Annotated in this window: 50 protein-coding genes and 1 pseudogene (1 of these 51 running past the window's edge); 19 read left to right on the forward strand and 32 right to left on the reverse strand. The window is 57.8% G+C overall.

The features are described 5' to 3' along the window. The 3 genes in view from OEU85_RS16555 to OEU85_RS16565 are tightly spaced (each overlapping or abutting the next) and all read left to right on the forward strand, a layout consistent with a single transcriptional unit that may run on beyond the window. Window positions 1-175 carry the 3' portion of a thiamine pyrophosphate-dependent dehydrogenase E1 component subunit alpha gene (locus OEU85_RS16555; RefSeq protein ID WP_262692634.1) on the forward strand. Its footprint begins 770 nt before the window's first position, so 175 of the gene's 945 nt are visible here — the last part of the coding sequence; its start codon lies off the left edge, out of view; the stop codon is at window positions 173-175. Next, on the forward strand, window positions 175-1,188 hold the full coding sequence (locus tag OEU85_RS16560; protein WP_262692635.1) for an alpha-ketoacid dehydrogenase subunit beta: 1,014 nt from the start codon (window positions 175-177) through the stop codon (window positions 1,186-1,188). The genes OEU85_RS16555 and OEU85_RS16560 overlap by 1 nt, the downstream gene beginning before the upstream one ends. Then, complete coding sequence (locus tag OEU85_RS16565; protein ID WP_262692636.1) at window positions 1,185-1,838, forward strand: cytochrome b/b6 domain-containing protein; 654 nt, start codon at window positions 1,185-1,187, stop codon at window positions 1,836-1,838. Before OEU85_RS16560 ends, OEU85_RS16565 begins: the two co-directional genes overlap by 4 nt. Before the next feature lie 60 nt (window positions 1,839-1,898). Here OEU85_RS16565 and OEU85_RS16570 read toward each other — a convergent pair whose 3' ends face one another. Beyond that, window positions 1,899-2,375: a c-type cytochrome gene (locus tag OEU85_RS16570; RefSeq protein ID WP_262692637.1), complete on the reverse strand. Its 477-nt coding sequence runs from the start codon at window positions 2,373-2,375 to the stop codon at window positions 1,899-1,901. A gap of 121 nt (window positions 2,376-2,496) precedes the next feature. Continuing rightward, complete coding sequence (locus tag OEU85_RS16575) at window positions 2,497-2,913, reverse strand: GcrA family cell cycle regulator (protein WP_262692638.1); 417 nt, start codon at window positions 2,911-2,913, stop codon at window positions 2,497-2,499. Between the two features lie 188 nt (window positions 2,914-3,101). On the opposite strand from OEU85_RS16575, the gene OEU85_RS16580 reads away from it, so the two are divergent. Continuing rightward, window positions 3,102-3,935 carry an ABC transporter permease gene (locus OEU85_RS16580; RefSeq protein ID WP_394805443.1) on the forward strand — a complete coding sequence of 278 codons (834 nt, stop codon included), beginning with the start codon at window positions 3,102-3,104 and terminating at the stop codon, window positions 3,933-3,935. A gap of 7 nt (window positions 3,936-3,942) precedes the next feature. Here the strand turns inward: OEU85_RS16580 and OEU85_RS16585 are convergent, their stop codons facing one another. Further along, entirely contained in the window at window positions 3,943-5,289 is a 1,347-nt protein-coding gene (locus OEU85_RS16585; RefSeq protein WP_262692640.1) for a mechanosensitive ion channel family protein, read from the reverse strand. A gap of 327 nt (window positions 5,290-5,616) precedes the next feature. Between OEU85_RS16585 and OEU85_RS16590 the strand changes: the two genes are divergently transcribed. The 4 genes from OEU85_RS16590 (at window position 5,617) to bla (ending at window position 9,674) form a co-directional block, all read left to right on the forward strand. Further along, on the forward strand, window positions 5,617-6,807 hold the full coding sequence (locus OEU85_RS16590; protein WP_262692641.1) for an aspartate aminotransferase family protein: 1,191 nt from the start codon (window positions 5,617-5,619) through the stop codon (window positions 6,805-6,807). 62 nt (window positions 6,808-6,869) lie between these two features. After that, window positions 6,870-7,805 (forward strand): ornithine carbamoyltransferase, encoded by a 936-nt coding sequence (gene argF, locus OEU85_RS16595; RefSeq protein ID WP_262692642.1) that lies wholly within the window; start codon window positions 6,870-6,872, stop codon window positions 7,803-7,805. Window positions 7,806-7,881: 76 nt separating this feature from the next. Beyond that, entirely contained in the window at window positions 7,882-8,853 is a 972-nt protein-coding gene (locus OEU85_RS16600) for an Hsp33 family molecular chaperone HslO (RefSeq protein ID WP_262692643.1), read from the forward strand. Between the two features lie 80 nt (window positions 8,854-8,933). Beyond that, window positions 8,934-9,674, forward strand: a complete 741-nt coding sequence (gene bla / locus OEU85_RS16605; protein ID WP_262692644.1) for a subclass B1 metallo-beta-lactamase — start codon at window positions 8,934-8,936, stop codon at window positions 9,672-9,674. On the opposite strand, the gene OEU85_RS16610 is transcribed toward bla, so the two are convergent. Together OEU85_RS16610 and OEU85_RS16615 are read right to left on the reverse strand one after the other, a co-directional pair. Continuing rightward, on the reverse strand, window positions 9,643-9,978 hold the full coding sequence (locus tag OEU85_RS16610; protein WP_262692645.1) for a hypothetical protein: 336 nt from the start codon (window positions 9,976-9,978) through the stop codon (window positions 9,643-9,645). The two genes, bla and OEU85_RS16610, sit on opposite strands and share 32 nt — an antisense overlap. Window positions 9,979-10,094: 116 nt before the next feature. Beyond that, window positions 10,095-13,082, reverse strand: a complete 2,988-nt coding sequence (locus OEU85_RS16615; protein WP_262692646.1) for a TonB-dependent receptor — start codon at window positions 13,080-13,082, stop codon at window positions 10,095-10,097. Between the two features lie 312 nt (window positions 13,083-13,394). On the opposite strand from OEU85_RS16615, the gene OEU85_RS16620 reads away from it, so the two are divergent. From OEU85_RS16620 to OEU85_RS16630, 3 genes are read left to right on the forward strand one after another with little or no spacing between them, the layout of a single operon-like run. After that, window positions 13,395-14,555, forward strand: a complete 1,161-nt coding sequence (locus tag OEU85_RS16620) for a DUF819 family protein (RefSeq protein ID WP_262692647.1) — start codon at window positions 13,395-13,397, stop codon at window positions 14,553-14,555. Window positions 14,556-14,565: 10 nt separating this feature from the next. Then, window positions 14,566-15,999, forward strand: a complete 1,434-nt coding sequence (locus tag OEU85_RS16625) for a C40 family peptidase (RefSeq protein WP_262692648.1) — start codon at window positions 14,566-14,568, stop codon at window positions 15,997-15,999. A gap of 21 nt (window positions 16,000-16,020) precedes the next feature. Continuing rightward, on the forward strand, window positions 16,021-17,118 hold the full coding sequence (locus OEU85_RS16630) for a dipeptide epimerase (protein WP_262692649.1): 1,098 nt from the start codon (window positions 16,021-16,023) through the stop codon (window positions 17,116-17,118). A 168-nt stretch (window positions 17,119-17,286) separates the two neighbouring features. Here the strand turns inward: OEU85_RS16630 and OEU85_RS16635 are convergent, their stop codons facing one another. Together OEU85_RS16635 and OEU85_RS16640 are read right to left on the reverse strand one after the other, a co-directional pair. Beyond that, on the reverse strand, window positions 17,287-18,846 hold the full coding sequence (locus OEU85_RS16635; protein ID WP_262692650.1) for a serine hydrolase: 1,560 nt from the start codon (window positions 18,844-18,846) through the stop codon (window positions 17,287-17,289). Between the two features lie 18 nt (window positions 18,847-18,864). Next, window positions 18,865-20,247: a Na+/H+ antiporter NhaC family protein gene (locus OEU85_RS16640; protein ID WP_262692651.1), complete on the reverse strand. Its 1,383-nt coding sequence runs from the start codon at window positions 20,245-20,247 to the stop codon at window positions 18,865-18,867. 163 nt (window positions 20,248-20,410) lie between these two features. On the opposite strand from OEU85_RS16640, the gene lysA reads away from it, so the two are divergent. Beyond that, window positions 20,411-21,697, forward strand: coding sequence for a diaminopimelate decarboxylase (gene lysA / locus OEU85_RS16645; protein ID WP_262692652.1), 1,287 nt, complete (start codon window positions 20,411-20,413; stop codon window positions 21,695-21,697). Here lysA and OEU85_RS16650 read toward each other — a convergent pair. From OEU85_RS16650 to OEU85_RS16675, 6 genes are all read right to left on the reverse strand, one after another. Next, a complete protein-coding gene (locus tag OEU85_RS16650; RefSeq protein WP_262692653.1) occupies window positions 21,694-22,509 on the reverse strand; it encodes a MurR/RpiR family transcriptional regulator in 816 nt (271 codons plus the stop codon). The two genes, lysA and OEU85_RS16650, sit on opposite strands and share 4 nt — an antisense overlap. A gap of 199 nt (window positions 22,510-22,708) precedes the next feature. Next, window positions 22,709-24,124 (reverse strand): serine hydrolase domain-containing protein, encoded by a 1,416-nt coding sequence (locus OEU85_RS16655; RefSeq protein ID WP_262692655.1) that lies wholly within the window; start codon window positions 24,122-24,124, stop codon window positions 22,709-22,711. Between the two features lie 138 nt (window positions 24,125-24,262). Then, window positions 24,263-25,780 (reverse strand): N-acyl-D-amino-acid deacylase family protein, encoded by a 1,518-nt coding sequence (locus tag OEU85_RS16660; RefSeq protein WP_262692656.1) that lies wholly within the window; start codon window positions 25,778-25,780, stop codon window positions 24,263-24,265. A gap of 5 nt (window positions 25,781-25,785) precedes the next feature. Beyond that, window positions 25,786-26,964, reverse strand: a complete 1,179-nt coding sequence (locus OEU85_RS16665) for a serine hydrolase domain-containing protein (protein WP_262692657.1) — start codon at window positions 26,962-26,964, stop codon at window positions 25,786-25,788. 21 nt (window positions 26,965-26,985) lie between these two features. Then, window positions 26,986-28,140 carry an NAD(P)/FAD-dependent oxidoreductase gene (locus tag OEU85_RS16670; RefSeq protein WP_262692658.1) on the reverse strand — a complete coding sequence of 385 codons (1,155 nt, stop codon included), beginning with the start codon at window positions 28,138-28,140 and terminating at the stop codon, window positions 26,986-26,988. A gap of 120 nt (window positions 28,141-28,260) precedes the next feature. Beyond that, entirely contained in the window at window positions 28,261-29,136 is an 876-nt protein-coding gene (locus tag OEU85_RS16675; RefSeq protein WP_262692659.1) for a LysR family transcriptional regulator, read from the reverse strand. A gap of 114 nt (window positions 29,137-29,250) precedes the next feature. On the opposite strand from OEU85_RS16675, the gene OEU85_RS16680 reads away from it, so the two are divergent. Together OEU85_RS16680 and OEU85_RS16685 are read left to right on the forward strand one after the other, a co-directional pair. Continuing rightward, on the forward strand, window positions 29,251-29,463 hold the full coding sequence (locus OEU85_RS16680) for a hypothetical protein (protein ID WP_262692660.1): 213 nt from the start codon (window positions 29,251-29,253) through the stop codon (window positions 29,461-29,463). A gap of 5 nt (window positions 29,464-29,468) precedes the next feature. Beyond that, complete coding sequence (locus tag OEU85_RS16685) at window positions 29,469-30,089, forward strand: 2OG-Fe(II) oxygenase (protein WP_262692661.1); 621 nt, start codon at window positions 29,469-29,471, stop codon at window positions 30,087-30,089. 14 nt (window positions 30,090-30,103) lie between these two features. Here the strand turns inward: OEU85_RS16685 and OEU85_RS16690 are convergent, their stop codons facing one another. The 14 genes and pseudogenes from OEU85_RS16690 to OEU85_RS16750 all read right to left on the reverse strand — a co-directional run bounded on the left by OEU85_RS16690 (window position 30,104) and on the right by OEU85_RS16750 (window position 44,370). Further along, window positions 30,104-30,226: a hypothetical protein gene (locus tag OEU85_RS16690; RefSeq protein WP_262692662.1), complete on the reverse strand. Its 123-nt coding sequence runs from the start codon at window positions 30,224-30,226 to the stop codon at window positions 30,104-30,106. Between the two features lie 103 nt (window positions 30,227-30,329). Next, window positions 30,330-30,470, reverse strand: a pseudogene (locus OEU85_RS18665) (calcium-binding protein); the annotation flags it as partial. 173 nt (window positions 30,471-30,643) lie between these two features. Continuing rightward, window positions 30,644-33,031 (reverse strand): bifunctional diguanylate cyclase/phosphodiesterase, encoded by a 2,388-nt coding sequence (locus OEU85_RS16695; protein ID WP_262692664.1) that lies wholly within the window; start codon window positions 33,029-33,031, stop codon window positions 30,644-30,646. 224 nt (window positions 33,032-33,255) lie between these two features. After that, window positions 33,256-33,513, reverse strand: a complete 258-nt coding sequence (locus tag OEU85_RS16700) for a DUF2934 domain-containing protein (RefSeq protein ID WP_262692665.1) — start codon at window positions 33,511-33,513, stop codon at window positions 33,256-33,258. A 126-nt stretch (window positions 33,514-33,639) separates the two neighbouring features. Then, entirely contained in the window at window positions 33,640-34,824 is a 1,185-nt protein-coding gene (locus OEU85_RS16705; RefSeq protein WP_262692666.1) for a tryptophan 7-halogenase, read from the reverse strand. A gap of 11 nt (window positions 34,825-34,835) precedes the next feature. Then, window positions 34,836-36,908 (reverse strand): LodA/GoxA family CTQ-dependent oxidase, encoded by a 2,073-nt coding sequence (locus OEU85_RS16710; protein ID WP_262692667.1) that lies wholly within the window; start codon window positions 36,906-36,908, stop codon window positions 34,836-34,838. A gap of 101 nt (window positions 36,909-37,009) precedes the next feature. Then, window positions 37,010-38,392 (reverse strand): hypothetical protein, encoded by a 1,383-nt coding sequence (locus tag OEU85_RS16715; RefSeq protein WP_262692668.1) that lies wholly within the window; start codon window positions 38,390-38,392, stop codon window positions 37,010-37,012. Window positions 38,393-38,781: 389 nt separating this feature from the next. After that, a complete protein-coding gene (locus OEU85_RS16720) occupies window positions 38,782-39,726 on the reverse strand; it encodes an NAD(P)/FAD-dependent oxidoreductase (protein ID WP_262692669.1) in 945 nt (314 codons plus the stop codon). 252 nt (window positions 39,727-39,978) lie between these two features. After that, the gene (locus tag OEU85_RS16725) at window positions 39,979-40,143 is read right to left on the reverse strand and encodes a hypothetical protein (protein ID WP_262692670.1); all 165 of its coding nucleotides are present in this window, start codon (window positions 40,141-40,143) and stop codon (window positions 39,979-39,981) included. 47 nt (window positions 40,144-40,190) lie between these two features. Beyond that, window positions 40,191-40,358 (reverse strand): class IIb bacteriocin, lactobin A/cerein 7B family, encoded by a 168-nt coding sequence (locus OEU85_RS16730; RefSeq protein WP_262692671.1) that lies wholly within the window; start codon window positions 40,356-40,358, stop codon window positions 40,191-40,193. A gap of 24 nt (window positions 40,359-40,382) precedes the next feature. Next, the gene (locus tag OEU85_RS16735) at window positions 40,383-40,565 is read right to left on the reverse strand and encodes a hypothetical protein (RefSeq protein WP_262692672.1); all 183 of its coding nucleotides are present in this window, start codon (window positions 40,563-40,565) and stop codon (window positions 40,383-40,385) included. A 56-nt stretch (window positions 40,566-40,621) separates the two neighbouring features. Next, window positions 40,622-42,859 (reverse strand): peptidase domain-containing ABC transporter, encoded by a 2,238-nt coding sequence (locus tag OEU85_RS16740; protein WP_262692673.1) that lies wholly within the window; start codon window positions 42,857-42,859, stop codon window positions 40,622-40,624. A gap of 6 nt (window positions 42,860-42,865) precedes the next feature. Then, window positions 42,866-43,033, reverse strand: a complete 168-nt coding sequence (locus OEU85_RS16745) for a hypothetical protein (protein WP_262692674.1) — start codon at window positions 43,031-43,033, stop codon at window positions 42,866-42,868. Between the two features lie 98 nt (window positions 43,034-43,131). After that, the gene (locus OEU85_RS16750) at window positions 43,132-44,370 is read right to left on the reverse strand and encodes an HlyD family efflux transporter periplasmic adaptor subunit (protein ID WP_262692675.1); all 1,239 of its coding nucleotides are present in this window, start codon (window positions 44,368-44,370) and stop codon (window positions 43,132-43,134) included. A gap of 663 nt (window positions 44,371-45,033) precedes the next feature. Between OEU85_RS16750 and OEU85_RS16755 the strand changes: the two genes are divergently transcribed. From OEU85_RS16755 to OEU85_RS16765, 3 genes are all read left to right on the forward strand, one after another. Then, on the forward strand, window positions 45,034-45,270 hold the full coding sequence (locus OEU85_RS16755; protein WP_262692676.1) for a hypothetical protein: 237 nt from the start codon (window positions 45,034-45,036) through the stop codon (window positions 45,268-45,270). Between the two features lie 219 nt (window positions 45,271-45,489). Beyond that, complete coding sequence (locus tag OEU85_RS16760; RefSeq protein ID WP_262692677.1) at window positions 45,490-48,270, forward strand: TonB-dependent receptor; 2,781 nt, start codon at window positions 45,490-45,492, stop codon at window positions 48,268-48,270. A 107-nt stretch (window positions 48,271-48,377) separates the two neighbouring features. Further along, entirely contained in the window at window positions 48,378-50,042 is a 1,665-nt protein-coding gene (locus tag OEU85_RS16765) for a family 43 glycosylhydrolase (RefSeq protein WP_262692678.1), read from the forward strand. A 233-nt stretch (window positions 50,043-50,275) separates the two neighbouring features. Here the strand turns inward: OEU85_RS16765 and OEU85_RS16770 are convergent, their stop codons facing one another. Genes OEU85_RS16770 through OEU85_RS16790 form a run of 5 tightly spaced genes read right to left on the reverse strand, consistent with a single transcriptional unit; the run spans window position 50,276 to window position 54,832 of the window. Further along, window positions 50,276-51,145 (reverse strand): PmoA family protein, encoded by an 870-nt coding sequence (locus OEU85_RS16770; RefSeq protein WP_262692679.1) that lies wholly within the window; start codon window positions 51,143-51,145, stop codon window positions 50,276-50,278. Window position 51,146: 1 nt separating this feature from the next. Further along, window positions 51,147-52,427 (reverse strand): TRAP transporter large permease, encoded by a 1,281-nt coding sequence (locus tag OEU85_RS16775; RefSeq protein WP_262692680.1) that lies wholly within the window; start codon window positions 52,425-52,427, stop codon window positions 51,147-51,149. Further along, window positions 52,417-52,926, reverse strand: a complete 510-nt coding sequence (locus OEU85_RS16780) for a TRAP transporter small permease (RefSeq protein WP_262692681.1) — start codon at window positions 52,924-52,926, stop codon at window positions 52,417-52,419. The genes OEU85_RS16775 and OEU85_RS16780 overlap by 11 nt, the downstream gene beginning before the upstream one ends. A 56-nt stretch (window positions 52,927-52,982) precedes the next feature. Next, window positions 52,983-53,975 carry a TRAP transporter substrate-binding protein gene (locus tag OEU85_RS16785; RefSeq protein ID WP_262692682.1) on the reverse strand — a complete coding sequence of 331 codons (993 nt, stop codon included), beginning with the start codon at window positions 53,973-53,975 and terminating at the stop codon, window positions 52,983-52,985. A gap of 17 nt (window positions 53,976-53,992) precedes the next feature. Next, window positions 53,993-54,832 carry a 2-keto-4-pentenoate hydratase gene (locus tag OEU85_RS16790; RefSeq protein ID WP_262692683.1) on the reverse strand — a complete coding sequence of 280 codons (840 nt, stop codon included), beginning with the start codon at window positions 54,830-54,832 and terminating at the stop codon, window positions 53,993-53,995. 217 nt (window positions 54,833-55,049) lie between these two features. On the opposite strand from OEU85_RS16790, the gene OEU85_RS16795 reads away from it, so the two are divergent. Next, complete coding sequence (locus OEU85_RS16795) at window positions 55,050-56,420, forward strand: pectate lyase family protein (protein WP_262692684.1); 1,371 nt, start codon at window positions 55,050-55,052, stop codon at window positions 56,418-56,420. 121 nt (window positions 56,421-56,541) lie between these two features. After that, the gene (locus OEU85_RS16800) at window positions 56,542-57,558 is read left to right on the forward strand and encodes a LacI family DNA-binding transcriptional regulator (protein WP_262692685.1); all 1,017 of its coding nucleotides are present in this window, start codon (window positions 56,542-56,544) and stop codon (window positions 57,556-57,558) included. Window positions 57,559-57,671: the final 113 nt, after the last annotated feature.

Below are 57,671 nucleotides of genomic sequence, written 5' to 3' on the forward strand. Positions count from 1 at the left end.
CCCGCTCCCGCGCGTGCATGACATGCTTATCAAGATGGGGGCCAAGGCCGATGAGTTGGAGAGCTTTGCCATCACGGCCAGGCTGAAGGCCGAGGGTGTTATCGCCAAGGCAGAGAAAAGCAAGGACATCAGTGGTCAGGCGCTCGCGGCATGGCAGGCGGCGGGAGGCGTTTGATGGCAAGGGTGACGATTGCAGAGGCGCTGAACAAGGCCCATCACGCGGTGATGGCTGCCGATAGCCGCGTGGTTGTCATTGGTGAAGATATTGTTGGCAGCACCGAGGGCGAGGGCACGACCGAACTTGGCGGCGCCTTCGGCGTAACCCGGGGCCTTGCGGGCGTGTTTGGCCGCGAGCGGGTGATTGATACCCCCATCTCGGAGGCTGCTTTCCTTGGCATGGCCGCGGGTGCGGCGATGACAGGCCTCAGGCCCATCGTCGAAGTGATGTTTTGTGATTTCCTTGGCGTGTGTTTTGACCAGTTGATGAACCAGACAGCCAAACTGCGGTTTCTCTCAAACGGGAGGGTCAAACTGCCGTTGGTTATCCGCACCACCATGGGGGCGGGCGACGGTTCGGGCGCCACGCACAGCCAGTCCCTGCACGGCCTTGTGGCATCGCTCCCCGGCCTTGTGGTGGCATGCCCGGCGACGGCGTCGGATGCTGCCGGGCTGCTCAAATCAGCGGTGGCGAGCGATAGCCCGGTGGTGCTGTTGGAGCACAAGGGCCTATATGGCTTTGAGAGCGAGTTGGTCGACGAACTGCCACCGGTAAGGCTTGGTGAAGGTCGTGTGGTGTGCGAGGGCGACGACGTGACGATTGTGGCGCTCTCGGCGATGTTGCATCAGGCTCAAAAGGCTGCGGGTCAATTGGCGGCAGGGGGTGTGCAGGCTGAAGTGATAGACCCGCGCACGGTCCAGCCACTCGATTCCCAACTGATACTTGCCAGTCTTAAAAAAACCGGGCGCTTGCTGGTGGTGGATGAGGGCGCGGCTTTCGCGGGCTTTGCCGACGCTGTACTGGCATTGGCGGCGCAGGAAGGCTTCGACAGCCTGCGCGCGGCACCCAAGGCGCTGACACCCCTGCATACCCCGGTGCCTTATGGCCGCGCGGCCGAGGCGGCATGGTTGCCGCATGCGGGGGACATTGTCACGGCAGTCAAAACCATGCTGACAAGGGGGCCGGTATGAAGGTCAAGGTATGGGACGGCGGTGTTCGCCTGTTTCACTGGGTGCTTGTTATCCTGTTTACGCTGTCAGCATACTCTGCGTTTCAGGATAAATTCGGCATCTATGCCGACATTCACATCTATTCCGGCGTGGCTATCCTGACGCTGGTCATCTGGCGCATCCTCTGGGGCATCGTGGGTAGTGACACCGCGCGCTTCAGCCATTTTGTCAGGGGGCCCGGCGCGACCTTGCGGTATCTGGGCAAGGCATTCCGCCGCGCGCCATACACCCGCGTGGGCCATAACCCGCTTGGCGCGGTTTCGGTCGCGCTGCTGCTCATGCTGTTGCTGGCGCAGCCTATTCTGGGGCTTTACGGCACCGATGCGATGTTTTTTGAAGGCCCGCTGGCGCACACTATTGATAGCGACCTGGCAGAGGGTCTGACTGAAATCCATGAATGGATCGGCTATACGCTTCTGGGGCTTGTGGGATTGCATTTGCTGGCGATTGCGGCGTATGCCCTCATTCGTCGTGCCAATCTCATCAGCCCGATGATCACCGGCAAAAAGCAGGTGGCCCAAGGCACAGCAGCGCCTAAAATGCGCAGTCCGTTTCTGGCGCTGGGGCTTTTTGTTATTGTCGCTGCCGGGGTGTGGTTCAGCGTTTTCTAGTAAAAAAAAGCGCGCAAGCCGCAGCCGCGCGCTTTACCCGGTCCGGGCTGGTCTTAAAGACTATTTTCGATATTCGTCATGACAGGATTTGCAGTTGCTTGTCGCCTTCTTGAAGGCTGGCGCAATCTGGCCCATATCGCCTGACTTGGCGGCCTCTGCAAGCGCGGCAGTGTCAGCTTCATATTTGTCGAGGCGGTCAGAGAAATCTGCCCAATTTTCCCAGATGTCGCCTTTGGCGTCGGTCTTGCCCTCCATGCCGCGGGTGTCTTTTTCAAACGCGGTCTTCGCCATGGCGGCCGACATGGCCATCATTTCCGCAAATTTGGCAACATCGCCTTCCTGATCCGCCGTGCCCCGCAAATGCTGCAAAATATTACCAAGGGCATATTTTGTGATCATCATGATATCGTGACGATACTGCGATTCTGCGAAGCGCTTTTCTTCCTCTTCACCATGGGCAAAGCTTACGCCGCTGGCCAGAAGCACGGACAGGGCGGCCGCGCCTGTAATCAATTTACGCTTAACTGTCTTTTGCATGTACCCCTCCAAGGATGCCGGATTTTGCGCATAAGCTTAGCGCCTGCCCATTTCTGGGCAAGCGCTCAATGCTGACAAAATTGTGATGGCCGGATCGGTGCGGCGGAAAAGCCGACTCGAATCAGAGAATCACTTTTTGCTGTTGCTGGCGGCGATCGCGGCGTGGCGGCTGTGCCTGATAGGCTTCCGCGCAGTGACCGGCACAGTAGGGCATGCCCGGCTCGCTGGCCTTGCCACAGAAGTGGAAATCCGCGTCGCCAGGGTGGCCAAGCGGCCACTTGCACATGCGGTCCGTCAGGTCGAGCAGCGAGACAAGCTGTTTGTCTGCCTTCTTCGCCACGCGCTTTGGTGCCGCTTTTTTCTTTTCCTTATCGGTCTTTACCGGTGACGGGCGGGACTTCAGCCCCAGCCGGTGCGCCTTGCCGATAACCGCGTTGCGGGTGACGCCTTCACCAAGCTCCTTGGCGATCTGGCTTGCGCTCAAGCCGTCGTCCCACAGTTTCTTGAGCTGATCAATGCGGTCGTCCGTCCATGCCATGATGGTATCCTTGTCTTTTTATGAAGGGCGGCCTTGAGGGCGCCTCCGAGTCTTTCCCCGCTTATATCGCCCAACAGGCCCTCTTGCCAAGGGAACATTCATCCCCATATGGTGTTGCCGGCCATTCGGCCAGAATTCCGGGCGGGATTTTACAAGAGATAAGCATGACAGCGGAAGGAACAAGTCCCATGAGCGCGACCCTGCATTACAAAACGGACAGCTACCCCGATCTGGGCGCCCGCACCATCGGGGCTGTCAACTGGCGGGGCCTCTGGACCCTTTACATGCGCGAAACCCGCCGTTTCATGAAGGTTTGGGCGCAGACGCTGGCGGCGCCGGCGGTGACCACCATTCTGTTCATGGTAATTTTCACCCTCGCGCTTGGCGGTGCCGGGCGACAAATCGCCGGTCTTGAATATGCGCAGTTCCTCGCCCCCGGGCTGATCGTCATGGCGATACTGCAAAACGCTTTTGCCAACACCTCAAGCTCAATCCTTATTGCCAAGGTGCAGGGCAATATCGTCGACACGCTGATGCCGCCGCTTTCTGCGCTTGAGCTGACGCTTGGCTTTGTCGGTGGCGGCGTGACCCGTGGTCTGGCCGTTGGTTTGTCGGTCGGCCTTGCCTTTACCCTGATGCCAGGTGTGACCATGCAGGTCGCCCATATCTGGCCGATCATCTATTTTGCCGTGGCTGCCAGCACCATGCTGGCGCTTGTGGGGGTGCTGACCGGCATCTGGGCGGAGAAGTTCGACCATGCCGCCGCTATCACCAATTTTGTCATCGCACCGCTGAGCCTGCTCTCGGGCACTTTCTATTCCATTGAGCGGTTGTCCACCAGCTGGCAGGTCTTCAGCCATATGAACCCGTTTTTCTATATGATCGACGGTTTCCGCTATGGTTTTATCGACCAGGCGGACAGCAGCCTGCTGACCGGCTTTGCCTACACGCTTGGCATCAATCTCGTGCTGATCTTCGCGGTCTACCGTGTGTTCAAGACCGGTTACCGCCTGAAGGCGTAGGCTGGCTTCACTCCTGCGCAGCGTGTTCGCTCAGGAGATCGTCGGGGTCGTGGGTGTCGCGCTCGGCTTCCACCTTTTCCATCACCGGGTCTTCCTGCCCAGCTTGCGGTAGCGACGCTTTAGGCGCGGCATCTTTGCGGGTTGGTGCTGTCGGCGCTGGCGGTGCTGCTAGCTCCGTGACGGGCGCGATATCGGCCGCTGTCCCCTCAAACTTGAGGCGATAGATCGGCTCCGGCAGTTCAAGCCCGCCGGCTTCCATTGCATCTTTCGTCACACGGATCGCCTCACCGCGTGCGGCGAAAAAATTGGTCGTGCGCTGGTCGATCCAGCCGCCAAACCAGATGATGATGCTCGAATCGCCCACTTCCTCGACGCGCACCATGGGGGCGGGATCCTTCAGCACAAAGGCGAGCGAGCCAAGTGCTTCAAGCCCCAGATAGATGGCGCGCTCGATATCGCCGTCCGCATTGATGCCAAGGGTGAAGTGGAAGCGCCGTTCGGGCGCGCGGGTATAATTGGTGATCACCCCCTTGAACACCTTGGCATTCGGGATGCGCACATGGTTGCCCTCCTGCGTCATCAATATGGTCGCGCGCGAGGTCAGCCGCATGACCCGGCCCTCGAACTCATCCACGCGCACAAGGTCGTTGGGGCGGAACGGCTGGCGGATGGAGAGCATAATGCTGGCGATATAATTCTCGATGGTGTCCTGCACCGCAAAACCGATGGCAAGCCCCACGATGCCTGCCGCGCCAAGGATGGTGCCCAGAAGCGCCGTCGCACCGATGATATCAAGCGCGATGACAAAAGCTGCGATGAAAAAGACAATGCGCACAAGCTGGCGCAGGAGGTTTTCGACAAAGGCATTGGGCGCGATGCGGCTATAGGGCCAGTCAAAGCGTGTGACGACATAGCCGACGAGAATAACAAGGAAAAAAACCGCCACCCCAACGGCAAGCAGGGGGATCAGGCTGACGGCCTGCAGCGCACGGTCGCCCACCCGCTCAAGCGCCGGGCGCACGCGCTCGCGCACCGAGGTGTCGAGCACAAGGTGGTTTCTGACCGCGATCACACCCTCAACCTTTTGCGCCAGCTCCTCGGCTTCGGTGATCAGGTCGGTCTCCAGCACCGTGCCCGAGAGGGTAACCACGCCCGCGTCCGCCTCCACGGTGACCCCGCGAAAATGCTCATAGTTGGCGTAAATCGCCTCAATCTGCGCCTCGATCGCCGCATCGCTGCGGTCAAGCGAGACCTCCTGCGCGTGCGCGCTACCGATGGCACAGGCCAGCCCAAGGAAGATCGTCAGAAAAAAAGCCCGCACGTGCATAATGCCCCCATATCCGTGAGTGATCATGGTTTCCTCTTAACTGACGATACCATAGCCTGAACGTGGGGCGGGAATGCGGCGAAACTTTTAAAGCGCCATGAAAGCGCGACGTTTGGTGGGTAATCCTGAGTTTCTTCCGGCAATAGAAAATAAAGCGAAAAAGCCCCGTTTCCGCCGCGTCACCCCATTGACTTACCGGCCTCTCCCCGGCATCCTCTGGCCCTCAAGCCGGGGTGCGACACGCGTCCCGGCTGTCGCCTTTCTGTCGCCAAGGTCAAAATAAGCGGGAGGGAGGGGAAGGGCCCCGATAAAGCATAAGACCGAGAACCAGAAAAGGTTCCCAAGGAGAGAGACGTGATCACGCCCCTGATGCCAGTATATTCCCGTATTCCCGTTGCGTTTGAGCGCGGTGAAGGCATGTATCTGTTTGACGAAAACGGCAAGAAATATCTCGATTTCTATGCCGGTATCGGCGTTATGTGCCTTGGTCACTCACACCCCACGCTGGTGAAAGCGGTGCAGGATCAGGCAGCAAAGCTCTGGCACACGGCCAACACCTATGAAATTCCGCTTGGGGCCAAGCTGGCGCAGCGCCTGACAGACGCAAGTTTTGCCGATACGGTGTTTTTCACCAACTCGGGCGCGGAAGCCATTGAATGTGCGATCAAGATGGTGCGCAAATACCATTATGACAAAGGCAACAAGGGCAAATACCGGCTGGTTACCATGGCAAACGCCTTCCATGGCCGTACGCTGGCGGGTATCGCTGCGGCAGGCCAGGAAAAGCTGACCAAGGGTTTTGAACCGCTGCCGGACGGTTTTGATGTGGTGCCTTTTGGCGATATCGAGGCGGTGAAGGCCGCCATCGGCCCCGAGACCGGCGGCATCATGGTGGAGCCCGTGCAGGGCGAGGGTGGTATCCGCCCGCTGAGCGCTGAGCAGATGAAGGCCCTGCGCGACCTTTGTGATGAACATGGCCTGTTGCTGGTGCTGGATGAGATCCAATGCGGCATGGGCCGCACCGGCAAACTGTTCGCCCACGAATGGGCGGGCATCACGCCTGACATTGTCACCGCGGCCAAAGGCATTGGCGGTGGTTTCCCGCTTGGCGCCTGCCTCGCGACCGAAGAAGCGGCTTCCGGCATGACCGTCGGCACCCACGGCAGCACCTATGGAGGCAACCCGCTGGCGATGGCGGTCGGCAATGCGGTGCTGGATGAAATGCTGGCACCCGGCTTCCTTGAGCGCGTGCGCGACATGGGCGACAAGCTTCAGGCCCGCCTGGGCGCCCTGCAGCAAAAACATGGCGATTTTATCTCGGAAGTGCGCGGCATCGGCCTGATGGCAGGCCTGCGCATGCCAGATGTGCCAACCCGCGCCGCTGTGATCGACATGATCGATCGTGGTATGTGTCCGGCCGTTGCTGGTGACATGGTACTGCGCATGCTGCCGCCGCTGATTATTGAAGACGAGCATCTTGATGAAGCCATCGAGAAGCTTGACAGCGCCATGAATGACTGGCGCGAAAAAGGTTTGCCTGCCTAAGCAAAGGCAATCACCAGCCCGGTGGATGGTTCCCGGGCTCCGTTTCAAGAGGAAATGACATCATGACTACCAAGCCCAACCACTTTCTTGATCTCAAGGATATACCGGCCGCAGACCTGCGGCTGATCATTGATACAGCAAGGGAGTGGAAAGAAGCGCGACGCGGCTGGCCCAAGGGCAAGGTAGACGAAGGGGCGGTCCTCGCGGGCTATAACCTCGCGATGATTTTTGAAAAATCATCGACACGCACCCGCATCAGCTTTGAAGTGGCAACACGCCAGCTCGGGGCAATGCCCCTTATCCTGCAAGGTAATTCCATGCAACTGGGGCGCGGGGAAACCACGTCCGACACCGCCAAGGTCATGAGCCGCTATGTGGATGCTATCATGATCCGCGCCAACACGCATGAAGCGGTGCTCGAGCTGGCGGAAGAAGGGACGGTGCCGGTGATCAACGCGCTCACCAACCGATCACATCCCTGCCAGCTGATGGCCGATATCATGACAATCGAGGAACACCGCGGCCCCATCAGCGGCAAAAAAGTGGCCTGGGTCGGCGATGGCAACAATGTGGCCACCTCGCTTATCGAAGCGGCGGTGAAATTTGATTTTTCGCTTGTGCTTGGCTGCCCGGACGCTTTCGCGCCTTATGATGACGTGCTCTCCTGGGCAGAAGCCGAAGGTGGTGACGTGCGCGTTGTCACCAACGCCGAAGAGGCTGTGTGGGACGCCGACGCCGTGATTACCGACACATGGGTTTCCATGGGCGATGACCGCACCGGTTCCCGCGTGCGGGCGCTTGAGCCGTTTCAGGTCAACCGCGAGCTGATGAGCAAGGCGGCGGATGACGCGCTCTTTTTGCATTGTCTGCCCGCGCACCGGGGCGAAGAGGTCACCAACAATGTGCTGGATGGCCCGCAGTCTGTGGTGTGGGATGAGGCGGAAAACCGCCTGCACGCCCAAAAAGCCATCCTTGCATGGTGCCTCGGGAAGTTATAAAAGCCCCGGCAACAGTGTGAATGACCGGCGCGGCGGGATGCAATATTCCCCGCCGCGCTGAAAGAGAGTTTGTGCCATGGTTGATATGCCTCCTGAAGACAGCGTGCAGCGCCCCATCGTCGTGCCGGACCCGGAAGGTAGCCGCGACAATGAAGTGCGCCCCTTTGCCATTGAAGGCATGGACGTGCGGGGCCGTGCCGTGCGCCTTGGCACCGTGACGGACCAGATTCTCTCGGACCATAATTACCCGGACCCGGTTGCCCGTATCCTTGGCGAGCTGCTGACGCTCGCAAGCCTGCTTGGCTCCATCCTCAAGTTTGACGGTATCGTTACCCTGCAGACCAAATCCAAAGGCCCGGTGCCAATGATGGTGGCGGATTTTGAAACCGGGGGTGATGGTACTGGCCGGTTGCGCGGCTATGCCCAGCTTGATGCGAAACGACTGGCAACCTACGGCAAGAATCCCAGCTTCGAAGGGCTTGTCGGCAACAAGGACGGCTATCTGGCGCTGACCATTGATCAGGGCGCGGATATGGACCGCTATCAGGGTATTGTTGACCTTGCGGGCGCGAGCCTGTCGGACGTGGCGCGCAACTATTTCATGAGCAGCGAACAGACGCCAACCGAACTTCGACTCAGTTGCGAACGGGACGCGGTGACCGGCAACTGGCGTTCGGGCGGGATCATGGTGCAGCATCTGGCGCGCGGTGAAGTGGGGCAGCAGCGTATCCTTGACCGCGAAACCAAGGAACAGTGGGAGCGTGCGTCGATCCTGATGCACAGCGTCAAGGAAGCAGAGCTTCTTGACCCGGCGCTGGACCTGGACCAGCTTTTATACCGGCTTTATCACGAAGACGGTGTACGGGTGTTTGAAAGCGCCCATCTTGTCAAGGGGTGCCGGTGTGAGCGCGAACGTCTGCTCGCGGTTCTCGGTCAGTTTGGTGAGGACGAGATCAACGAGATGGTCAAGGACGGTAAAATCGGCATGAACTGCCAGTTCTGTAACAAGACTTTTGAGTTCACGGCCGACGAGGCGCGCGGCCAGTAATCCGCTTTCCTGTTGCAGTTTCCCTCTTTTCGCCCATATTTGCTGTGAAACCGGTGGCATTGGTATATGGGGGGCACGAGATGCGCACATTTTTCACCGCACTGTTTCTGGTTTTTTTGTTCACAAGCACGCAGGGGCGGGCAGATGACGGCGATGTGGTTATCAACCGGCTGGCCGACGGTGTCTGGCGCCATGTTTCTTTCCATGATTATAACGGGAACCGGGTTGCGTCCAACGGGCTGATCGTGCGTGACGGTGACCAGCTCTATCTGGTCGATAGCGCCTGGGGGGACGAGAATACCGAAACCCTGCTGGACCTGATTGACGAGCGCTTTGGCTTGCCTGTCGCCGCCGCCGTTGCCACCCATTCTCACGCCGACCGTGCGGCTGGTGCGGACGTTTTCGCCCGCAGGGGCATACCGTTTTATGCGTCTGAGGCGACACGTGCGCTGGTGCCACAGTGGGGCCTTGCCGTTCCCGCCGAGACATTGGATATAGCACATAAGGCAGGCGCGAAAACACGGCTCGGCCCCTTGGAGATCATGTACCCCGGTGTGGGTCATACGGCAGACAACCTGGTTGTGTGGCTGCCAGCACTGGACCTGCTTTTTGGCGGGTGCGTCGTGCGGGGTGGCACCAGCAAGGACCTTGGCTATTTCAAGGAAGGCGACCCGCTGGCCTGGGCCGACGCGATGGAGCTGATCATCAGGCAATATGGTACCGCTGAAATCGTGGTACCGGGGCACGGCGAAACGGGGGATGCCGTGCTCCTGAGCCATACAGCCGACCTTATTGAAGCCCACCTGACAGCGCAGCCCTGAGCGGCGAGGATCCTGACCGGCCGACGGCCACCAAGCCTGCGTGCCGCCCCGATACCGGCTCAGCACATAACCTTCGGTGGCGAACAACAGCGCGATCAGCGACCAGATGAGCGCCATCCAGCGGAAAAAAAACCGCAAGCCGGTGCGGGCTCGTGTCGGTCAGCAGGCCGGGCAGCATGGCCACCTTTTTGATGGTACGTTCAAACATGAGCCGAGCCTGGCCGCGCGCGCCTGCTTCATAAAGAAAATACCATTTCACCACATGCGGGCCACGGCTCGCCGCGGCACCCCCTTGCGCAGCCATGATATGGCAGTGGCCGCCCATCCAAAAAAAGAAGGGCGCCCGGTAAGGCGCCCTTTTGATGACTCGGAACATATGGTTTTGTTGGTGGTACTCAAAACACGGGAAACGCTGCCGGCCTAGAACTTGAAGCCGACATTGAGACGGACCGCCCGCGGCTGAGCCGCCGTGCGAACCGCGAGGAAGTCTTCGTTAGGACCATCGAAGCTGTCGGTGATGATCTCATAAAGCCGGTAGGCTTTCTGCGTGTTCAACACGTTGAAGACATCAAGGCCGGCATACACTTCAAAGCCGTTGAACTCGGTCGTGTAATCAAGGCTGAGGTCAAGACGAACCTGCCATGGCGTGCGGCCATACTGGCCCCGTTCAATATATTCAAACACACGGTCCTGGCTCGTCCAGATGCCATCACCCGGGTCAAGGCAGTTATCGACACAAAGATAGTTGCCTTCTTTCCGCGTCTGGGTGTTGAACGGGTTGCCGTAAGCGCGGGCGTTGATCGGCGCGCCCGAGATCATGGAGAAGTTCGCACCCATCGTCAGGTCAGGCGTGATGGCATAGGCGCCGTACGCCTTGAACTGGTGACGGTGGTCATTCGCCAGCATGCCGTAGTTCGAGTTGATGAACATCACGTCATCGCCTGATTCGGTCCAGCCCGGGATATCGTTGCCGGTGTCGGAGTTGACGCCGCCCTCATAGTTACCCGTGCTTTTCGACAGGGTGTAGGACAGACGCGCCATCCAGGTGTCATCCCAGTGACGGTTGGCAACAAATTCAAGCGCGCGATACTTGCGGATCGGGCGGTCGGAGCCGATCGGGTCCGGGTTGCCGTCGCCGTCAAGATCGTAGCCGAAGCTTTGTGCTTCGCCAAGGTCCACCGTGACCGTCTGCACACCGCCGGTGTCACAGTCGTGATCGATGGTCAGCTCGCGGCCCACGTTGCCGAACACCCATTTGCTGATGTTGCCGCAGCCGGCCACATCCACATCAATGCGCATGTCCTCAATGGCGTCGTGGAATTCACGGTAGATACCGCGTACACCGAAGTCCCAGCTGTCGTTGACCTGCATCTCGAAGCCGAGGATGAATTCATCCTGATAGGAGGCTTCAAGGTCGTGGTCGACCACAAAGGCTTTGTCGTCGCGGCCCTCGCCACTGCCGAACTGCACCACCTGGCCGATCTGCTGGCCAAGGATAGGTGTGATGTTCGTCAGGCCCGAAGACGTTTCGTTTTCCTGCAGGCCCTGCAGTGCATAATAGGTGCGGGTGTCGATGGTGCCGCCGCCTTCACGCGCGGCCAGGCCGTTCGCGATCGGGAAATAGTAGCGGCCCGCATTGGCATAAAGCTTCATGCTGCCTTCACCCTTGACATCCCATGCCAGCCCGAAGCGCGGCGAGAACATGTTGGAGACCTTGATGAAGGAATTGCCTTCAGCGTCCTTGCTGTCGAAGCGGTCCCAGCGCACGCCAAGCGTGGCCGTCAGCTCGTCGGTGACCGACCAGATGTCCTCAAGGTAGGCTGCTGACGTATTGGCATCGAAGGTACCGCCGCGGATTTCCTGCCGCGCCAGCACATAGGCAAATACCCCGTCCGGCACCGTGGTGTCGTTCACGCTGTCACCTGGCTGGGTGTCGTCGATGGTGAAGTTGGCCTGCTCCGGCCCGACGGACGCCCGCTCCATGAAGGTGGTGCGTTTTTCATGGTCGAAGCCAAAACGCAACAGGTGGCGGTCAAGCTGCCATTCCATATCAAGCCGCATGGCCTCGCGCGAGTTGATGCGGTTGTCGTTCCGCAGCTGCGTGGTACAGCCGATATGTTCGTCCACGCCGTCGCGGTCGTCATACACCCGGTTACACTCGGTCGAGATATTGGTGTAATCGTCCGAATTGCGCTTGTTATTACCATAGAGCGCCTTCACCGTGAAATTATCGGTGAACTGGCCGGTGTAGGTCAGCGCCCAGTTGGTGCCGCCACGCTCTGATGTCGCGGTTTCGGCATAGGTGCCGTCCTGGAAGCGGTCGGTTACTTCCTTGGATTTATCGGAGAAGACAAAACCTTCGATCGAATGATTGTCGGTGATGAACCAGTCAACCTTGCCGCCCCAGAAGCCGGTGTTGTCTTTATAGTCAGAGAAAGACGAGCCGGTGGTGTTGTAAAATTCGCCATTGTTCAGGCGCGGCTGGAACAGGGCGTAGAAGAAGACCTTGTCCTTGATGATCGGGCCACTCAGATGCACGTTGGCTTTGAAATTGTTTTCAACGTCATCGCTTCTGTAGATGGTTTTGTCATTGTCGCGATTATAAAAGTCCTGGGCATTACCGCGCAGGGCCTGTGGTTCCCAGAACACTTCACCGCCGCCGTGGAATTCGTTGGTGCCCGACTTCAGCACCGCGTTCACAACGCCGCCTGTCGTGCGGCCAAATTCAACGGAATATCCACCGGTCTTGACCTGGAATTCCTTGAACATGGCAAACGGCACGTCGGAGAAACCAACACCGGTTTCCACGTCCGAGACATTGAGGCCATTGACGAAGATGGAGTTCTCCCCCACCGATGCACCGCCAAAGGAAATGCCGCCGAAGGCCGGGCCCTGTACAACGCCGGGCGCCAGCAGCGCCACCGCATCGGCGGAGCGCACGATCGGCAGATCTTCAAGCGCGTTCGCCGAAATATTGAAGGCCGATTCGGTGGTCGTCATGTTGATGCCCGAGACCGCCCCGGCGGAGACGATAATCTCCTCCATGGCCATGTCACCCAGGCTCATGGCAACATTCAGGTCGGTGGTGCCGCCGATGGAGACACGCACGTCCTCAAGTACCGCGCGTTCGTAACCGTCCTTGGAAACCGTCACCCTGTAGGTGCCGACCGGCAGGCGGGCAAAACGGAACTTGCCCGCGTTGTCTGCCGTGACAGAGCGGCGATAGCCGTTTTCCTCGTTCAGGACCGTGATGGTTGCGCCCGAAAGCGCTGTGTTGGCCTCGCTTGCTACAAGACCGCTGATGGAACCATCGCTGTTGGCAGCCATGGCGCCGCCGGTGGAGAGAGCGGCACAACTGACCCCCATCCCCAGTATCAATGCATATTTTCGCAAATTCCGTGCGTTCATTTCCTCACCCATTCGCTTTATGTTGCTGCGGCAGCGCCCCTCCGCCCCGCCACAAGAATATGGAAGAATAATTTATGCGACGAATTATTCCTTCTGTAAAGAATTTTTCTTTCAGGCATCACAAAAATGCCCGAAAAAGAGACTTTTCTGCAACGTTTCTATCTGGTAGAACCAATCTGGGAAATTGGAATAAATAATTCCGGGCACATTTCTGGCCGAACGTGGCACTAATAGATAATACTGACAGGAACAAAGAATATCAGGCACCCACGCGGGGTGTTTATTGCCGGGGATGACAGGGAGGGTTTTGCATTGATCACAGACGGATTTTCATATCTGGCGATTCTGCTGCTTGTGGGCGGGGCCATCCGCATGCTGGAAACCAGCACAAAACATCGCCTGTTTGATTATCTGCCCGGTGTGGTCGCGCTTTATTTCATTGTCATGCTGATGGCGACCTTTGGTGTGTGGGAACAGACCGACAGCGTGAACGCCACCTACAGTTCCGTGAAGGGCAACCTGTTGCCCGCGATGATTTTCCTGATGCTGCTGAAGGGGGACTTGCGCAAGATTATCGGCCTTGGCCCGCGCATGCTGCTGGCCTTTGCTGTGTCGGCCACCAGTATCGGGATTGGTTTTGTTGTCACCTACGCCGCCTTCAAGGCGTGGTTGCCTGCCGACGCGTGGAAGGCTTTTGCCGCCCTCTCCGGCAGCTGGATGGGTGGCACCGGCAATATGGCGGCCATTCAGGGCGCGCTGAGTGTGCCGGATACCGCCATGGGCTACACGCTTCTGATGGATTCGGTTGATTATGCCTTGTGGGTTATCCTGCTGCTGGCGCTGGTGCCCTATGCCGCCGCCTTCAACCGCTGGACCAGAAGCGACACCGCGGCCATCGACCGCATCGGTGCCAGGCTCGAGGCGGCAGAGGGCGCGGACGAGACGCCGATTGATTTTACGGCGCTGGTCTTCCTGATCGGTGTTGCGCTGGCCGCAAGCGCCCTGTCGCAGACGTTTGCGGGCCTGATGCCGGCCACAAGCTTTTTCACCGGCACCACCTGGGCGGTGCTGATTGCCACCATCCTCGGGGTGGTGGCTGCCATGACACCCATGGGCCGGATTGCGGGTTCAAACGAGGTAGCGAATGTCATGCTCTATGCCATCATCGGGCTTATCGCCTCGCGCGCGGATTTCGCCGGCCTTGCCGAGGCACCACTTTATGTGGCCGCCGGGCTGATGGTGCTGGCTGTGCACGGCCTTGCCATGGTGGGTGCGGCCAAACTGTTCCGGCTGGACCTGTTTTCCTGCGGTATTGCCTCGCTCGCCAACATCGGCGGGGTGGCGTCCGCGCCCATATTGGCTGCGGCCTATTCGCAGCTGCTTATCCCCATTGGTGTCCTGATGGCCATGCTGGGGTATATCATTGGTACCGGTGGTGGCCTGCTGGTCGGTAAAATATTGTCGCTGCTCTAAGAGGTTTCTGATGTCACGTTCAAAACTAAGCCTTGCCCTTGCCGCCCTTCTGGTGCTGCCGTCATGCAGCCCCAGCGAGGAGCAGAAGCAAAATGCCGGTCAGGTGCGCGACGCGGTGATGGCAGGCCTTGCCGATCCCTTTGTTTCCGACGTGATCGGTGTTGAGGAAAAACACCTCGCGACAGACTTCTGGACCCAGGGTGCTTCAAGCGACGTGCTCAAGAGCGCGGATGAAATCCGCGCCATGAACGCGGACAGCATCAACACAGACCCGACCATGTTCGACCTTGCCGCTTTTCCCGATTCGCTCTCGGGCGAGGAGGTGAAAAAGCGCCTGCGTTCCATCAGCAATGTGCCTTCCTATCCGCGCATCTATATGAACGGTAATGGGGTCTCGGAAGCCGACTTTACGGCCTATGAAGCCATGCTGGGCGAGGGCGCGGTCGCGGACAATGTCCCGCTCCGGTTTGCGCTGGCGGTCAGGCGTACGCCGATGCGCACCTATCCGACCATGGACCGGTTATTCAGCGAAGGCGTCGCCAACTTTGATATTGACCGTTTTCAGGAATCGACCCTGTTCCCCACCGATGCTGTGGTGATCCTGCATGAAAGCACGGACGGCGACTGGTATCTGGTGCAAAGCTACCACTATATTGCCTGGGTGCAGAAAAAGGACCTTGCCATCGGGCCGCGAGAGGCGATCCTCGACTATAAAGCCGCCGATAATTTCCTCGTGGTGACGGGGGCCAAGGTGCACACGGTCTATAACCCCGAGCTGAAATCGGTATCCGAGGTGCAGCTTGATATGGGCGTGCGCCTACCGCTCGACCGGCCCGAGGCGCTGGCGCATAACCTTTATGGCCAGAACCCGTATCTTGGCCACATGGTGGTGCTGCCCACACGCCTTGATGACGGCAGCCTTGAATTCCGCCACGCGCTTATCCAGCGCAATCAGGATGTGCACATCGGCTACCTGCCGTTTACGGAAGAAAACATCATCCGGCAGGCCTTCAAGTTTTTGGGCGAGCGCTATGGCTGGGGCCACAGCTATAACGGCCGGGACTGCACGGGCTTTGTCTCGGAAGTCTACCGCTCCATGGGTATCCTGCTGCCGCGCAACTCCGGCGATCAGGGCAAAAGCGCCATCGGGCAGAATGTGCGTTTTGAAAAAGGCACCCCGCGTGCGGACAAACACGACGTGTTGCGCGCCGCCAAAGTGGGTGATCTTGTTTATATCCCCGGCCATGTGATGATGATCCTTGGGCAGGATGGGCGTGAGCCATATGTCATCCATGACGTGACTGGGCTGAATTATCTGGGCGACGACGGCGAGATTTACAAAGGCACGCTCAACGGCGTGTCGATCACGCCGCTTCTGACGCTCCAGTCTTCCATCGAGCGCACCTATGTGGACGCTGTATATACTGTAAAATCGATCAGATGATCTGAGGGATAGGGTCTTTTCATGAAAATCACAGGCTACAAACTGGGTATGTTGCGGGTGCCGCTTGTCACCCCTTTCAAGACCGCTCTCCGTACGGTCGACCACATCGAGGATGTCATCATCATCATCGAGACCGACAGCGGCCACAAGGGCTATGGCGAGGCCCCGGCGACGGCGGTGATCACTGGTGATACCCATGGCTCTATCCTCGACGCCATCCGCACCTTTATCATGCCGCGGCTCATCGGCATGGACGTGACTGACCTCAATGACATCACGCAGATCATTCAGGGCGCGCTGGTGAACAACTTCTCCGCCAAGGCGGCGGTGGAGATCGCCATCTATGACCTGTTCGCGCAATATTATGATGCGCCGCTCTATAAAATTCTGGGTGGCGGGCAGCCGCGCCTGTCGACCGACCTGACCATCAGCGTGGATTATATCGACAAGATGGTTGCCGACAGCATCCGCGCTTGCGACATGGGCTATGAAACGCTCAAGATCAAGGTTGGCAAGGATATCGGCGTGGACCTCAAGCGCGTGAAGGCGATTTACGCGGCGGTCAAGGACCGTGCTCTGCTGCGCCTTGATGCCAACCAGGGTTGGTCGCCGCGCCAGACTGTGGCGGCGCTGCGCGAACTGGAAGCCGCAGGCGTCGAGTTCGAGCTGATCGAACAGCCGGTCAAGGGCGAAGACCTCAAGGGCATGAAATATATCACCGAGCGTGTCCGCACCCCGGTGATGGCGGATGAAAGCACCTTCGGCCCCCGCGAGGTGATCGAACTTATCCAGATGCAGGCGGCCGACATCATCAACATCAAGCTGATGAAAACCGGCGGCATCTCAAACGCGATCAAGATCGCTGACATCGCCTCCATCTACGGGGTGGAATGCATGATCGGCTGTATGCTGGAAAGCAGCATCAGCGTCACCGCCGCCGCGCATCTCGCGGTTGCCAAGCCGAACGTGATCACCAAGGCGGACCTTGACGGCCCGTCGCTGTGTCAGTTCAACCCGGTTGACGGCGGCGCCAATTTCGACGGCTCCGAGATCACTCTCTCGGACGCGCCGGGCCTTGGCATCAAGAATATCGAACACCTGACAATGCTGGATGACTAGCATCACGACATGAGGCAGGAATAATGGCACAAAAGCTGTTATTCCCCGCACACATCCCGCACACATCCCGCACAGATTTTGCCCAAAAGCCGGGTTTCCCCGCGCATATCTCGCACGGGATTTTGCACATAAACGAGGAATATTCCTGCTTTTGCACCGCCGGATTATTCAGTCACGAATAAAATTCAGGTCCTGAATGTCGAAGCTGAAGTCAAAATCAGCGGACATATGCGCCATCTTGAAACCGGTGACCTTGCCATCAAGGTTGGTCTCGAAGCGCACATAGGCGTCCTCGCCGATCATCGGGTCATCCCAATGAATGACAAAGGTATTCTGCTCAAAAGGCTCAAGGGTTCCTGTAAGTTTGACGGCTTTTTCCGAGCTGAAAAGCAGGGCGTCGCCGTCCATTTTCACCGTCGCGGTGCCCAGCCATGCGTCCCTGTAGCTGCCGGCATAGGCATCAAGCGGCAGGAACACTTCGCCCGTGCCCTCGCGCGGGGTGCCTTCCGCGGCGGCCTTTGCCGCCAGCCGGGCGCTGAGCCAGTCGTCATAGACCGTCACCCAGTTGCGTTCCGGCGCGTCCAGAAACCCGTGTAAAATGGCCTGCATCACCGATGTCCGCGCCCCGTAGTGTGAGCCGTTATTCAGGATAATGATGCCCAGATCCAGCTCCGGCACGAGGCTGAGGTACGCCTGCATGCCCGAAAGTGTACCGGTGTGGGAGATCACTTCACGGCCCATGACATCGGCCTTGCGCCACGCCAGCGCATAGGTGCGGAAGTGGGTGTTATTCCAGTTACGGTCAAGGCTGCCGACGCCCAGAATAGTTTCGGATTGCCACATCTCATCGCGCCGCGCCTGGGAAAAAACCCTGATGCCTTTGGGGCTTATACCCCCCGCCAGTTGCGTCAGCATCCATGTGCTCATGCCGCGTATGTTGCAGACCATGCCGCCCGCCGCGGCCGAAACCGTGGCTTTGCCACCGATAGCGTTGCGGGGGATGGTGACCAGTTTGCCGTCATGCCAGCCGTGTGGTGTCGCGACATTGCCAAGGCTTTGCATCGGGATGTCGCCCGCGAAGCAGCCCATGCCGAGTGGGTCGAGAATACGGGTCTGGACAAAATCTTCCCAACTTGTGCCGCTGGCTGCGGCGACCACTTCGCCCGCCACGATATAAAGCAGGTTGTCATAGGCGTATTCGCTGCGGAAACTGGATACGGGCTTGAAATGGCGCAGGTTTTTAATGATTTCCTCGCGTGTGAAACCAGAGGGCTCCGGCCAGAGCATCAAGTCGCCAGCACCCGCGCCCAGCCCGCTTCGGTGGGTCAGCAGGTCGCGGACGGTGAACTCACGCGTGACCCAGGCATCCATCATACGGAAGTCAGGCAGGTAATCGATCACCTTGTCATCCCAGCCAAGTTTGCCTTCATCGACAAGGACGGCGAGCGCGGCCGAGGTAAAGGCCTTGGTGGTTGAGGCGATGCGGAACAGGGTATCGGGCGTGACCGCTTCGCGGCTATTCATATCGCGGATGCCATAGCCTTTAAGATGGATAACCTCGCCGTCCTTGACGATGCCAACCGCCATGCCGGGTGTGTTGAAGCGCTCAAGCGCTTCGCTCACCACGGACTTGATTTCTGCCTCTGTCAGCGCATCGGCCCGCGCCGTCATGGGCCCTGCCAGCAGCACGGCAGCAACGGTGAGTGACTTCAGTATGGCGGAAAACATAAGGGGGTCCTTTGCTGACTAGATCAAAAACAGCCCGGTGACGAGATAGAGCACAATGGTCACGCCGCCTACCGCCAGCGCGTAGGGCAGCTGTGTGCGCACATGGTCGAGCAGTTCACACCCTGCGGCAAGCGAGGACACAAGCGTTGTATCGGAAATGGGCGAGCAGTGGTCGCCAAATACGCCGCCGCCAAGGATCGCCGCCAGGAGGAAGGCCGGCGGCAGGTCGAACACCCCGACAAGCGGCATGGCGAGCGGGATCAGGATGGCGAATGTGCCCCAGCTGGTGCCGGTGAAAAAGGAGATCAGCCCGCCAGCAACAAACAACAGTGGCGCAAGAAGAAGCGGGTGCAGGTTGCCGCCCACGACACCGGCGATAAATTGCCCGGTGCCAAGGCCTTTGAGGCTGCCGCCCAGCGCGATGGACAACAGCAGCAACAAGGTGATGGGCAACAGCTCGTTCATGCCCTTGATGCCGATTTCAACAATATGTTTGTGGCTGAAATTCCCGTCAGTGATCAAGAGGAGGTAGCCTGTAAGGCAGCCAAGCGCGGTGGCATAGAGGATCGAGCGTGAGCCGCTGCCCGCCGCCATGTCGCCGCCGCCTGTCCACAGCATGAAGCCGATCATGCTGAAGATCATGACAAAAAGCGGCACGATCATAAAACGCGCGCGGGTGGCTTCGAACTGTTCTTCCTGCACTTCATTTTCTTCAAGTCCGGAGGTGTCGGGGTTTTCGGCGGTCGCCAGCGGGCCAAAAAACCGGCCGGTTGCGGCGGAGTAGAAAACGACGATCAGGGTGACAATGGCGTAGAAGTTGAAGATGACGGAACCCCAGAGAACTTCCGCAGCACTCACCTCAAATTCATAGGCGTTAAGCAGCGCAAGCACAAAAGCCCCCCAGCCGTTCAGCAGCACAAGAATGCAGACAGGGGCGGAGGTGCTGTCGATAAAATAAGCCAGTTTGGTGCGGCTGACGCCGTAACGGTCAAAAAGCCCGCGCGAGACAAGGCCTGCGGTCAGGACGCTGAGGTTTGATTCAACAAACACGATTACGCCGATAATGGCGGAGGTGAGGCTGGCCTGCCGGCCGGACTTTACCCAGCCGCGCGAGACGATGATATTCACCACCGCCGCGACCCCGCCGGAGCGGTACATGAAGGCCAGCAGGGCGCCGATCATCAGCGCGAAGGTCAGCAGGCGGGCGTTATCGAGGTCGGTCAGCGTGCCGACGATGCGGTCCATCATATCAAGGCCCGCGATGGGCAGGTCGGTGATGATATTGGCTTGCTGCAGCGCCTCAGAGGCAAAGATGGCGAGGATGAGCGCGAGCAGGACCTCCTTGCGCCAGAGCACGACGCTGATCGCGATAATTGGTGGCAACAGTGAAAGCCAGCCCATGTGTTTCCTCCCCTAAAAACATGTGCCCCGCGTGAGAAAAAGGCGGGGGCATGGGCGAGATTGCCCAAGATTTCTGTTGTCTTCAAGCTAATTATTCCATTAGGAATAATATATTCAATAATATATGCGGTTCTATTCTCAAGCGATTCCAAGGAATTTCCCCATGAAACCCAACTATAAAGACGGCGAGCTGATGATGGAAGGCGTGAAACTTTCCACTGTCGCAAGTGTGATTGGCACCCCGGTCTACTGTTATTCGCGCGGGAGCATCGAAGCCGCCTATCGGGGATATGAGAATGCGTTTGTGCCGCTTGCAAATACCCTGATCTGTTATGCCGTCAAGGCCAACACCAACCAGGCGGTGATTGGTACGCTGGCGGCGCTGGGAGCTGGTGCCGATGTGGTATCGGAGGGTGAGCTCAGGCGCGCGCTCAAGGCTGGGGTGCAGGCGTCAAAAATAGTTTATTCCGGCGTTGCTAAAAAGCATGGCGAGATGGAATTTGCTCTCAAGGCCGGAATTTATCAGTTCAATGTGGAATCGGAACCCGAGCTTCTGGCGTTGAGCAAGGTCGCGGATCGGCTGGGGCTCACGGCCAGTATCGCGCTCAGGGTCAACCCGGATGTGGACGCAAAAACCCATGACAAGATCGCGACAGGCAAGTCGGAAAACAAATTTGGAATCCCCTGGCGGCGGGTCCGGGCTGTTTACCGGCTTGCCGGTTCGCTACCCGGTATCCGGGTGCAGGGCATCGCCATGCATATCGGCTCACAGCTTCTGTCGCTTGAGCCATACCGGGCGGCCTATGGGCGGCTCGCTGAAATGATTGATGCGCTTGTGTCTGACGGCGTGCAGCTTGACAGCATCGACATTGGCGGCGGTCTGGGTATCCGGTATGAAGATGACCAGCCTGTGCCGCCTGAACCGGCTGAGCTTGCGGCTATGGCGCACGAATGCCTCGGCCATTTTGGGGGGCGCCTGATCATCGAGCCCGGGCGTTCCCTTTTGGGCGCAGCCGGGGTGCTGTTGTCGGAGGTGATCTATGTGAAGTCGGGCGAAAGCCGGGATTTCATCATTGTGGACGCGGCGATGAACGACCTCATTCGCCCCGCCATGTATGACGCGTATCACGGTGTGACGCCACTTCAGGCGCCTTCTGGGCCCGCGCGCAATTACGATATCGTCGGGCCGGTGTGTGAAAGCGGGGATACCTTCGCCAAGGCACGGGCCATGTCCGAGGTGAAAGCGGGAGACAGGGTGGCCTTCATGGATACAGGCGCATACGGCGCGGTCATGGCCGGGACCTACAACAGCCGCCTTCTGGTGCCCGAGGTGATGATAGCCGGGGCGCATTTTGGCATTATCCGCCCGCGCGGGACATATGAAGATCTGATCGGCCTCGACAGCTCGTGGGATGAGGTGCCGTCGGTCAAGGAAGTCAGGGAGGCCTAGAGGTTTTCAACCGCCTGCTGGCTGAGGATAAGGAGCTCGCGGCCGTGGGTGTCGCGGCTTGAAAGCACCATGTAAAGGGCGTCAATCAGGTGCTGGAGCGCGACGCGGGCTACAATGTGCGGTGCGCTGGCGCTATATTGGCTGGCAGCCCGGTCATCAAGGGTGAAAAGGCTGTGGTCGGCCAGCAGGCTCAAGGGGTTCACATCATATTTGGTCAATGACACGATGGTCAGCCCCGCCTCTTTGGCGGCTTCGGCCAGTTCGATCACATGGCCATTCTGCCCCGAGACAGAAAGTGCAAAAAGTACATCGCCGCGCCGCATGCTGGCGAGGTTGGCCCGCTGGACAAACGGATCGCTTTCGGCCACGACCGACTTGCCCATGATCATCAGCTTGAGGGCAAAATCCTTCACCACCAGGGAATAGCCGCCAGCAGCGACAAACTGGATACGGTTGGCCTTCTCGATCGTGCGGACCACGTCCAGAAGCGAGTTTTCGCTATTGAGTTCGGCAATGGTCTTGACCACGTCAGCCTTGGTTTGCGCCAGCTCCTCAAAGATGGTGTCCGCGCCTTCGTGGTTTGATGGGGCGGGGATCTGGCTGAGGTCGATCTGGGCGCTGCCGCGCGCCAGCTCTTCGCTGACGGCGAGCTTGAGCGCGGGGTACCCCCGGTAGCCAAGCTTCTGGCTGAACTTGACGACGCTGGACTGGCTCACGCCAACAGCTTCCGCCAGTTGTTGGGAGGAATAGTCCCGCAACAGGGTCGCATTGTTCAGGATGAATTCGGCAAGTTTCCGTTCGTTTGCAGACATGCCGTTAACTGCCCGCCGAATATTTGCCAAACAATCGCTCATCGAGAATTTTTACCCCGTCTGTTGCCACATTGCCTTGGGCGGTGTTTGCCCGCCCCGGTGCCTGTGCCAAACTCCCTCTCCTTCATTTCGTTTAGGCCGAAAGCAGCCTCAACTCAAGCATTACGGTTAAAGACCATATCCGGTTTTCGACTTTGCCCTAGTTTTCAGACTCGGTTTCGAACCAGCGGACCCACCAGCGCAGCACTTCATCTTCTGCGCGGTACATGGGCGAAATGCCTGTCCCCGGCGCCGGGTCATTTGCTGTACCGGTAATGAGCGCAATCAGGGCTGCGTTATTGTCAAAGTCGATCCAGAATTGACTCATCAAGCCATAGGCGTCGCCAAGGTGGCCGACAAGATAACGCCGATCCTCCGTGATGCCCCATTCCTTCAAGTTCACGATATGGGTTGAGAGGCCGTAGGCCGTCATCAAGCCCCTCGATGGGCCGTCCGGGTCTGCATCTTCGCCTGTTGTGTTGCCGTTTTCGGCTGCAGAGTCATGCAGCCAAACAGGCTGCGCCATTTCGCTGATGGTTTGTGGGTCCAGGAGGTGTGTGTTTTGGGTATCCGCGCCGCCGTTCATCATGAACATGGCAACCTTGGCCAGGTCTCTGGCTGATGCGCGCAGGCCGCCTTGCGGGGAAAAAAGAGTCGGGTTCTGTCCCGGCTTGTAGCCTTCGAGGATAGGCCCAGGCTGATCGCCCCGGGCGATCGGTTCCATGCCATAAAAACAGGAAAAACGAGCGCTGTCGATCTGGGGTACCCAGTCACCTTCCGGGCGCCAGTTGCCGTCATCATCCCGCTTGCGAAAAAGGGTGGCCATGGTATCCGGTGCCTGTGCCGTAACGTCACACACGTTATAGCTGGCACTCAGGCCCAGTGGCTCAAGCACGGCCTCTCGCATGTAGATGTCAAAGCGTTTGCCGGTGACCTTTTCGATAATCCCGGCCATGATGCCGAAATTGAGATTGGAATAGGTGAAATATTCGCCCGGTCCCCTGTTCCTGCCGCTGGCAAAATGGGCACCCCCTTCATAGTGCTTGCCGTAGGGGCGGAAAAATTCCTCGAACTCTTCCCCGCCCTTCAGCCAGTAGTAGCTGCCGTCGCGGATGCTGGACGAATGCGAGAGAATCATGCGCAGGGTGATTTCATCATCGGGGAAGTTCGGGTTCCTCAATGGAAAGCCGAGATAGTCGGATACATCGGTATCAAGATTGACATCACCGGCTTCCACAAGGCGTAGAAGTCCGATGGTTGCCACCAGTTTGGAGATTGAGGCAACGCGCATCTTGTGGTCGAGGTTAAGGGGAATAGTCTTGCCCCCATCCACGCGCGCAATACCGGCGGCATATTCAAACACCGGTTCCCCGTCCCTGATAACAACCATCTGCAACCCGCTGATTTCCGGGGACCCCGGTACCTTGCCCGCAACAATGGCATCAAGTTCCTGACGCGCGGTGGGGGGGAGCGCGTCATGAGCCAGCGTGGCGGAGGAGAAGGCAATGAGAAGCCCCGCAGCTGCAGGGGCAGCCTTGATTTTGAGAAGGAGTTTTTTCAAGTGCTGCCTGTGCATGATGCGGACCTGTGTAGGGTTCTGTGGTTGACCTGAATACATTATTCAAAATCGGGCACCGGCCCGCTCGTCATATTGAATATATTATTCCAATCAAGTCAAGGCCTATATATTCAACCAATACTTGAATAATTCTATTTATTGTAAGCGTAGAACCTGCCCCGCCCTGGCTGGCGTTGCTTTGTTGTCCTGATACGCGATGTACCCCCCCACCAGCACAATATCAAAGCCTGTGGCTTTTTCATGGGGGGCGATATAGCTGGTGTTTTCCCGCACGTTTGCGGGGGTGAAGATCACAAGATCGGCGGCCATGCCGGGTTTTATGACGCCGCGGTCGGCAAGCTGCATGATCTGCGCTGGCAGGCCGGTCGCTTTATGGATGGCCGCTTCCAGGCTCAGCTGGTTTTGCTGCATGACATAGTATTCGATCAGGCGGGCGTAGGTGCCAAAAGCGCGCGGGTGGCGCATGGTCGGGCTACCGTCGGTCGACAGCGCAACATTGGCATCGGCAAGGAGCTTGTCCACGACCGTGCGGTCCATCACAAAATGCGCGGCGGAACCACCCCTTGGGCCGAGGTCTGCGATGAAGCCGGCGGGCGGTTTTCCGGCGGCTTTCGCTGCTTCAGCCAGTGTTTGCCCGGCGTAGGGTTGCGTGCCGAACAGCAGGGCAGCGGGCCCGCCGCGCCTGGTGATGCGCTTGCCGAGATAGTCAAGCAATTCATCGTCCCGTTGTTGCCGGAGGGCGGTATAGTCCGTGGGCGGTAGCGCCCATTCAGGGAACAGGATGCCGATGCCGGTGTAACTGGCGGCATATGGGTAGACGTCGGCGGTCAGCCTTGTGCCGGTTTCGCGCTTGCCGGCCATGAAGGCCAGCAAGCCGTCGGCGCGGGCCTCGCCTTTGCCGTATACCACCTTAAGGTGGGAGACATGCACCCGGCCCCTGGGCGCCATGGCTACCAGTTCACCTATGGCGTCTTCCACGTCTGCGTCGTCCTCGCTGCGCATATGGCTCATGATAATGGCGTCGGTGTTGGTGATGACGTCGCCAAGTGCCCGTAATTCGGCGGTTTCCGCATACACGCCGGGCACATATTCAAGCCCCAGCGACAAGCCGAACGAGCCTGCGGCAAGATCCTGCCGGAGTGTGCGTTGCAGGGCCTCTGTCTGCGCCGGGGACAGTGCCCGCGTTCCGTCCGGGATGCCTGCCAAGTGGCGCACCGTGCCGTGGCCTGACAGAGGGATGACATTGAGCTGCAGCCCTTTGGCCCCTGCGCGTTTTTTCCAGCCTGCAAGGCCACCCTCTCCGCCTGTCAGGCTGTCGCTGCTGCCGTCCATGCCAAGAGTGACGGTAGTGACCCCCATGGCGAGAAAGTTCTCAAAGGACTGGGCAACCGGATCGCCGTGGGTGTGCAGGTCGATAAAACCGGGGGCGACGACGCGGCCTTTTGCATCAATGCTGCGGCTGGCGGTTTTTGGCCCCTCCCCCGGCGCGTGGATGCTTTTGATAACGCCGTCTTCCACCAGCAGGTCTGCTGAGAAGGTGGCAGCGCCTGTCCCGTCGATGACGACGGCGTTGCTGATCAGCAGGCTGTCGTCAGCGTATGCACCCGTACCCAGGAACAGGCAGCAGGCGAGGGCTTTCAGGGCTTTACGCATGGTATTTACTCCGTGACAAACAGCGGGAACAGGGTCTGGATCACATCGGCACGAATGATCTCGCGCGTTTTGAAGGCTGTATCGCTGGCGGTGTTGTTGTTGTAGATCGCGGCTGTTTTGCTGTCTGGTTCCACATAGACAAAAGCAGTAAAGCCAGCCTGATCCCCGGTGTGGCCTACCAGCCGGAAGGGGATGTGCGTTTCGCTCTCGGGCACCTGAATGGTAAAAAATACCATACCCATATATTCGGCGACGGACGTGTCGTCGGTCGGGTAGAGCGTCTGCCACATCTCGTCAAATGTCTCACGCTGGAGGATTTCGGGCGCGCTGTCGTCCAGCCCCAGCCAGGCATTCAGCCACTTGACCATATCCGCGACAGGTGCATTGAGGCCGCCGTTACCGCTGGTGGCGCCAGTGTCGAAATCAAGCCCATAGGCCGAGAGCTTGTTGCCTTTCAGCCAGTAGCTGTTCGATCGGTCCTTCAAGAGGTGATAGGGTGTCGTGTCGAAATAGCTGCGCGTCATGCCGAGCGGCATGAGGATATTCTTGCTCACATATTCTTCGATGGTGTCACCGCTGACAATCTCCACCACGCGGCCCAGCATGCTGATGCCGGGGTTGGAATAGGCAAACCGACTGCCGGGCTCAAAATGAATACGGCTGTACGGCATCATCGCGGCCACCTGTGACCAGGCCGCGGGCTCAAACGGGTGCCACTTCTCCCCGCCGCCCCACGGGAAGGTGGGTGAACGAAACCCCGCCGCATGGCTGATCAACTGCCGGAGCGTGATGTCATCCATGCTGCCATATGGGTTATAGACCTGTCGGACCTCTGGCAGGTATTTGCTGATCGGGTCATCAAGGCTCAGTTTTCCCCGGTCGCGCAGTTGCATCAGCGCCGTGGCGGTGAAGGTCTTGGTGATCGACGCCCAGTGGAAGACGGTGTCTGTGCCAACCGCCCGGCCGCTCTCTTTGTCGGCAAGGCCATAATTGTGGCGCGCCAGTATTTTGCCGTTCTGCAGGAAAACCAGGGTAGCGCCAACGGTGCCGACCTCCGCCATCCGGGCGTCAAAGCGCCGCTCGACGGACGTCCAGGCTTGATCAAAATCGCTGTCCGCGGCCCCGGTCTGAAAGCTGACCGCGCATGCCAGCGCGAGGCTGACCGTCCGAATCATTGTACGCATAGTGCCCCCTTTTTTATCTGATCAGGCTGACCTGCTGAGCCCCCCGTTTCCCCAGAGTCGCGTGGGTGTGAGCGCTGTTTCACTGATACCGTATTCCGCAAGCCAGGCGGGCATTTTTCCGTTCAGGATCAGCCCTGACGAGAGCGCCGCCAGTGCGGGCGCAGTCTGAATGCCGTATCCGCCTTGCCCGGCCAGCCAGAAAAACGCGGGCAGGGTCGGGTCAAACCCCGCAACGGGGGTCCTGTCAGCAACAAAACTGCGGAGCCCGGCCCAACTATGCGCCACACGCCTTACATTGAGCGTGGTTGCCGTCATCACCCGGTCCACCGCGATAGCGATATCCAGCTCCTCGGGTTGGGCGTCGCAGGCGACACTTTCTGTCTCATCGCACGGCGATACCAGAAGCATGCCCGCGTCAGGCTTGAAGTAAAACCCTTCATCGACGTCCATGACCATGGGCCATGCGGCCGGATCCACCCCGGCGGGTGGGTCCACAAGGATGGCGGTGCGTCTTTTCGGCATCAGCCCGATCTCACGCCCACCCGCCAGCACGCCGATATGGTCCGCCCACGCGCCGGCAGCGTTCACGAGCGCGGTACCACTGAATTCGCCAGCGTTGGTGGTAACCTGCCACACGTCGGCGGTGCGCGATATCGCCGTTACATCAGCCCCGGTTTGCAGCACGCCGCCGCGGGCGCGGAAAAGCTTCAGATAGCCCTGGTGAAGACCATGCACGTCAATGTCGGCGGATGCGTCCTCGATCAGCGCGCCAATCAACTCATTACCCCGCAGGATTGGTACCATTGCCTCTGCATCCTGTGGGCTGACCCACCGGGTGTTGGCTGCAATGTCGGGCTGTTTTTTCATCACATCAAACGCCTCCGCCTGCGCGGCGGTGGCAATGAACAGGGTGCTGCGCGGGGTGAGAAGATGGCCTGTCGTGAACCCTTCCGGCGGAGTATTCAGGAACGGTCGGCTCGCCCGTGAGAGGGCCCGGACGGGCGCACTGCCGTATATCTCTGAGAACAGCGCGGCGGAGCGGCCGGTTGCGTGGTATCCGGGCTGGTCCTCGCGCTCCAGCAGCAGCACCTTCCGCTCCGCTGCCAGTTCGGCCGCGACAGAAGCGCCAGCCATGCCGGCGCCGACAACGATAATATCAAACTCTGTATGTGACATGATTGACCTGTTTACTCTATCCCGCTGTCGCAACATCGGCGTCAGCTATTTTGGAATAAATTATAGAATAATGAGTAAATTAGGAATAAAAAATTATAAATTATAAATAATCAATATAAATCAAATACTTATAGATTGTATTTGTGGAATTTCTCGTTTGGAGAGGTGCCGCAACCCCCTGAAGACGGTTTTGATCAACTCTTTGTCGTGGTCTTCAGGGTAGGCGCCATAAACCGGGTAGGTGAAGGCAGGGGCGTTTTTGACCCGCATCAACTCCCCCGACAGTAAAAAGGGCGCCGCGATGCGCAGCGGGAAATACCCCGCTGCCCGATTTTCCAGCAGAAACGATATGCCCAGTGTGCCGACATTCAGATTAAGGGGCGGTGTGGCCATGCCTGGGAAATTCAACGCATGGTCGGCCTGGAACTCGGGGCCCCAATCGACAAAAACATAACGTCCCTTGTCCAGCTTCGGGGCGGCAAGGTCACTGCTGACAAGGACGAGCTGTTCTTCGAAAACCTGCCGGATAACGATGCCGGGCCTGGCGGTAGGCCGATACAGGACCGCAAAGTCAATGAGGCCATCGAGAAGCTGTTGTGTGAGCGCTGTTGACGACGCCATCATCTGGGCGCGGATGGCAATTTCCGGCGCGTTGGTGCGCATCCACGGTAGCCATTTGAGCAAAAAACCATCCCACAGGCTTGGCTGGCCGCCGACTGTCAGTCGTTTTTTCTGGTCTTCCGGCAGCGCGAGGGTGAGCTTGGCATGGTCCCACATGCGCACAATCGCGGCGGCGTGGCGGGCGAACTCCCGTCCAATCTGTGTCGGGCTGGCACCGGCGCGGTTGCGAATAAAAAGCTGCTGCCCCAGGGCGTCTTCCAGTGCCTTGATGCGCGTGCTGACGGTGGACTGAGCGACGCTCACCCGCTCCGCAGCATGCAGAAAAGAACCGGTTTCGAGAACGGCGAGAAATGTGCGGGCCTGCGTTATATCCATGAATTTGCTCTACTATCGCTATATCCGATATTATCTATCAAATATATCCGCTTTTCAAATAATAAACGGGGGTGCAGAACGGCACAAGCAGTTAAATCCATAAAGGATACAAGAGTGCGCCGTCCTGAGCTTTATGTGAATGGCCCGGATTATGGGTATGGCGAAAATCCGAGCCAGTCGTTTGATCTGCAGTGGCCGCTGAGCGAAGTGATGCTCAGTGCGGAGATGAGCTGTGACCAGACGATTGAAGACATTGCCCGCAAATACCGGGTCAATGTCGGTGATGTGCTTTCGCTACGCGAGAAGTACGAACTGGATTTCGGCTGACGCCCGTGGCACCGCGTGGTGATATTTCATTCTTTCCCGGCGCAGGCAGGGCAGGGGCTGGTTTTCAGCTTGCCCCGGCAGTTATCCACGGCTTTTTGACGGCAGACGAATGCGCCTGCTTGCAGGCCTATGCGACAGATAACATGATGGTGCGTGCTCGCCTTGCCGGTGGCGCCAGTGAGCATGCGATCCGCTCTGCCGGAGCGCTGTGGCTTGACGAAGACACCATGCCATGGCTGGCGACGAAACTTGTGCGGTCGCTTGCGCAGCTTTCCCGGGACAGCTTTCCTTTTGACTTTGACGGTTTTGGCGAAGGCTTGCAGTTGCTGCGCTATGATGGTGGCGGCAGTGGCCGTTCGGGCGATTTTTACGACTGGCATATTGATATTGGCGGTGCGGGTTCGACCACGAGCCGCAAGCTGAGTATTGTCGTTCAACTGAGCGACCCGGCGGCTTATGAGGGCGGGCAGCTTGAGGTAAATGCGGCGGGTGACGTGGTTCAGCTTCCCGCGGTGCAAGGCACACTTGTGGCCTTCCCCAGCTTCATGTTGCATCGGGTCCGGCCCGTAACCGCGGGCACGCGGTTCTCCATGGCCGCATGGGTACACGGCCCCGCTTTTCGGTAGAGCGAAGCCATGTATTAAATGTTCTTCTGGAACAACGGGTTCATATCGCTCAGGTCGGCAACCGTAACACCGGCCAGAAACACGCTTGCTGTTTCGCCAAGCTGGATCAACAGGCCAGTTTGGCCCTGTACGGTCATTTCCGGCTTCGCCCCAAAGGGTGCTTGCGGTATTGCCCTGCTTGCCTTCATTGCCGTCGAAAATACCGTTTCCGTTAACCTCGAACCAGTGACCTGCCGCAAGGGTGTCGTCGCCAGCGCCCCCATAGAGGGTATCGTGACCGGCGACGCCGCTCCAGCTTTGGCTGTTGCCGCCGATCAGCAGGTCGTTACCGGTGCCGCCGTATAACTCGTCATCACCGGTGCAAAACAAAAAAGCGCCCACTGCTAAGCTATCTCTCCTGTCCCAACAATCTGGACCTTGGTTTATGACTGAAAGGCCGTTGCGGGCGCCGTACGACGGAAGAGAGTGTCAGATGAAATAAGCTGGCCAGCGAACAATGAGGCAGCGGCAGTTGAAGAGGGAGAGTAAGGGGAGGAGGCTGGGCTGGGACTCGCTCAGGCGCTCTGGCCCGAATAGCTTTTACCGCGCCCCACATCGCGGGCATAGGCCTCGATACGCTCAGGGCGGCCAAGAAGAAACCCCTGCACCTCATCGCAGCGACTTGCCTTGAGCATTTCCAACTGTGTTGTGGTTTCCACACCCTCAGCGAGGACCGGGATACCCAGGCCGTGAGCCAGGCCGATCACGCCCTTGACGATGCCGGCTGAATGCTTGCTGTCAGCCATCTGCATCACGAAAGACCTGTCGATCTTCAGTTTGTCGAAGGGGAAGTCCTGCAGGTAGCTGAGCGAGCTGTAGCCCGTGCCGAAGTCGTCCATCGCCAGACGAATACCAAGGGACTTAAGCTGGTTCAGGATCTCGAGAGCCCTGTCCCCGTCCGCAATGAGGACCCCTTCGGTAATTTCGAACTCCAGCCGGTCTGGTGCCAGGCCATATTTATGAAGCTTGCGTTGGACCATATTGACAAGGCCATCCTCGAGAAACTGGATGGGGGAGAGGTTTACAGCAATGCTGACCGGCACCTCCCAGGACGCCGCTTCACGGCAGGCTTCGCTCAAAAGCCAGACGCTGATGTCATTGATGACGCCGGTTTCTTCGGCCATGGGGATAAACTCAGCCGGCGAGATCATGCCCTTTTCCGGATGTTTCCAGCGTAACAACACCTCAAAGCCGACAAGCGCCTCGTCCCCCGCGATAAATTGTGGCTGGTAAACCAGGAAAAGTTCACCGCGCTGAATGGCGCCTTTCAGGTCTTGTTTGAGCTTGCGCCGCTCTTCCAGCTTTTCGTCGATGGCGTGCTCAAAGAAATGATATTGATCATGCCCTTCGCTTTTTGCCCGTTTCATGGCAATTTCGGCGCGCAGCATAAGGTCTTCCGGATCATCGGCATCCTCGGGGAAAAGCGCTATACCGGTACAGGCTGTAATATGGAACTCTTCTCCCTGCATCTCAACGGGCCGTGCCAGCGTTTGACGCACTTTCAGGGCAAGGAAGTCTGCGCCCTCGCCGCTCTCGATATCTTCCTGAATGATGCAGAACTGATCGGCGGACAGACGCGCAACAAGGTCTACCTCACGGGCCGCTTCCTTGATACGGCCCGCCACAGCCTTGAGGATTTCGTCACCGCCGGAGTGGCCAAGGCGGGCGTTCAGTTCCTTGAATGCATCAATGTCGATGAAATGCAGGGCGACCTTGTTTTCTGATTTGCGAGCAAGGGCAAATGAATGTGCCAACCTGTCCGGCACCAGCATGCGGTTGGCCAGCCCGGTGACATTGTCATGGCTTGAAAGATAATCGATTCGCTGTTCGGCGGCGTGGCGCTCCCGGATGTCGCGGACGATGGCAACCATCTGCGCCTCCGGATGGTCAGGGACCGGGCGGAAGAAAATCTCTGTCGGGATTTCCCGGGCCTCGGTCCCGATAAGAACCGCGTCACTGACATAACCTGCCGAGCGCAGCCCTATGCCGAACTTCAAATTCTGAAAACAGACGGTAAATGACATGCCCTTGAGGGTTGCCAGATGACGCCCACACAAGCCGAGGAAGCTGTAATTGGCGTCGACGATCTTGCCCTCTCCGTCCAGAAGCACGATGCCTTCGAGCGCTGCATTGGCGAGCCCGCGCAGGCGGCGACTTTCCTGACTCCGCCGCTCGGCCAGATGCCGATCGACCGTTGCGCCGATCAGGCTGAGGGTCAGGATAAGAAAAGCCGCAAGGGTAACAAATATGGCCAGCACAGAATCAGAGACTTCGCCCTCGCGGATACCGATGGTCGGATTGGCTTCCACGGTCAGCGCGGTCATGCCGGTAAAGTGCAGCGCACAGATGGCCAAAGTCAGGGCGACGGCTGTGTATATCTGTTGTTTTGGCCCCTCGAATTTCCGGTAGAGGGAAAGGGCCAGGATTGTACCGCCAATACCGGTCAGGAAAGAAATTGCGATCCACACCGGGTCGAAGGCGATGTTGCCCCAAATCCGCAGGCTGGCCATGCCGGTATAATGCATGGCACCGATACCGATGCCAACGATGGTGGCCCCCGCATACAGGTGGGTTTTTGCTGTGCTGGCAAGAAAGGTCGCGAAGCCAAGCCCTGTTAGGAAGATGGCGATGAGGACGGATAAAATGGTGGGGACCAGATCGTAACTTTTGGGCAGCCCAACATCATAGGCAAGCATGGCGATAAAGTGGGTTGCCCATATGCCAACACCCGCGGCCAGCGCGGTCAGCAAGAGCCACCGGGTGCGGGAAATCCGCGATTCACTCTCCGCGCGCAAGATCAGGCTCACCGATGTAAAACAGGCAAACGCGCAGATTGCCGCGGCCAGCAGCACCAGACTCAGGTCATGATCAATGACAAAACATCGATAAAGATCGTCTAACATACAGTTTCGCTACTACACTTTCTTCGCATTCATTCGACACTATGCCATGCACATCTTAATAGAAGGTGAGCAATAGTGAAGTGACGTGAGGATAATGTCAGCGAGGCTTGATTGACACAAGCATGACCTGAAGCCGGAACGGCGCGCATCACGTGGCGCGCTGCTAGCGTTGGCAGGCAGTGTTAGGTGAGCGAGCGCATGCTATGCTAGCGAGCCGCTGTTTTTCAGGTGTCTTTTCGTGTTTCTTTCCGAGCGCGCCTGATCGCAGGCGCGGCGCTTTTTGCCTTGCCTTTCTTGTCGCCTTTTTCCGTGCTCTTCGCACGTTTTTTAGGGGTACTTGCAGGCGTTACCGGGGTGAAAAGTTTTGCCAGTTCGCGTTCAGCCCGTAACCAGTGATCCAGGTCCTGGCCAATTGGGCGGCCTTCCTGTTCCCAGATCATAAAACTACGCTGTGAAATCTGCTCATGTGATAATTGCGCCATCGGGTGCTCCTTTGCATGAAGGGGAGTTGCAAGAACACAGTATACGCCTGTGAGAGTTGCTCTCAGGCTACGGAGAGACCTACCACGCCTTCATGTCAAAAACTTGACCAACAGCCAAGAGACAGCTCAGGAAGCCTTTTTATCATATGTGGTTGCATGCCCCCGACGGCGTTGCCAAAAAACGGCGTCGGCAAAGCGTGTCTCACTGGCATAAAGATGGGCGCGAACACGGGCATAATCTTCAAAATCCCGGCGTATGCGGCGCCCGTATGCCTGCAGTTTTTCGTGCCGGCCCCGCAGCAGTTTCTCGGCAAGCGCAACACCGGCGCTTTGTGCGTGCAACAGTGCCTTGGTGATACCTGCCGACGATATGGGGTCATAACTGCTGGCCGCGTCGCCCACGGCAAGCCAGGCATCGCCGTATGTCGCTGACAAAAGGGTCGACGGTGCCGCGCGGGCCGTAAGCCGGACTTCATCCGTGAGTGTGACTGACGCCGGTAACTGATCTTTCAGCCAACGGGTTTTTTGCAAGCCCTCCCGCCAGCGATCCGGTGTGCGCAGGCCTTTTTCCTTGATCAGCGCCGGGTCGGTGCAAAATGTGACAATAGCCCTGCCAGCAGGCAGGCGGGCGGCATACCACCAGCCGTCCTCCACAGCTTCGATCAGGGTGCGGGCCGGCATGCTGTCACCCGGGTCTATGTCAAAGGTGGCACACAGGAAAACCACCTCGTCCAGCGTATTGCGGAACACACCGATGCGCCGGGCGAAAGCGGCAGGCAAGCCCGAGGCATCGACGACAAAGTCGGCCTTCAGGGTATGCCGGGTATTATCGGGCGTGGAGAAATCAAGCGATGCGCCGTCGTACAATTCCTGTGCACCGACCAGTCGCCACCCCTGGTGCAGCATGGCGCCAGCTTTGAGCGCTTCACTCAGGAGTTGCGTGTCAAAATAGGCGCGGTCAAGGTGATAGCCCCGGCCCATAACATCCAGCATGAAATCATTATGCCCGGGTGTCTGTCCGCCCCACACGGATGTGCTGCCCGGGCATGACAGATGAGGGCTTTCGGGCCCGAGCAGATGTTCAAGCGCCATGTCTCGCAAGCAGGGTGTGGCGGCTGGAGGAAGGCTTTCGCCGATGCGGGGGTCCGACGTTGGGGATTCACAGAATATTTTCACAGCGTAATGTTCGGGCCATGCTGGCTGGCGGAGGGTCCGCACGGCCCCCAGAAACGACAGGGCGGTTGCGGATGCGGCAGGACCACCGCCAATAATGGCGATGGTCTTTCGGGTTTGCTGTTCTTCACTAAACACTGCGGCTCCCTTTAGCTGCCGGCTTTACCGATGGACGCGGTTGGCCACGGCTGCACCACATCACCGTTGGAGGTGAAGAGGCTCGCCACTTCAAGGAATTTGTCAGCGCCATAGTTATCACCTTTGTCCGCTGAAATTTGCGTACCCTGAATGATGAAGCCAACCTTGTGCCAGTTGGCGACAAAATCTGGGTAGAGCTGATACCGTCCTTCATTTTGAGGATAGTCCGTATGGGTGCCGTTTGCACTCCCTTCCCCATCGCCGCGCACCGAGAACAGCTGGCCACCCAGGTTCCATACGCCGGCTTCACTATCATAGGTGCACAAACTCGCCGGGTGCACCTGTACCGGGCGCTGGGCAGGCCATGACCAGTAGAGGGTATTGTTCTGGCGCGGGTTGGGGTCGGGTTCGTGCACCGCACAGCTGTTATAGTCGGTGTGCCACGGCTGGGACATGAACTTGCACAGGTCCCCTGGCTCTACCATAGCCTTTTGAAGCGGTACGTAGCCCACGCCAAGGAAAGGCTGGTCTTTTGTCGCGGTGGTATAATCAAGCGGCTGCTGGTTGACCCGGAAAGGCCCGGTTTCACCCTGCCAGCTTTGCTTGTAGAGGTTGACATCCCGAACAATGAAGGTCAGGTCGATACCCGGCGAATAGCGACCGCCAAGGCAGTTGTGCAGCACGTCGCGGTCCAGGGCTTCACCGCCGCCAATGGCGCGCGCGTCCTCGACCGACACACCGTCATACCACTGCATCATCAGGAAATATTGCGTTGGGCTCAGCGACAGGAAACTCTTGGTCGCATCGCCCAGGGCCAGCGGCATTTTCACACCGGTGCCGTCTTCGTTGGGCTCGTTCGGGTCGCGCAGCAGATCCTTGAAGTTGGGGATGCGCTCCTTGGGGTTATCCTGATAGCTGATCTTGGCCATATAGTTATGGCCGTTTATGCCCTTGTCCGGCAGGCTGGTGTTCCAGCGTTGCAGGAAAGCCCCGTGGAAGACGGGCAGGATATCGCCGTAGAAGGATGCCTGATAGCCGGTCTGGTAGCTGCCGCCGCTGTAAAGGGAGGGGATAAGGCCCAGTTCCTCGACCCATGTATTGAACATATCATCCCACGTAGACACGACATTGCGGGTTTGCGGTGCATAACCGGGATCTGTGGTAACAACCCAGCCGCCGACAACTTCCTGGCTGCTGCCGTCATCAAAGACAACAACCGCATTCACCGGCCCATCCGACGTGTCGTCAAACCAATAGTCGTTATCGATGGGGTCCGTCATGGCGGGTGCCTTGCCGTCCGACTGGATGATGCCACTGGCTCGGCCATAGGCGCCGGCGACAATCAGGCGTCCGGTGCCCTTCTCGATCAGCAACTCCCCCAGCGTGTCGATGGCACCGTCATATTGGTACATCTTGAAATGATCGTCAGGGAAGCTGACGGGGTAGTCAGGTACTTTTTGTACCTTGCCGCTACCATCGGCATAGCTGCATGGCGTTTTGGCATCGAAGGGGATGACCGTGCCCGCCCCGGCTGCTGAGCGAATGGCGCGCGGCCCTGCGTCGATCACCAACTGGCTGCGCCGCGTGGTATTGGCAAGGTCCTCGCCAAAGCTGGCATCGCGCACGGGCGGGTGATTGGGTTTGCCGGTATCGGGGTTGATGCCCTTGTATGCGTTGATGCCTTCTTCTTCACCGTTGGCGCTGGTGATTTTGTAGAAGTTGTTCTTCTTGTTCGCCAGATGTACGGTCCAGACGATGTCGGTGATTTTTTTGCCGCCCACCGTATCCCCGATCTGCACCTCGCGGCCACCATCGGCAGCGGGATAATCCTGTTGCGGGCTATCGTAAGCATAGATGCGGAAACGCGCGGCCTGACGCTTCACGTTATCGGATGCGTCGCGAAAGTCGGTGGACGTGATCGGCGTGTTTTCTGTGTCCGGCTTGATGGGCAGGCCACCAAACAGGCCGTTTTCCTTGTCGACAAGGTCACCGGCGGCGGTTTCCGGTGCGATGTAATATTCTTCCGAGTTGCCCACACGGGCAAAGTTGATATTGGGATGGACCCTGAAAAAGGTGTCAGACATTGAAATTCCCCTGAAATCTGTGTGTCGGTAAACTGTGTATTGGTTGCAGGACTGGCGGTCTGCCCGGCGCAAGCCCTGTGGGGCGCGCCGGGCCGCTTGTGTCAGTCCTTCGCTGGCAACAGCTCGTCACCATTCTTCATCTGCTGGGACCAGAAATAGATGTTCTGGAAAGCGTGCGAGATGTTGATGTTCTTGGCTGGCAGCGGCATCAGGTCTGCCGAGGGCGGAAACACCTGTTCCGTGTTGTGACAGCGGAAACAGTTGTTCATGGTGCTTTGCACCTGCGTGAATGTTTCGATCGTCGCGTTCGACAGCTTCAGGGAGCCGATCAGAAGCTGGTTGCCTTCAGCGTCAAAGTCTGTCGCCAGTGTCATGCCGGGCTTGAGCGCATTTGTCGGGCGGAACCAGATGGCCCCGACCTCGCGGTAATTCGCCCAGACGTCGTCCTCTTGGGCAAGGCGTGGCATAACCGCCTTGTTCATGTCGGAGACATTGAGGTCGTTGGTTTCAACGCTTTTTTGCAGCTTGGGGTCGTTCACGGCGCTGTTGCCAAACTCATACTGGCGGCAGGCCTGTGTGATGGGGGACAGTTTTTGTGTTGCCTCATCCAGCTTCAGTTCGGGTGACTTGCCATAGTTGATGTTACAGCCCGAAAACGGCGTACCCGCCTTGTAGAAGGTATAATCGTCTTCGGAGATCACGGTCGATGGCGTGAAGCCAGCCGGAACATTGGGGGCGTTTTCAACCTGCTCGAACGTGGCCCAGATCATCTCGGGGTGGCCCTTGACCACACCGCCGATGTGAAAGCCGACAAGCGCCAGCGTTACTTGGCGGATGTCGCTGGTGTCGATAACGATTTTGCCGCCCTTGTTGGCTAGGCCGTATACGGAAGACTTCATGGTGAAAAACTTGTCGGTGTCCTCACCGTCCTCAACAATTTTCCAGGATGCCTTCAGCTCCAGGGAGCCGATAGGGAAGGACGTCGTGGCCTCAAAGGCACGGGCACTGTCCGGGTTGGTCAGGTCGTTATCTTCCATGAACTTCACATAGGTGTCGTCCAGATACTGCGAGTAATAAACAGCATTGCCGTTTTCATCGACAAAGATGCCGTCTGTGCCTGCTTGCAGGAACTCGTCAAAGGTTTCCGCTTTGTTGCTTTTGCCCATGCGCGGCATCATGATCCCGCGGGTCTCAAGCCCCAGCAGTTCATAAGGTGATGCGAAGCTTAGGAAGCGTGGCTCGCCGTCCACGTCCTGTGTCAGCCACAGGAACATCTGCCATGACCATTCATGGAAGTTGCAGATGGTGCTGCTGTCAAAGCCCGCATTGTCGGGCTCGGGCGTCTGGCTGTGTGGGAACCAGTTGCTGATATCTTCCGTCGGGCATGATGAGCCCCCGTAGGCGTTTGCTTCTGCCCAGGGTGCACTTGCGAACACCATGAGCGCACCGGCGGCCAGGGCCGCCTTTGACATATACTGCTTCATACCAATCTCCCCCCGTTTGGGATTGCGGTTAGCAGCATCCTGATTGCTGGAATGGCCTAATGTTGGTGCACAGAACGGAGCGTCGAAACTTGAGACGAAACATGACCCCTAGCCTGCATATTCGCCGTCAATCGGTGGATGCCTATTGAACAACTAAAAAGTTTATTAGGTGATTTATAATTGTATTATATACTAAATGTTAAATTAAAAATTTATTATTTGCACTTTATTGGAGAATTTACCGCTATTTGGCACGCAGGGGTAGCGAGACAATCATTTGATTTGAAGTGTTGGTGAAATCAGCAGCCGACTCGGGCGCTGGACAGTGTTTGGGCGCGGGAGCGTTGCCGCCGCTCCTCGGAAGAATCAGCGGCAACGCCGGGCAGGCTTCAGGCGCACATCATGCGCTGTTCGACAAAGTCATTGACCATCATTACACCGGCAAGCGTGCCCTCGTGCGCCGCGCCGACAAGGGTGGAAAAGCCGGTTTTTGCGTCTCCGATTATAAAGATGTCCCGCATGCGCGTGCGGCCCACGGGGTCGGTTTCGTAAACCGGTTTCTTGAGCTGGGGATGCATGACTTTCTGGATGCCGAGGGCATCAATCAGGTCGTTGGCGGTGCTGTTGGGCAACTCGGACATGAACATGACGTCCGTTGGCAGGCGGTCACCGCTCTTGAGGACAACTTCGCTGACCATGCCATCCGTATGCACGATCTCGTCCACGGGGGTCTCAAAGATTTCGCCGTCGGATATTGTGGCGAATTTTTCCAGCATGCTTGCTGGCACCGGGGTGCCGTCTGTGACGAAGTTGATGTTCCGGGACCAGCCGGCGAGCAGGCTGAGGAAGTGCCAGTCATTTTCGGAACTGCTGAGCACAGTGATGTTTTTACCCCGGAACTCAAAGCCGTGGCAGTAAGGACATGTAAAAAGCGAGGTGCCGAATACATCCTGGATGCCCGTGATGCCAAGCTGATCGGGCCGGATGGCGATGCCGGTGGCGAAGACGATCTTGTCGGTGGTGACAATGCGGCCACCGGCGCAGGCGGCTTTGTAGCCCAGCGCCGTTTTCTCAAGCGAAACCACCTTGTCTTCCACATATTCGACGGTGTCATACTTGCCAAGGTCGGACCGGCCTTTGCCGAGAAGGTTCGACTTTGTCAGCCCGTCATTAGTGATGAAATTATGTACGCTGACATCGTCGCCCAGATAACTGCTGCCACCGTCGACGATGCAGCACCTGATAAGTGAACGGCCCAGCATCAGCGCCGTACTGAGCCCCGCAATACCGCCGCCAACGACGAGAACCTGTACATCATTTTCCTGCCCAAACATTGACTTGTAACCTTTCACATTCGCTGGAGTTTGAAGAGTGGGGGAGTTTAAAGAGTGAGCTGTCTAGTGCAGCCAGACGTAAAGCAGTTTGCCCGCCTTGATGCCCAGCCAGAACAGAACCGGGGACAAAAGAATGCCACCGAGGATCCATGCGCCTGCCTGGTTTTCACTGAAGTCCATTTTTACCTCCTTGTGGTTGGGGTGTGGGAAAGGGGCAGCTACGCCACTGATGCGGCGTAGCTGCAGCCATGATTAATTGACCGCTGTGTAGAGGTCTTTGCCGATCTCGATGCCGGTCTTGAACAGGGCAACGCCGGCGACGATGCCGCCAAGAATGCAAAGGCCGCCACAGACGAAACCGCCTGCAACCTGTTCAACTTCATCTGCGGACATCACAGTGATAGCTTGCGTATTCATGTCTTGTTTCCTTTCTTGGCCAACCGGCCGTTATGGATTGAGTTCAATTACTTCGCGCTTTTTTCAGCAGCAGTGTAGCCAACCGCCACGCCCGCGCCGAAAAGAAGGCCAGCGCCGAAGGCGATGCCTGCGATGCAAAGGCCGCCGCAGATAAAGCCACCGCTGACTTCATCAAGCTCAAAGTGATCGAGTTCGCGGATATCAAGTTCCATCATGTTCAGGTTCCTTTCGGGTTCGAATTAGTCAGCGATAATTGCGCGGGTTGCGACAAAGCCGATGGCAGCGCCGGCAAGGAATGCAACGCCTGCAGCCGCTGCAATACAAAGGCCGGCACATATGAAGCCGCCAGCGACTTCCTGTGTTTCAACCATTTCGAGTTCGCGAATATCACCTGAGTTGACAGGCATGGTCATCGTATCCATATCTAAGTCTCCATTTCATTGACGATTTGGACATGGGGCCAGCGGCTTGGTTTGCGTCATCCGCTGGCTCCTTCTGTTTGCCGAAGCGAACCATTCGCTCCGACCCCTGTGCCGTTTACCGGCACAAAGCTCTTGCTATCCTGTGTAAGGCCAACTTCGGCCTGGTCGTTTGCGGGTTCTGTCCGCTTCAATTCGCCCTGCTGCATCTCAAGCACACGGTCAGCCATGCGGATGGTCTCGGGCCGGTGCGCAATGATGATGCGGGTGATGCCCAGAGACGCGACAGACTGGTTGACCAGTCGCTCGGTGGTGACATCAAGATGGGCGGTGCCTTCATCCATGAAGAGGATTCGGGGCTGCCGGTACAGGGCGCGTGCCAGCATGATGCGCTGTTTCTGTCCGCCCGAAAGCGCTGCGCCCATGTCGCCGACAAGGCTTTCATATTTCATCTGCATGGCCATCACTTCGTCATGCACCATGGCGGCTTTCGCGGCGGCAATCACACGGGACATGTCTGTCTCGGGGTCAAAAAAGGCGATGTTCTCGGCGATGGTGCCGGCGAAAAGTTCGTCCTCCTGCATCACCACGCCAATCTGGCGGCGGTATGCCGCGAGGCCATAGTCCGTAAGGGCTGCATCACCCAGAAGCACCTGCCCTTCGTTGGGGCGAAAGAGGCCGGTCATGATCTTCAGCAATGTGGTTTTACCGCACCCTGACGTGCCAACGATGGCGACCGCTTCCCCTGCCCTGATAGACAGGTCCACACCCTTGAGCACCTCGGGTGTGCTGTCGCTGTAGCGGTAGCGGACGCCCTTGAGTGTTATATCCCCACTGATGGCGCCCGTGTTCATATAGTCCGGCAGCCCGTCATCCTGTTCTTCCTGGTCGGTATGGGCGATATCAGCGACCCGCTCAAGGTGAAGCGAGAGCATGCGGAATTCGATGGCCTTCTCCACCAGCCCGGAGGCCTTTTCGGTGAAATTGCGCTTGTAGGCCATGAAGGCGAAGATCATGCCGACGGTAAAGTCGCCCGCCAGTACCATTTTGGCCGCGACATAGATCAGCAGGATGTGTTCAACCCCGAAGATGCCGGTATTGGCCGCGTCGAACCAGACGCGCAGTTTCTCTGCGCGGGCGTTGGTATTCACGACATCGGCGTAGTTGTTTTTCCACACATTCTCGCGCTGGGTCTCCGCGCCAAAAAGCTTGAGGCTGGTCACGCCGCGCACCGTCTCGATGAACGTCGTGTTTTCCTTGGCGCGACTGATGATAGCGTCTTCCTGGGCCGTGCGGAACGGGCGGTAAAAGGCCATGCGCACAAGGAAATAAAGCGCCCATGCGGCCAGTGCGATAGCGGCCAGAAGCGGACTGTAAACGAACATCAGGATAAGGGTGGTGACCGCCATGATGCCGTCGATCAGGCTGGCAATCAGCCCTTCCGTGAGCATGGTCTTGATCGGCTCCATCGACCCAAAGCGGGAGACAACATCACCGATATGGCGTTTTTCGAAAAAGTCGATCGGCAGCTTGATCAGATGGCGGAACAGGTTCCCCACCATCTGGTAAGAGAGCATGCTGCCAAAGTACAAGAGCACGTGCCCGCGCAATGTTTGGGCAACAAAGTTGATCAGGGTAAAGCCTGCGAACCCGAGGGCGAGCACAACAAGCAGGTCTGTGTCGAATTTTGACAAAACTTCATCGACGGCGATTTGCAGGTAAAAGGGGCTCGCAAGCACAAAAAGCTGCAGGATGGCAGACAAGACGAAAACCTGCATCAGGTTGCGCTTGAGGCCGTATAGCCGGCCCCATAGGTCCGATAACCTGAGCATCGTGCGCTCGCTCTTTTTCCTGAAGCCTTCGGTAGGGCTCAGTTCAAGTGCAATGCCGGTGAAATGGTCTGAGAACTCGTCGTGGGTGTAGCTGCGTTCGCCAAGCGCCGGGTCGTGGACTGTCAGCTTGCTGCCCGTAACCGATTTCAACACCACAAAATGATTCATGTCCCAGTGGATGACAGCAGGCAGGCGCACCTTGGTGATTTTCTCGATCGGGACCTTGATGGGCCGTGTGGTGAAAGCCATTTTTTCCGCCACGTCTATGACTGACTTCAGCGTCATGCCTTGCAGGCTCGTGGCATATTTACGCCGGAGTGTGGCGAGATCGGTACGGTAACCATAATAGCCAGCTACCATGGCGAGTGATGCAAGACCGCATTCCGCCGCTTCATTCTGCCGTATGACGGGCAGGCGATTCATGCCGGAAAGATTAAGCCGAAAGTCTTGCATCACATGCTTCATGTCAGATCACCAGATAACCGGTGAGGTGGGGGCGGGCATTTCAGGAGCACCGTTCGGGTAGAAGGAGTTCCCGACCCATTCCCCGAATGGGAATCGTTCCATCAGGTCCTGCATGATGCCGGCGCCTTGCACCGCGGATAGTTCTTCCGCATTCAGTTCTTCAAAGTGGTCCATGACATTCTCCATTTCTGTCTATGTTGATGGTGCCCGAAGGCTGTTTTCACGGGTGGGTAGCAGCCCGGCCCGGAAACTGTATGTGCCTGTGAGCCCGCTCATGAGCGCTCCCCAACGGCACGCAGCGGCTCAAGAAGCCAGTCAAGAAAGCTGCGGCGTTCAAGCACGATGTTGGCGCGCAGGGTCATGCCACTTTGCAGGCTGATCAGGCGGTTGCGAACTTCGATCTCCTCGGCCGGGATGCTGGCAGTCACGCGATACACGGGCTCCTGCAGCTCGAAGGGGGACAGGATTTCACGTGGGCTGAGGATGGTTCCGGTCACCCGGCGCACAGTCGCGGGATAAGAGCCAAAGCGCTGATAGGGGAAAGCGTCATAGAGCAGGCGCACCTCCTGTCCTTCTTCGACAAATCCGGCCGCGCGGCTGGGCACGAACAATTCAGCTTCAAGGCTGCTGCCCTCAGGGAGGATAGTCAGCAGCGGCTGGCCTGCCTGCACCGACCGGCCGATGCTGGTACCTGCCACGGCCACAACCTTGCCCTTTGTGTGAGAATTGATGACATAGGCGCGGCGACCCTCAAGTTCTGCCTTGCGGGCTTCCAGCTCAGCCCGCTGGGTATCCAGCCTGGCAAGACGCTGTTCGCTCTCATTCGGTAGTTGCCTGAGACGGATGTCAATCTGCTCGAGGCTCGTTTTGGCGGCTGCCAGTTCTTGCCGTTTCAGCTGTTCCTGGGTCTGCTGGCCAAGCCACGTCTGGTGCCGGCGCTCGGATTCGATCTTGCTGATATAACCTTTGCCCAGCAGTTCCTGAACGTCCTTGTAAGCACTTTCGGCCGAGCTCGTGATCTGGCGCTGGAGTTCGATCTGGCGAGCGAGCGACTTTATGTTCAGATTAGTTTTGGCGCGTTCTGACGTGAGCCGTGCGATCTCGGCCTCAAGCTGGTTCTGTTCCAGCGTGGTTTGGGTGTCGAGGGTCGACTGCTGCCTTACGATGGCCTCCAGCGCCTTTTTCGCAAAACTGTCACCGTCCTGGCCGGTAGCAGACACAAGAATGGCTGCGAGAGGTTGGCCCTTTTCCACCATGTCACCTTCCTGCACATGCAGGGCTTCAAGCGTGCCAAATTGGCTGGCCTGTATCTTTACCAGGCCTTTGGAGGGAACAAGGTGTCCGCTGACATGTTCGGTGCGTGCATAGCTGCCGGTCCCGAGCAACAGGACAAAGATCGCGACAATGCCGCAAAGCAACAAAGACACAACTGTAAAGGGCATTGGCTGCGTGAGAAAAACATCCCCGTGCAACTTTTTTTTCTGGGCGTTTACAGCTTCAGCACGAAACATCGTGACTCCTCCTGGCGGAATAGAAGGTGGATGATGTCAACTTGGCGCCATGCATATATCTTGTTGGAAAGACACACGTATAGCGGCATCTACGTGTCCCTCAGGGCACTAGAGATGGATGGCTGCGCGGCTGTTGAGATTAAGGGCGGCACGGGTGGGCATATTGGTGGCGTGCGGGCTTAATTTAACTGTCTTATACGAGAACGCTTTTAAAATTGGCTGGTTAATGATAGAGTACCCCATGTCAATTCTCCATTTCAACGACTTGACATCCTGCGGTTCTGATTGTTGCAGCAGTCAGAACCGCATTCATTTATACAACCAAAGGACTAAATGAGTTCAGTCAACCGTTCTTTTGACCGGTCGAATTCTTTGCGCTTGTTTGGCTTGATTTCCAATGTTGTTGAAAGCATTGGCGTCATTTCCAGAAAAACAATAAACAGCACTTCTCATATACCCCCTGACACCTTCGTTTAATCTTAATTCAAACTCAGGTTGTAAATTGATGCTTGCAGGCCATGTCTCATAAATCAACCAAAAATTTACGGATGTAATTTTTTTTCGAAATAAAGTTGCGTGTGGCCAGGCCTGAGCGGGAAATTATGTGCACCCGCAAGTCCATGACTTTGCTGTTGAAAATTATCTTCTTGTCCAAGCCACAAAATGCCGCGCTTTTTCGGTGCAAAAAAGAAGGAAATCTTAACCGTAAATTGGCAACCGGTCAGTTCCCCTGATCTGAATATCTACAAAAACGGTTATCCGGCGGGATATCGAATCAAGGCAGGAGGACGACATTGCCGCATGGACCAGTTACCCAGGCTCGATCCGTGGCTGGCATTACGCAAGCGGCGCATGGCGCAAAGCCGCAACAGCCGTGAATATAGCGCCAGCAACAAATGATCCCGGTGTCATTTTTCTTTCAAAACACTTGTCGCCCCAAAATGTTTGCGGTATAACAAACGAAATGACACCGGTATCAATGTAAATGACACCGGTGTCATTAAGTCCTGCCTTTGGGAAGAGGCAAGTGAAATCTGGATTTTCAGAGTGGAAGGTTCACAATTGGCGTCAGTGCTCCTCGGGGAGTCGTTGGCGTTATAACCTGGGGAGGTTAAGAAAATGATCACCAATACATACCGGCAGCGCCAGGCGCGCCTGCTGGGCACTGTCATCTCATCAGCCATTCTGGCCGCTGCGGTTCCCGCAAGCGTCTGGGCGCAAGATGAAGCCACGGTTACGGCTGACCCGCTTGAAGAAATTGTTGTCACCGGCTATCGCAGCAGCCTTCAAGCGGCCCTGAATGTTAAGAAAAACACCGTCTCCGCGGTTGATGCCATTGTAGCCGAGGACATTGCGAAGTTTCCTGACCAGAACCTCGCGGAAGCTTTGCAGCGTGTACCGGGCATTGCGATTGAACGTGATGCTGGCGAAGGCCGGGCGATTACCGTTCGTGGCCTTGGTGCCCAGTTCACCCGGGTGCGCCTGAATGGTATGGAGACCATCGCGACATCAACAGACGGCGCGTCGGCAAACCGGGACCGTGGGTTCGACTTCAATATTTTCGCGAGCGAGCTTTTCAATTCCATCGTCGTGCATAAAACAGCTGAGCCCTCGCTTGACGAAGGGTCGCTCGGTGCGGTGGTGGACCTTAACACCGGTAACCCGCTCTCCTATAAAGAAGGCTTCTCTTTCGTGGTGTCCGGCAAGGCCCAATATAACGATCTGAGTGAAGATCTTGCGCCGCGTATTGCCACCCTTGGTTCATGGGTAAACCCGGACCGTACTTTTGGCCTGTCCGCTTCTCTCGCGTATTCAGACTATAAAACGCTTGAGATGGGCAACAACAGCGTACGCTGGCAGCAGGCCCGGTTTAATTCCGTGGAAGGGGTCGATTGTTTTGATGACAGCGGCGCCTATGTGTCCAGCACCGGCTGTGATGAAGCATCACTTGCCTTCCACCCACGTATCCCGCGTTATGGCGAAATTGCCCATGACCGCGAACGCCTTGGTGCGACGGCGTCGATTCAGTTCGCGCCCAGCGAGCGCACCACCTTTACCATTGACGGCCTGTATTCCCGCTTCAAGGAAACACGTTCCGAAAGCTGGGGTGAAGTTCTCTTCCGCGGTAACGAAGGTACAATGGATGTCACCAGCTATTCGGTGGACAGCAATGGCAATATGGTTTCCGCCACAGTGGATAACGCCTGGGTGCGGACCGAAGCCTATCGCCGTGAAAGCGAGACCGAATTCTATCAGCTGTCTGCCAGACTTGAGCAGGATGTAACCGATAGTTTCCGGGTGGAAGTTCTGGGCGGGCTTTCCCAGTCAGACGCGGACATCCCGGTTGAAACCACCATCATTTTTGACGATCGCGATTCGACAAACTATAGCTACGACTATACTGATTCTAACCATCCGGCGCTGTCATTTGGCCCGGGCATTGACGATGCATCAGCTTTCCAGTTCGCTGAATTCCGCGACCGTCCTTCGTTCCTGACCAATAAGTTCCGGACACTTGCCGTGAACACAGAATGGGACATGAATGACAGCCTGCAGCTGAAAACAGGCGCTATGTATCGTCGTTTCAACTTTGACACGGTTGGCTACCGCCGTGACTCGACCTATTGCTCGGCCTTTACCTGTGACGCTGGCACCTATGGCCTTCAGGTGACCGACGGTATCGCCCAACTTTTTGAACTCGGCGACGCCGGGCAGCCAAGTGGCACCACAACGGGTTGGATCATTCCCGACATTGACGCCGCTGCGGACCTGATCAACCTTTATGGCCGGGAAGCTGCTTTCCGCGAAGGTGAGGACCGGGGCGTGGTCGAAACCGTCAAAGGTGGCTATGTCGAGCTGAATGCAAAGACAGAAGTTGGCGGCATGACCGTGGCGATGAACGGTGGCGTGCGGTATGCGCACACCAAACAACTGTCCCGTGGTTGGAACAACGGTTCAGAAGTAGAAGTTGACCGCACCTATGATGACTGGCTGCCCTCCGCGAATATCGCGATCTGGCCAACCGACGATTTTGTGATCCGCGGTGCCGTTGCCAAGGTTATCACGCGGCCAAGCCTCGGTAGCCTGACACCAGGCGGCAGTGTTGACGGGTTCAACTATCGTGTGACCTCCGGGAACCCGAACCTGAGCCCTTACCGCGCGACCACCTTTGATGTCTCGTTCGAATATTATTTTGCGGAGCAGGCAATCGCCTCCGTTGCGCTCTTTGCCAAAGACATCAAAAGCTTCCCAATCAGCACAACCCTTCAGGGCACTTATGCCTCGACGGGGCTGCCGTTGTCCCTGATCCCACCAGGGTCACCGGCCGCTGCTGACCCTGAAGGGCGGCCTTGGGAACTTCGTACCACTGGTGATGGTCCGGGCGGCAAACTCAAGGGCGCGGAATTCTCCTTGCAGACACCGTTTACCTTCCTGCCCGGTATCCTGAGCCGTTTTGGTACCATCCTCAACCTGACCCTTGTGGACAGCGATGTTGATTATACCGTCGGCACACCGGGCACGGATGCAACGGTGGCGTCCTTCCCTGCGCTGGGCAGCGAAGTGATCACCGAGCGCCTGTTTGGTCTGTCGAAAACATCTGCGAACGGCACGCTCTATTATGAGGACGAGAAATTCTCGGCGCGTGTGTCGGTTGCTTACCGCAGTGGCTTTATCGACAGCACCAGCGCGACCGGTAACCGGTTCGAAGGCTACAACAGCACAATGAATGTTGATGCCGCGCTTCGCTATCAGCTCACGGATAATATCGAACTCTCGCTTGAAGGCATCAACCTGACAGACGATTACCGTGACCGTTTCACCGATCTCTATGTCGACCGTAACTATGAGTATAATCACTATGGTCGCGTGATCCTGTTTGGTGTGCGGTACCAGATGTAAGGGGCCTTCCCACCTCTTATCCCGGTATGTGCACCGGGGAAAAACGGCCGGGAGGCGGCGACCGCGTCCCGGCCATTTTTATGGATAAAACAGCCTCGGGGGAAAACATGAACAGGCGGAATTTGCTCAAGACCCTATTGGGAACCTCCACCCTTGCCATGATGGCGACCGCGCCTTTTGGCGGGCCTGCGCTGGCGCAGGGCTCGCGCGCCAGCTCATCGCTGGACCCATACGCAGCCATGCGTTGGGGCCGGGGTTTTGAGGGACAGCGCAAGGCAGACCTTGGCGATGGCACTTTTCTCAACCCGGTTTTTGCTGGCGACCACCCTGACCCGACCATCATGCGCGACGGGGATGACTATTACCTGACATTCTCGAGTTTCGACAGTTATCCGGGCATCGTTATCTGGCACAGCCGCGATCTGGTAAACTGGCGGCCTGTCACAGCGGCGCTGACGACGCCCATCGGGTCTGTCTGGGCGCCAGAACTGGTTAAACATGATGAGCGTTTTTATTGTTACATCCCGGCACGCTTCCCGGACTATCGCTCAATTTATGTTATTCACGCGGATGCCATCGAGGGTCCATGGTCCGAGCCCATTGACCTCAAGCTTCACAAGCATATCGACCCCGGCCACGCGGTGGCGGACGACGGCACTCGGTATCTTTTCCTCTCCGGCGGCGACCGCGTGAAACTGAACATGGATGGCCTTTCTCTTGCGGGGGAGGTAGAACATGTCTACGACCCGTGGCGCTATCCGGAAGACTGGGTAGTGGAAACTTTCGCGCCTGAAGGCCCCAAGATTGTTAAACGCGGGGACTATTTCTACATGGTCACCGCCGTTGGCGGCACCGCTGGGCCACCAACCGGGCATATGGTCATTATGGCTCGCGCCGAAACGCTTGATGGCCCTTGGGAAGACGCACCGCAAAACCCTATCCTGCGCACGGGAAGCGCGGCGGAGAAATGGTGGTCGCGTGGGCATGCGACACTCTTCGAAGGCCCCGATGAGCGCTGGTGGATGATCTACCACGGCTATGAAAACGGTTATTGGACACTTGGTCGTCAGGCCTTGCTGGAACAAGTTGAGTGGACTGAGGATGGTTGGCCGACCCCGCTGGGAGGTGATCTCTCGCAGCCGATCGGCAAGCCAGTAGACTTAGGTCCACAACCGCATGGCCAGCCGCTCAGCGATGATTTTAGCAGCAACCGTTTTGGCCTGCAGTGGGCGTTTTATGACCCCGCGCCCGATGAGATGAAGCGTGCCAGCTATGGCGACCGTGCACTTATGCTGAAGGCCAAGGGCACCGAGCCGTCGAATTGCTCCCCCGTCACCTGCATAACGGGCGATCATTCCTACCGCATCGAGATGGATGTTACGGTGGACGGCGCGACAGAGGCCGGGTTGCTGTTGTTCTATAACAAGCGACTTTATGCCGGGCTTGGCCTTGGGCCGGATGGACTGATGATGCACCGATATGGCTTGCCGCGTCGGCGTGGCGCGGTGCCGGGCCAGCGTGAGCCCGGCGCGCCAGAGGTGCTGGTGCGCACGCTTCGCTTCCGGCTGACCAACCGGCAGAATATCCTCACCATCCACACCAGTCAGGACGCCGGTAAAAGCTGGCGGAAGTTCGATGTGCAGATGGAAGTCTCTGGCTACCACCATAATGTGGCGTATGACTTTCTCAGCCTCAGGCCCGGCTTTTACGCGGCAGGCGAGGGCGAGGCACGCTTCGCTAATTTCACGTATGAGGCGCTGTATGACGATTAGCGGCTGACGATCCTATTACCCGGGGCAGGACGGAACCCCTTCCAGACGACCACCGTCCTGATTCTCAACCTTTGCCTGAAGTGGACCTCCAAGCCGCTTCAGGCTTTTTTTCAGTCCACGGCGATGCCTTCAAGCTCCAGCAGCCAACGCGCGTCATAGATGCCGGTGATGATGATCGACAGCGCTGGGGCATGGCCTTGGCGGGTCGATCCAAATTACACCGATAGAGTTTTCTATTGAACCCTGATCGTGGCGCTCAATACAACAGGGCGGTTTGCCGGAATCATCGATGGGGTGCGGCCTGGCCACGCACAATTCTGCATGCTCTGTTCCTGCCGCAAAACCCAACTGTGCCATGGTTTTCCGTCAACCTCGCATGCGATGGTGATCGAGTGTGGCCAGCCGGGTGGTGGGGCCTGGAAATGAAATTCCACTTCGTCGCCGGTCGTGCGGGCGGCGGGCGTGGCCACTAGGGCGTTGCCGTCAGAGACAATATCCATCTTGTCGGCGCGGCCAAAGCGGAACGAAAGGCCGCCATACCCTTTTTCGTTGTCCGAGCCAGCAATGCTCACATTCGGTACAAGGGCGGTGAGCGCCACGCGGAGGTGCAGGCGGTCACCTGATGCGGCAACGGTCACCGTTGTGTCTTCGCGCAGGAAATCCGTCGGCGTGTCGGTGGCGTCCGTGCGCCACAATGTGCTGGTATTGATCTCAACGCTGCCGTCCGACCGATCGCCGTAGGATCGGCCCACCGGTACGTAAGTGATATGATCGCCCACCCAGGCATCGCCCACGCTTTCGCCCCCAATAAACAGGCCGCGCCAGGACCAGAAGATGCCCCGATGGTGGATATGATCCGCGGGTGCGTTCTCGGTGATGATGGTGCCGGATGGCGCAAACAGCGGATGCAAATAATTGGCACGCCACGGTTCGGCCCTGTTTGGTGGGCTTATCTGGTACCGCAGGATAGGACCCCTATTGTCCGAGATGTCGATATGGCTCTCGGTGCCGATCACATTGAGCGGGGCCTTTCCCTCCTTCTCGCATGCAAGAGGGAAGGAAAGCGGGATGAGGGCTGCGAGGGTTGACAGGGTTTTCATCATATCACTTCAGCAAATTCGGCAACCATAGTGAGATGATCGGCACATAAGCCACCAGTATCAGCACCGCCAGTCCGGCGAGGTAAAACGGCCACAGGGTCTTGAGTGTCTGGGCGATGCTGATCTTGCCGATGGCGGTGCCTACAAACAACACCGACCCCACGGGCGGTGTGATCAGCCCGATCCCTGCGTTGAGCACAAGGATTATGCCAAACTGCACGGGGTCGATGCCGAAGGCTTTTGCGATAGGCAGGAAAATCGGCGTGCAGATAATGATCAGCGGGGCCATGTCCATGAAAGTACCCAGGATCAAAAGTGCGATGTTGATCAGGATCAGGATACCAAGCGGGCTGTCTGTTAGCGCGCTGATGGCTTCAACCGCCTTGGTGGGCACCTCCATATAGGCCATGAGCCAGCCAAAGGCTGCAGCGGAGCTGATGACAAAAAGGATCACTCCGCTCATGCGTGCAGCGCGCATGCACGCGGCAAAAAATTCGGACCACGGCAAGTCGCGGTAGAGAAGTGCGGTAACCGCCAGCGCATACAGCACCGCGACAGACGCACTTTCCACAGCGGTGAAAATACCGGCGCGGATACCACCAAAGATCACAAAGATGAGCAACAGACCCGGAAGGGCAGCGATGAAACGAATGGCGAGTTCCCGCAGACCCGGGAATTTTGCCGTTTCATAACCGCGCTTGCGGGCGATGATATAGGCGGTGATCATTACCGCAGACATTAGCATCAACGCCGGGATGATACCGGCTGCAAACAGGTCGGCGATCGAGATTGAGCCACCGGCTGAAGCAGAATAGAGAATAAGGTTATGCGATGGTGGTACCAGCAGTGCGACTAGCGCGGACGCCACAGTCACATTGACGGCATAGTCGCGGTCGTAGCCGCGTTTGACCATCTGCGGGATCATGGCACCGCCTACGGCAGACACGTCCGCCAGCGCGGAGCCCGATACACCGCCAAAAAAGAGGCACGACAGTACATTGACCTGCCCCAGCCCGCCGCGGATATGACCGACAAAGGCCGTAGCCAGAGAAATCAGCTTGGCGGAAATGCCGCCGGACATCATCAGTTGCCCGGCGAAGATAAAGAGCGGGATGGCGATGAGCGTTGAGCTGTCGGTTCCGGCCACGGTTTCAATCACAAATACATGCGCTGGCAAACCAAGGTAAAGCACCGTGGCAAATGACGCACTTGCGAGCGCGAAGGCAACTGGCACACCAAGGAGCAACAACACGAGAAAGACAAAAAACAGGATGCTAATGGCCATGGGGCTGCTCCGTGCTCGGCGCCGTTGCAGGCAGGAAAAAACGTTCAATGGCAAAAAGGCAGATCAGGGCTCCCCCCAGCATGAAGGGGATGAAATAGATACCGGTCGGGAGGGCTGCCCCGGCAACCTTGATGCCCCATGTCTCTGCCGCCATGATGGCCGACCAGATGGTGAGGATGATGCCAATGAAGGCGCACACAATGCGCGCAATGGCTTCAAGGCGGGGCCGCCAGACCTCGTTTGCAGCCTCTACCAGCAAGAGGAAGCGAAAATGTGCCTCACTCCGGATGCCGACGGCAGCGCCTAGCATCAGGGCGAATTTAAGCATCAAAAGTGCTACCGGTTCGGTCCAGCTTGGCGAATCATTGAGCGCATAGCGGCCAATCACCTGCCAGACTTCCACCAGTACCAATGCCACAAGGGAACTGCAGGAGCCTATCAGCGCCAGCAGCGCCAGTATTCTGAAGGGGCCGTGCTCCAGCCCGTCACTATCGGTCATTCATCCCTCCCCAGGGGTTGTCGTCATGCCCGTTGCCAGGCAGCGCACAATCAGCCTCAGGCCTGTGCACGAATTGCGTCATATAGCCGGCGAATTTCCGGGTCCCTCAGGTACCTGTCCAGAAGTGGCTCGTTGGCTTTGCGGAAAGCGCCCTTGTCGACAGCGTTCACTTTGGCGCCGGCGGCCAGAACAATCTCCCGGGACTTGCCAACTGCTGCGTCCCAGTGCTGGCGCATGACCGGTACAGAACGTTTGGCGGCCTCAATCATGAAGCCGCTCTCCTCCGCGCCCAACGCGTCTGCAACCTTCTTCGACATCAGCAAAATATCCGGCGCGAAGGAGTGCTCTGTTTCGGACCAGTAATTGGCAATCTTGTATTGTTGGCTGGTCTGGAAGCTGGGCCAGTTGTTCTCCGCGCCGTCAATCAGATGCGTTTGCAGGCTGGAGAATACCTCGCCATAAGAAAGGGGTGTCGGGTTTGCGCCCAGCGCGGCCACGGTTTCGATAAAGATGTCAGATTGCGGCACCCTCAGCTTGAGGCCATGCAGGTCCTCGGGCGTCTCGATCGGGTGCCGGGTGTTATAAAAATTCCGCGAGCCGGAATCGTAAATCGCGAGGCCAATAAGGCCGATGGCGCGACAGGCGGCGAGGATCTCTTCACCCACCGGGCCATCAAATACCCGGCGCATATGTTCGGTCGAATCAAACACATAAGGCAGCGACAATATCCGCGTTGCCGGCACCGCGTTATTGAGCGCCGAGCTGTGCACCCGTGTACAGGCCAGCGCACCAACGCGGGCAAGCTGGAGGGTGTCTTTCTCACGGCCCAGTTGCCCCGAATGATACACGGTCATGCCAAGGCGGCCCCTGAAGGCCTGCATCAGCTCGCCGTTCATCCATTGCATTGCCTTGACGGTCGGGAAGTCATGCACATGCACTTCCGCAACGCGAAGGGTTTGTTCCACGGCTGCGGCACGTGCAAGGCCGGAGAAGGCTGGCAGGGCTGCGGTGGCGGCAAGGCTTGTGAGCAAATGACGTCTGTTCAACATGGTGACACGGTCTCCTTTCACGCGGTGAAGGCATCCGGGAAGGCTTCACGCTCCGGACCACCTTTGACGGCTGAGCAGAAAATGTCACCATCTTTACCAAAACTGATACGCGAGTGCTGGCCGGGCAGGATATCATGCACGCCGGTAATTGCACCGCTGGAGACGAGGCATCCAGCTTTGAGTGGCATGCCGCGTCTTGCTGACAACTCCAGAAGGAAACGCACCGATTCGAACGGTCCGCCGGGGAGGCCGCCCGCGTTGCCGGTGGCAATGCTTTTGTCTTCGATGTAGGTTTCGGCCCGCCAGTCTTCAAACGTGCGGGTTTGCCAGCCTTGAAGTTCAGGGCCGACAATCAGGCTCGCATTGTTGCCGAAGTCTGACACGATGACCCGCGGCCCAAGCTGGTTGATGATGGCAAGCGGGCTGCTGGCGATCTCCACACCGGTATAAACGGCGGAGACGGCGGCACGCGCTTCTTCCCTGCTCCATGTGGTTTTATCGGCCGGAGTATCCGCGCCAATCTCCAGCACAAACTCGGCCTCGACGGCACCAAAGCCGCCATCGAAAATAGGGAAGGTGGTGGCCTCTGCGTCCGCGTGCCAGATGTGGCGCTTGAAGATGGGGCCTGCCAGCCGGTCGACACCAAATTCGCGCGCCAGCGGTTCGCCGATACGGCCCACTTTCCAGCCGCCAATTGCATCCTGCCACAAGTCGATGGCGGCATCCTGAATTTTGTAGGCTTCGGTCAGGTCTGCCGGAACGGCGCCAGGAAAGTCCGCTAGCGCCGACCCTTTGGCGCGTGCTGATACAAAAGCGCGGGCAATGCCACCCGCGGATGGGTGTTTGATACTGTTCATATGGTCTTCCCTGTCCCCACAAACACAATCTGAATAAAAACTATGGTAACCGGTGTCATTTTTTGGTTAAGCTATACGCAAGGTCATATTCCTCGCTTCCCACGAGGCAGGAGAAACGCTATAGGAAACCGGTGTCATTTGCAAATGTTATTGGTTCCTGTTTTTAGTTTACGTCCCGAAGATCAAATCAAGCGGGACGAAAAAGGGGAGAAATTCTATGAAGTTGCGACCTATATCGTTTATGCGGACGCTTGTCGCGGTCTGTATTTTGGGCGCATTTGGCCTCGCGGGCCCGTTTTCCGCTGTATTTGCGAATGAGCAGGCATCGGCCATGCTTGCCTTCCCGGGCGCGGAAGGATGGGCAAAACACACGCCAGGTGGCCGTGGTGGCAAGATTATCAAGGTTACAAACCTGAAGGCCGATGGTCCAGGTTCCCTGGTGGCGGCGCTTGGCGCGGCGGGACCACGCATTGTGGTGTTTGAAGTTGGCGGGGTGATCGACCTCGGCGCGACGGAATTCAAGATCACATCACCTTTTGTAACCATTGCGGGCCAGACGGCACCGTCGCCGGGCATTACGATCATCCGAGGCGGGTTGACCATCGCAACCCATGATGTGGTTCTGCAACACCTGCGCATTCGCCCTGGCGAAGGCGGCCATGCCAAACGCAGCGGCCACGACATTGACGCCGTCACAACGACGGCGGGGGCCTATAATGTGATTGTTGACCATTGCTCGCTGACTTGGGCGACTGACGAAAACATGTCGGCTTCCGGGCCCCGATTCACAGGGGACAGTCTGGAAGACTGGCACAAAGGCACGTCACACAAGATCACCTTCAGCCATAATCTCGTCGCTGAAGGGTTGTCGCATTCTACTCATGCGAAGGGGGAGCACTCCAAGGGCTCGCTGATCCACGATAACGTCAGCGACATTCTGATATACGCGAACCTTTATGCACACAACTATGAGCGCAATCCGCTTTTCAAGGGTGGTGTGCGCGGTGCGGTGGTGAACAATTTCATCTACAACCCGGGCCAGCGCGGCATCCACTATAACCTTCAGGGGCTTGAGTGGGGCAAGGTTGCGCCGGTGAACGGCCATCTCACGGCTGTCGGTAACGTGCTGCGCGCGGGGCCTGATACACCAACGCCTTCTTCCTTTCTGATGATCGGCGGTGTGGGCGACCTTGACTACTACAGCAAGGACAATGTGGCCGTTGACCGTATTGGCGAGCCTATTCAGGAAGTCGGTCACTATACCGTTGGCGGTGGCAAGGTCTTAAAGGCGAAAAAGCCGCTTGATTGGCCTGCAGGCCTTAAGGCCAAATCGTCTGGTGAGGTGGAGACATGGGTACTGGCAACCGTGGGCGCACGTCCGTGGGACCGCGATTATAATGACACCCGCATCCTCGCCGATGTTGCCGAAGGTCGCGGTGAAATCATCGACAGCGAGCAGGAAGTGGGCGGTTATCCGCAGATGAAGGAAACCCATCGTACGTTCGACGCTGAGCTGTGGAACCTGCAGGACATGACACCGCGTTCCGCTGAGGCGCTCGATAGCGGCTCCAAGGCCAAGGGCACTTAGGAGCGGAAAATTAGGGGCTGGTGTCGCGCGGATGTGCGCACTAAGCTCCCGGAAATTAAAGAAGGGCTGGGATGGGCCTGTCGCGGCGTTCGCGCCGCGGCGAACTAGGGGAAGGTAAACAGTGAAAACCAAACTGACGATCAACGACATCGCCAGGCTTGCGAATGTATCGAAGAAGACCGTGTCGCGGGTGATTAACGAATCGCCGCGTGTACGATCTGAAACGCGGGAGCGTATCAAGGCGATCATCGCGGAGCATGACTTCTCGCCGGATTTGCAGGCGCGGGCGCTTGCGTTCCGCCGCTCCTTCCTTGTCGCGATGATCTACGACAACCCCAGCCCGCAGTATGTGGTGAACATGCAGCGTGGCATCCTTGACACGCTTGAGGACACCTCCTTCCAACTGGTGGTGCGCCCCTGTGACAGGAATGCTCCGCGCTTTTATGAAGCCATGCAGGCGTTTCTTGAGCAGCAGCGCCTGTTTGGCGCCATTCTGCCGCCATCGGTATCCGAGGATGAAAAAGTCACCGAACTGTTGCGCTCGGTGAACTGTCCTTATGTGCGCATTGCCTCGGTAGTGCTGGATGAACCGGACCGCATGATCTGGACGCATGACGCCGAGGGTGCAGCGCAAGCCGCGCGTCATATCGCCAAGCTTGGTCATACGCGTATCGCCCATATCCGCGGGCCCGACATGTTCCGTTCCTCGCATGAGCGACTGCGCGGGTTTGAGCTGGGTCTTGCGGAACATGACCTCACGCTCGCCCCGGATATGGTTGTTGAGGGGGGCTACACCTTCGATTCGGGGGTGGAATGTGCACGGCTTCTGCTCGCCAAGCCAGACCGCCCGACGGCCATTTTTGCCGGTAACGATGAAATGGCGCTGGGTATTTATCAAGCCGCGCGCGAGATGAAGCTCAGGGTGCCGTATGACATTTCTGTCGTCGGTTTTGATGATACGCCGATTGCCTCGCGCATCTCCCCGACACTCACCACCGTGCAATTGCCGATCCGCGAGATGGGCAAGTCTGCGGCAGAGATGTTGCTGGCACCGCCTGACGCGCCGAAGCCGACAGAGCCTATCAGTTTCATGCCCAAAATAGTGGTACGGGAATCAACGGCCAAACTGGCAAAATAAGCTGAGAATTCATTTGCACCCCATGCACTGACGATATATGTTTCCACAAAATGACACCGGTTACCTTTTTCGGGACAAGCCGACTGGGAGCGCGAGCACAAGCGCAAAAGATC

Source organism: Kordiimonas aestuarii (assembly GCF_025574465.1).
In the GTDB taxonomy this organism is placed as follows: Bacteria; Pseudomonadota; Alphaproteobacteria; order Sphingomonadales; family Kordiimonadaceae; genus Kordiimonas; species Kordiimonas aestuarii.

Bases quoted from the DNA above. Each gene is read 5' to 3' on its own strand.
- OEU85_RS16560 (WP_262692635.1), top strand. From the start codon at position 175: ATGGCAAGGGTGACGATTGCAGAGGCGCTGAACAAGGCCCATCACGCG.
- OEU85_RS16565 (WP_262692636.1), top strand. From the start codon at position 1,185: ATGAAGGTCAAGGTATGGGACGGCGGTGTTCGCCTGTTTCACTGGGTG.
- OEU85_RS16570 (WP_262692637.1), bottom strand. From the start codon at position 2,375: ATGCAAAAGACAGTTAAGCGTAAATTGATTACAGGCGCGGCCGCCCTG.
- OEU85_RS16575 (WP_262692638.1), bottom strand. From the start codon at position 2,913: ATGGCATGGACGGACGACCGCATTGATCAGCTCAAGAAACTGTGGGAC.
- OEU85_RS16580 (WP_394805443.1), top strand. From the start codon at position 3,102: ATGAGCGCGACCCTGCATTACAAAACGGACAGCTACCCCGATCTGGGC.
- OEU85_RS16585 (WP_262692640.1), bottom strand. From the start codon at position 5,289: ATGATCACTCACGGATATGGGGGCATTATGCACGTGCGGGCTTTTTTT.
- argF (WP_262692642.1), top strand. From the start codon at position 6,870: ATGACTACCAAGCCCAACCACTTTCTTGATCTCAAGGATATACCGGCC.
- OEU85_RS16600 (WP_262692643.1), top strand. From the start codon at position 7,882: ATGGTTGATATGCCTCCTGAAGACAGCGTGCAGCGCCCCATCGTCGTG.
- bla (WP_262692644.1), top strand. From the start codon at position 8,934: ATGCGCACATTTTTCACCGCACTGTTTCTGGTTTTTTTGTTCACAAGC.
- OEU85_RS16610 (WP_262692645.1), bottom strand. From the start codon at position 9,978: ATGGCTGCGCAAGGGGGTGCCGCGGCGAGCCGTGGCCCGCATGTGGTG.
- OEU85_RS16615 (WP_262692646.1), bottom strand. From the start codon at position 13,082: ATGAACGCACGGAATTTGCGAAAATATGCATTGATACTGGGGATGGGG.
- OEU85_RS16625 (WP_262692648.1), top strand. From the start codon at position 14,566: ATGTCACGTTCAAAACTAAGCCTTGCCCTTGCCGCCCTTCTGGTGCTG.
- OEU85_RS16630 (WP_262692649.1), top strand. From the start codon at position 16,021: ATGAAAATCACAGGCTACAAACTGGGTATGTTGCGGGTGCCGCTTGTC.
- OEU85_RS16635 (WP_262692650.1), bottom strand. From the start codon at position 18,846: ATGTTTTCCGCCATACTGAAGTCACTCACCGTTGCTGCCGTGCTGCTG.
- OEU85_RS16640 (WP_262692651.1), bottom strand. From the start codon at position 20,247: ATGGGCTGGCTTTCACTGTTGCCACCAATTATCGCGATCAGCGTCGTG.
- lysA (WP_262692652.1), top strand. From the start codon at position 20,411: ATGAAACCCAACTATAAAGACGGCGAGCTGATGATGGAAGGCGTGAAA.
- OEU85_RS16650 (WP_262692653.1), bottom strand. From the start codon at position 22,509: ATGTCTGCAAACGAACGGAAACTTGCCGAATTCATCCTGAACAATGCG.
- OEU85_RS16655 (WP_262692655.1), bottom strand. From the start codon at position 24,124: ATGCACAGGCAGCACTTGAAAAAACTCCTTCTCAAAATCAAGGCTGCC.
- OEU85_RS16660 (WP_262692656.1), bottom strand. From the start codon at position 25,780: ATGCGTAAAGCCCTGAAAGCCCTCGCCTGCTGCCTGTTCCTGGGTACG.
- OEU85_RS16665 (WP_262692657.1), bottom strand. From the start codon at position 26,964: ATGCGTACAATGATTCGGACGGTCAGCCTCGCGCTGGCATGCGCGGTC.
- OEU85_RS16670 (WP_262692658.1), bottom strand. From the start codon at position 28,140: ATGTCACATACAGAGTTTGATATTATCGTTGTCGGCGCCGGCATGGCT.
- OEU85_RS16675 (WP_262692659.1), bottom strand. From the start codon at position 29,136: ATGGATATAACGCAGGCCCGCACATTTCTCGCCGTTCTCGAAACCGGT.
- OEU85_RS16690 (WP_262692662.1), bottom strand. From the start codon at position 30,226: ATGACCGTACAGGGCCAAACTGGCCTGTTGATCCAGCTTGGCGAAACA.
- OEU85_RS16695 (WP_262692664.1), bottom strand. From the start codon at position 33,031: ATGTTAGACGATCTTTATCGATGTTTTGTCATTGATCATGACCTGAGT.
- OEU85_RS16700 (WP_262692665.1), bottom strand. From the start codon at position 33,513: ATGGCGCAATTATCACATGAGCAGATTTCACAGCGTAGTTTTATGATC.
- OEU85_RS16710 (WP_262692667.1), bottom strand. From the start codon at position 36,908: ATGTCTGACACCTTTTTCAGGGTCCATCCCAATATCAACTTTGCCCGT.
- OEU85_RS16715 (WP_262692668.1), bottom strand. From the start codon at position 38,392: ATGAAGCAGTATATGTCAAAGGCGGCCCTGGCCGCCGGTGCGCTCATG.
- OEU85_RS16720 (WP_262692669.1), bottom strand. From the start codon at position 39,726: ATGTTTGGGCAGGAAAATGATGTACAGGTTCTCGTCGTTGGCGGCGGT.
- OEU85_RS16725 (WP_262692670.1), bottom strand. From the start codon at position 40,143: ATGAATACGCAAGCTATCACTGTGATGTCCGCAGATGAAGTTGAACAG.
- OEU85_RS16730 (WP_262692671.1), bottom strand. From the start codon at position 40,358: ATGATGGAACTTGATATCCGCGAACTCGATCACTTTGAGCTTGATGAA.
- OEU85_RS16735 (WP_262692672.1), bottom strand. From the start codon at position 40,565: ATGGATACGATGACCATGCCTGTCAACTCAGGTGATATTCGCGAACTC.
- OEU85_RS16740 (WP_262692673.1), bottom strand. From the start codon at position 42,859: ATGAAGCATGTGATGCAAGACTTTCGGCTTAATCTTTCCGGCATGAAT.
- OEU85_RS16745 (WP_262692674.1), bottom strand. From the start codon at position 43,033: ATGGACCACTTTGAAGAACTGAATGCGGAAGAACTATCCGCGGTGCAA.
- OEU85_RS16750 (WP_262692675.1), bottom strand. From the start codon at position 44,370: ATGTTTCGTGCTGAAGCTGTAAACGCCCAGAAAAAAAAGTTGCACGGG.
- OEU85_RS16755 (WP_262692676.1), top strand. From the start codon at position 45,034: ATGCCGCGCTTTTTCGGTGCAAAAAAGAAGGAAATCTTAACCGTAAAT.
- OEU85_RS16760 (WP_262692677.1), top strand. From the start codon at position 45,490: ATGATCACCAATACATACCGGCAGCGCCAGGCGCGCCTGCTGGGCACT.
- OEU85_RS16765 (WP_262692678.1), top strand. From the start codon at position 48,378: ATGAACAGGCGGAATTTGCTCAAGACCCTATTGGGAACCTCCACCCTT.
- OEU85_RS16770 (WP_262692679.1), bottom strand. From the start codon at position 51,145: ATGATGAAAACCCTGTCAACCCTCGCAGCCCTCATCCCGCTTTCCTTC.
- OEU85_RS16775 (WP_262692680.1), bottom strand. From the start codon at position 52,427: ATGGCCATTAGCATCCTGTTTTTTGTCTTTCTCGTGTTGTTGCTCCTT.
- OEU85_RS16780 (WP_262692681.1), bottom strand. From the start codon at position 52,926: ATGACCGATAGTGACGGGCTGGAGCACGGCCCCTTCAGAATACTGGCG.
- OEU85_RS16785 (WP_262692682.1), bottom strand. From the start codon at position 53,975: ATGTTGAACAGACGTCATTTGCTCACAAGCCTTGCCGCCACCGCAGCC.
- OEU85_RS16790 (WP_262692683.1), bottom strand. From the start codon at position 54,832: ATGAACAGTATCAAACACCCATCCGCGGGTGGCATTGCCCGCGCTTTT.
- OEU85_RS16795 (WP_262692684.1), top strand. From the start codon at position 55,050: ATGAAGTTGCGACCTATATCGTTTATGCGGACGCTTGTCGCGGTCTGT.